Here is a 57671-nt window from a genome sequence, read left to right on the forward strand (position 1 = left end):
TTCTTCCATAGGAGCGGCTAAAAAAGCACGGAGAATCGCCTCCCGGGAATATCCGCGAGCTCCTTGGGGGGAAGATTTTTTCATTTCCTTCACATAGGGTCGAAGATCGAGCGTTTCAAAAAACAAGGGCAACCGATCTTTGGACTCAATTTTTAGCCATTCTTCAAAGGAAAATAGCGTTCCTTGGAGAAGATACAAGTGACTTCCCTCCTCATGGGTTTTCGGTTTGGTCACTTGAAAACTTCTCCATGATGGGGTGAAGTCCTTTTTCTATGCCTGAGGAGCCTTGCTGCTCAAGGGGTTTGAAATCTGCAAAAGGCTCCCGTTAATGCTTACCTATCTGACCATCACTACTTACATTTCGGTAACTGGGGATCCTTTAACTTCCAATATGATAAGCTTTTTATTGTATTTACTGCTCTTTTTTCTTCTTTCGATTCCTTTTGCTTCCATGGTGAAACAGGAATTAAATGATGGGGAAACGACTTTGCCCATCACCTTTAGCAATATCGTTGATTACATCATTCCCGTTTTATTGATTGGTGGGATATATGGACTGGTTGTTATTGTTGGTTTGAATTTGCTGATTGTACCGGGATTGATATGTTTAGTTTTGCTGTTTCTCTTTCCTTTTGCTTACGTTATAGAAGGATGTAGTTGGAAACAGGCATTGAAAAAGGCCAAGAGCATAGGAGGAGAACGGTTTTTTCAATTGTTGTCCTCTGTACTCTTAATTTTCCTGACGAATGTGATTGGGAAGTTGCTTGGGTCAGTTGCATACACAGGTCTAGGGGATGCCCGGATCGTGTTAATAACACAACTCGGTTTTTACTCTTTCATTCTCCCTGTTCACTTAATATACATTAGTTATTATTATTTAGAATTTCGCCCCCAACATGTAAACAGGTTCTAATGAGAGAAATTTTTGATTCATAAACTGAGACGTTTTACTTCCGTAGAATAAGAACAACTCCAGGAGGAAATATAGTGAGAGCGGGATGGATCCGTAAAAGTGTTTTCTTGGTGTTGGCCATGTTCATCGTGGTCAACCTGCTTCCTTTCTATTCAATTGCGTTTGCTGATTCTGTAATCCCTGAGGGTCCGGCTCAACCGGGGGGGCCGGTCCAGCCCGGGGATCCGGTTGAGCCAGATGAGCATGTCAATCCGGACGATTCCCCTCAAGGGGGTGACACTTCGAAAGGCGGGGACCCTAAGGGTGGGGAAGCCTCCAAAGGAATCGATTGGTTTTCATCGGGGAATATAGGTGGTTATATTCCTGTGATTTGGGGTTCAGTTGGGGATATTTTGCCCCAAAGTCTGGCGATTAAGAATGGTTTCAAGGTCAAAATTAAAGGAAATAAAGCGATCGTGAAAGGATCACGTGCCCACCATAACGGATTATATAGAACGCTGGTTCATTCCAATTGGGAGTTTAACTTTTTTGGCAAAAAGATAAACGGGAAGACGATCGGTAATTATATTTTTAATGAGGTGGGAAGACAAGGGCTGGCAGGGACGAGATACAACAAAAATCACCCGGCTGTACAAGAGTATCTAAAAAAATATAATTTGTATGGAAAAAAGGCTGCCAACCCAACACCCCCATCGATCGCTTCCAGAGCAATTCAGGGACTAAAATTAGAAGCAAGTACTGCATTTAAAGAAAACGTTCAGATCTTTAGTAAGGAAGCACAAAGTGCTAAATATGCCAAAGGAGCGGGATGGATAGGAGCTGGTTTGTCAATCGGTTTTACTACGTATGATTATGCCGCTGGCGAAAAAAAGAATCATGGTCTTGCTAGTACTGAATATGTGGCAGATGTAGTAACCGGTTTGGGGACAGGAGTGGCGGCAGGGATAGCAGGGTCAGCAGTGGCTGGAGCTATAGCTGGTACTCTTGCAGCCGCAGGTGTTGTTTCCCTTCCTGTGGTCGCAGTAGGAGCTGCAGGGTTATTTTTTGGTGCGGTTATAAGTTTTGGATTGGAGAACTGGGAGCCTGCAAAAAAAGCGAAAGATTGGATTCATGGGAAAGTTAACGATGGGCTTGAGTACGTTAATCGTAAAGCAAAGGACGTTGGAGGGTGGATGAAGGAAAAAACAACTAGTGCTATAAATTGGGCAGGGGAAAAGTTAGGTAATCTGTTTTAGGGGTGTGAGTTCATTGCATTTTCCGAAAAGGATGACCGTTGGCGCTTATATAATCACGTTTTGGGTTGCGATGATTATGCCGTTGGTTGCAGGTTTCTGTTCCATCGCCTTTCCGACGTGGTCCGAGTTTTGGGAGAAGGTTGTATTATGCTTTATCCTGGCGGGTGTCATTTGGACGATTCTGGCGAGCGTTTTTAAATGGTTTATACCACCTAAGGGACGGATTATACCGATTACGATTGGGTTTAATTTTACAGGAATCTTTTCATCGGTTTTTCTGTGGAGGATAACCGGGGAAACTCTATGGATGGGCATTTTGCTCACTGTGATCTATATTGCTTGCATTGTGACCGGATATAAATATCGAAAAACGATTTTGCAAGAAGGGCTCGCTCCCAAAACGCAGTGGGGTAAGCGAGTGGCGGTGTTGGGAGGCATATCTCCCGTAGGATTTGCTTTTTTTGGAGGAGTATTGGGATCTAACGCTGGAGGAGCTTTCGTGGCCTCTATTGTGATGGTGACTAGCAATTTTTTATGTCTCTACTTTACGGCAAATATTTATCGAGCAGAAAATCCTGATTGGGAACCAAAGTAAAAGGAGTGGAGCAGGGAATGGCTGTACGAATCCTTCAAGGGACGGGACTTGGTATCATCCTGTGTACATTGATTGGTTTTTTGCTAGGTGTAACCGGCTTGGGTTTTGGTCTAATTTCCATTGTTGTGCTGACTATCGTGACCTATTTCCCAGCTGGTTACGTAGCCGCTAGAAATACTCATCATCCTTATTTGGCAGCAGGCCTGTCAGCCCTTTTTGTCATGTTTATTAATCAACTTACGACAGCAGTTACCTTTGGCATGGCCAATCCATCCAGTTTTATACTGGGTTTTTTGTTTGGTACGTTGTTGGCGCTGTTAGGTGCTCTAATTTCCCACCGACCTTGGAGTAAATGATGGTGTAAAGGAGTATAAAATTGGATATTGTTAGAGATGCCGGTAGCTTATATACAAAGTTTAGTCTGAAGGTTCTCGCCGTTAGTTTTACATTAGCTTTACCATTGTTTTTTGTACAAAGTTTGATGTCTTTAACAGCTAGTATGTTAACGGACCTAATCGGAATATGGGGGCAAGTGATCAGTTTTTCACTGTTTATCATTTGTTGGTCGCTTGTCCAAGTCCCATATATAACTATGGTATATCAAGAGGTCGATGAAGGAGACATCGAGTTATATAAAGCATATTGTAGCTTTTTTCAGCATTTCTTTCCGATTATCACTATTGCTGTTTTTTTTGCTGCGGCTGTGGTTCTTGGTATCACTTTATGGGTGATACCTGGTGTTTTGGCCTTTTCATTGTTTTGCTTGTTTCCCTGCGGCGTCCTCATGGAGGGAAAATGGAAACAGGGGATTAAGAATGTGTGGAACATCGGGTGGGAGCAGCTCTTTCGAATCATGATGATCCATTCTGTGTTTGTCCTAGTATTGATGTTAGTAGGTCAATCGATTTTGTATTGTGGATCTCTATTATCTTTAGGGGTTTACTCTACCGCTCTTTTAATGGCTTTAACAACCAGTTTATTAATTCCGTTATTCACCTTTGTACAAGCTTATTATTATTTAGAGTGGACAGACTTACAAAACTTTAATGTTTAGCATTATGAAATAATTATCTTATGTAAATATTTTCTGTGGGAGGGAACCGAGTGAGAGCGGGATGGATCCGTAAAAGTGTTTTCTTGGTGTTGGCCATGTTCATCGTGGTCAACCTGCTTCCTTTCTATTCAATTGCGTTTGCTGATTCTGTAATCCCTGAGGGTCCGGCTCAACCGGGGGATTCGGTTCAACCCGGAGATCCTATCCAGCCCGAAGATCCGGTCACTCCGGATGAGCATGTCAATCCGGAAGAATCTCCTCAGGGGGGAGATGCCTCCAAGGGTGGAGAACCGAATGGCGGCACACCTGGAGAGGGAGGGAAAGGATCTGAGAGTCAAATCGACTGGCTGAACAGTGATATCTATAAAGTCGGTAAATTGACACTCAAAGATCTTTTCCATGGACTCGCCGATTATACAGTCACTTTAAAGGATCTTGGATCAGCGGATAAAATGGATTGGTGGGGATTTGGAACTTCATCTTATTCATTCCATTCCACATTCATTCGCGGCGCAATCGGATTAAATGTATCGGGTAAGGGCGGGGATCAGCTCGCACTGGACATTTGGGAAAGCGTTGATAATGTCGTCGGACTGACAGGGTATTTTGACATGCAAAAGGTCCGAGGGTTATTCACAGGAAGTAGGACTATTCAAGGGCTATTTACTAGAGGTGGTTCTGCTGTAGGACTTGGGCAAGAATCTGGAAATATATTCACCCAACTGACGAAGCCAGCGGCACCTCTCAGTACATTTGCGAAAGTCGGAGGTATTACAGGCATTGGGCTTTCAACAATCGAGACTTCAGTGAATACTTATAATGCGTTTGTGGCTGAAGATGGATCCGTTGAGCAAGCAGATGCATCCTTAGGTATTGTTAAAGGGTTAGGTGGTATTGCAATCGCGTCGGCAGTCTTTATTGGTGGGCCGATTGGATTGGCGGTAGCTGCTGGTGGAGTGGCAGCGGTTGCGATCGGAGCCTTCGGCAAATATTTCACCGATCATCCAACTGTTCGAAAAGCGGTGACGGCTCCGGTTAGATACGCTAAGAAAGGGTTTCATGCAGTGAAAAATGGGGTGACCCATGCGGCTAAAAAAGTGGGCGATGGGATCAAATCGGCAGGGAATAAGGTAAAAGATTTTCTTGGATTTTAATATAATGGAGGAGGAAAAGGATGTCAGCTAAGTTTGAAGCCCCGGAACATATTGTTGACTGTGTTGAACAATATAAGGAATCAGGGGAAAAGTATAATATTTTGAACTCGAGAATTAAAGTGAAAAACGATGTGTTCTATCATGTAATTTATCATATAGGCAATTCTCCAACTGGTGACTTGATTATTAGACAAGATGGTAGTATTCCTTTTTTAGACGAAATAAAAGATGCAATGATTATTGGGAGTCAAGTTAGACACAAAAATAAAGTGCTATATACAAATGGAAAAGAGTTTGTGAATATGAAGCATGAACGTTTTATGCGAAAAACGCTTCAATTACTTAATAAAATCGAAAGTAAATTACGAGATTCCATGCCCTCAGGAGTGCAAAAGGCTTTGGAAGAATTTAAACGAGGGCCCGAAACCACTCTGGAGCAGCAGCCACGTCTACGAGAGTTTTACCACAAAGCGGATCGACTGATTAAACGAATGGTACAGGATCGGTTAATCACACAGGAAGACTTTGATCTTTTAGATCATTATATCGATGAGCTCGGTAAAGCTGCATTTCTCCAAAATGACGTTCAGATGAACACTTATTCCGCACGAAAGAAAGTGATTCGCTATCTGTTTTCAACAGGGAAGATCATCCTTGCATTTCGTCTTTGGATTTCTCATTTACGAATGCATCCGGAAAAGCCTAAGCATCCGAAAGCCCATGAAGAGGTTAAGCGCTATATTTATGATGGGGAGGAATTAGAGGAATACAAAGAAAATATTAAAAAACTTTTTGAACAAGCCCGGAATCCTCGAAGGGGTAACCAGTCCACAAAGGAAGGGTAAGAAGGTATGGAAATTCTTCAAGATGCCTGGTCACTATATAAACGACGGTTCTCAACCATGATGCTGCTTTCCTTTACTTTGGTCTTTCCGATGTTGTTGGTACATTTTTTTGCCACTAATTTCTTTTACCAATTCTATCAGCGACTCTATGCCCCATATTTTGCGGATTTGACTAACTTTATATTTTTAATGATGGTGTTGTGCTTGGCTGTTATTCCGTTTATTCGGTTGATAGAGCAGGATGTTGATGGGGAAATCGATTTAACTGAAGTCTATCGAACCTTCTTTCGTTATCTTTTCCCTGTGTATGTGATGGGATTTGTATATGCCCTGATGGTGACAGCGGGGACGATTCTTTTTCTGGTTCCCGGGTTGCTTCTATTGATTTGGTTTTCCATGTTCCCATATGTTGCGGTGGTTGAAGGGGAAACCTGGTTTCAGGGATTTAAACGGGCATTTGAAGTCGGACGTAGGCATTTCTTTCCTCTTCTAGGTTTGATCGTCTTGTTAGGTTTAGGTGAAAAGCTGATAGAATATATCGGACTTCTGCTCTCCGTACAGTTGACTGCAAATTACTTGTTCATTGCCTTGGTGCAAATGTTAATCAACCTCTTCTTTCTTCCCTTTTATACATCGGTGATGGCTCACTATTATATCGACCGAATAGAGTAGTAAGTTGCAGAGTTGGCAGGATTATATCGAAATACGCTAGTTTAGGTAAGAACATCTGATTTAAATATTGGGTTTAACCGATGTGGTTTTTGTTCTTCTCAGTGTTGGTTATCACAAGTTGTCAACTCTATACTTACTATGCTTACCTCCGTAGCTGATGGTTGCCGCGGAGGTTCATTTAAGCTGAAGAGCTCTTTTTAATTCTGAATACATTTAGAGATGAGCCCGAAGTGAACTCTGTGATCGCATCGGTTCAATATACCCGTGCCGAATTACGAATAATCTTGGGAAAGCCGAAAGAGGAACGGGTGTTAGTAACAACGAAATCGTTTATCATTTCGGCCCCTATGAGATGGTAATTCTTACAGATAAAAAAGATACTCTCGAAGGAACGGATGAGAGGTTCAACAAGTTGAAAGATTACAACGTCAAACGAAAAGATCGTATTAAGGAAGCTCTGTCAGGTTCTTTTCATGAGAATAAGGATCATATTAACGAAGAAAAAGACAAAAACGCCCCCTCCAAGAAGGCAAACTAAGCATGGGATTTCAAGCATTAAAAAATAAAAAAAGGCAGCACATCCTGTTTTTCTTTTATTGGTGGCCTAGCTGCGACCAGTAGACTTTTGGCATCGGTTGACCGGGCAGCTGAAGCGAGGAGTATAGCGGCGATCCCGGTGCCGAAGGGTGTTGAATGTCCCAGACCCATGCCGTTCTTATAAAGCCTTCTTCTTTTTTGGATCTTACTGAATGTGAAGGGTGGCAAAAGCAGATTTAGAAAGGGGCGTTTCCTCGTCCTTTTGTAGATAATAATCATTTAAGCCTCCGTAGCTCATTTACGGAGGTTTAGCTTTGAAAGAATCGATTTAGAGTACCGATTGCAACGGGATTATGATTCTATTATGCCTGCAACAGGGGGCATGGAAGTCAAGATCGATGTTTCTTTGCGTATTGTGAATTTAACGGGATGTTGAATCAAGCATTTACAATACAGAATGATGTACAAATTTAAGAGAACTATGAAGAAAAAATCACGCTTGATTTTCAAGAGAGCCGTAAAGGAGACGATTATAAGTATTACTATTTGCATTTTGAGGATGGCAGCTCCAAAGAGATCTGGTACCACGGCATTTCTGAACAAGAGAAGTTATTAAAGGTGGATCGGTTATTGAAGCAAAAGCAAATACCAAAGGAAGTATTGAACACACCTGATAATCTGGAGGAGCGACCCCGTGCCGTACAGATTCTATATTCTGAGTAATCTCCCCCATTTGACGAATCCACGTCTTTCCCCTAACGTATAAACCGTTGTTCACATAACGGACAAGGAGTGTCTATTCATATGAGTAAGGGAAAGGAGATCGTCATCTATTTGGTGATCGCTGCGCTGCTGTTGGGCGGAAGCTATTGGTGGGGCGGCGAGCAAGCGGTGGAAGGGGGTGGCGGCAACAAAGGCACGATTAAGATCGGCTATAACAACTGGGCCGAGAATATTGCTGTCACCCATATGTGGAAGTTGCTGTTGGAGGAGAAGGGGTACAGCGTGGAGTTGGTGCGGACGGAGAAGGCGCCGCTTTGGTCGGGGGCGGCATCGGGGAGCATCGATGTGGTGCCGGAGGCGTGGCTGCCTACGACGGACCAACCTTTCTACAGCAAGTACAAGGACAAGTTGGAGCTGCATGAGCCCTGGTATGAAGGAACCAATCTCGGATTGGCGGTCCCCTCTTATGTCGATGTGGACAGCATCGAGGAGCTGAACGAGAAGAAAGACCTGTTTCAACGGAAGGGACAGCCGACGATTGTGGGCATTGATCCCGGAGCCAGCCTGACGAGTCTGACGGAGGAATCGATCAAAGAGTATGGGTTGGATTACAAGTTGCTGGAAAGTTCGGAACCGGCGATGTTGAGTGAATTGGACAAGGCGATCCAAAAGAAAGAGCCGATCCTGGTCACCTTGTGGAATCCCCACTGGATCTTTTCCAAGTATGAGGATTTGAAGTATTTGAAAGACCCTAAGAACGTTTACGGGGAAAAGGAAGACATCTTCTTTGTCACCCGGGAGGGTTTCAAAAAAGAGCATCCCGACGTGGTCAAGTGGATGAATCAGTGGCAGATGGACGACCAATCCCTGGGCAGCCTGATGCAGGTGATCGAGGAGACGGGGGATCCGGAAAAGGGAGCCGAAAAATGGATCGAGGAAAATCGGGAGCAGGTGGATCGGTGGTTGAAGTGATCTGACGATAAACAACGAACATCAGCGAAGCTCGAGGAGGCGATGCCTCCTGTGGGCTTCGCTTTTCGTGCGAATTTTCGTATCCCCCTACACCGCCTCTGACGGTTTTTTGTGAGCGAAAAACCTATGCTTTTTCCCAACCCTATTTTCCATCGGAGCAGGGGAACAGCGAAACTGTTGAATGATACTATATAGGGGACATATCGTCACCTTCGCCATGAGCACATCGATCAGCGCAGGTTTTGAGGAGATAACCATAAGGTTACGCTAAAAACGGACCTCACGAAAGAGATTCGGGGTTCTGCCATACCGTAAATACGTATGAATAGGATGATTTTAATGAATAAAGAACAAGTAATGGAAATAGCTAACAAGTATAATCTTGCACTGAAAGAAGACAGATTACAGTTTAATGAATCTGGGCTTGATTTCCAAGTTGTTTTTGCGCTAGATGAGAATGGAGATGAGTGGGTTCTCCGCTTGCCTAGACGTGAAGATGTTATGCCTAGAACAATCGTTGAGAAACAAGCATTAGATTTGGTCCATCAACATGCTAAATCTTTTCAAGCCCCCAACTGGATGATTTATACTGATGAGCTGATAGCCTATAAGAAGCTAGATGGTAAACCAGCAGGAACCATTGATCATGAAATAGGAAACTATGTCTGGGAGATGGATATCAACAATGTGCCAGACGCATTTCATCAGACGCTTGGAAGCGTGCTATCCGAACTCCATGGAATCCCAAGTGATCAGGTTGCTGACCTTGAGTTGGTCGTTCATACAGCCGATGAGGCCAGAGAATCAATGAAAGAACGAATGAATGCTGTAAAAGCGAATTTCGGGGTAGGAGAGAGGTTGTGGAATCGATGGCAGTCATGGCTTGATAATGATGAAATGTGGCCAAAGAAAACGGGTCTCATTCATGGAGACATACATGCTGGACATATTCTGATCGATAAAGACGCTAACGTAACTGGATTAATCGATTGGACAGAAGCGAAGGTTTCAGATATATCAAATGATTTTGTCTTCCATTATAAAGCTTTTGGGGAAGAAGGCCTTGAAGCGCTGATAACGGCTTATAAAGAGGCAGGAGGGTACTACTGGCCTAAGATGAAAGAGCATATTATTGAATTGGTCGCTGCTTCCCCCGTTTCCATTGCTGAATTTGCATTAGTATCTGGTGTTGAGGAATATGAACAGATGGCAAAGAAAGCGTTGGAGGTGAAAAGTTCATAAATCGTTTCCTCAGATTGAGAAATCAGCCATGACATCAATATCGTCCTCTCAGTAGTGAGTGAAATGTCCAAAACCGAATCACGCACGAACATGCTCCCACCAAATGATGGGGGCTTTTTATGAAGATAAGTATTCGGGACACTTGTGGGTCAGCAATATGTAGTTTTTCTCATCTAACTGTGCCTAAATGGGATATCCCTGATCCGGGGTACAGGGTTTATTGCCGGGTTCATTAAGTCACGCATCATGAAAAAACTGTCAAACTCCCTTGTGAAATAAGGGCGAAACGAATCCCTTACCGGATTTTTGCCGCCGTCGATTTTCCACTCCGTTCAATAATCTGCCGGCTGTCCGGGCATAAAATAAAGGAATGGATAGGGGTTTCCCAAATAAGATTTCCGATCAAGGGGCAAGGATCGTACTGGATTCAGCAAAGGGGTGTGGAACAGATGAGCCGAGGCAAGCAGCTGGCTATCTTCACGGTGGTCGCCGCGCTCGTGATCGGCGTCACCTACTTGTGGGGCGGTGGCAACGCGCTCAAGGAAGGTGGCGGTGGCAACAAGGGAACGGTCAAGATCGGCTACAACAACTGGGCGGAAAATATTGCGGTTACGAATATGTGGAAGGTGTTGCTGGAGGAGAAAGGGTATCAGGTGCAGACCACCCAGACCGAGAAGGCGCCGCTCTGGTCCGGTGCGGCCTCGGGGAGTATCGATATCATGCCGGAGGTGTGGCTGCCGACGACAGACAAGCCTTTCTATAGCGAGTACAAAGATCAGCTGGAGCTGCATCAGACCTGGTATAAAGGGACCAACCTGGGCCTGGTGGTCCCCTCCTATGTCAAGGTGGACCGCATCGATCAGTTGAACCGGAACAAGGGCCAGTTTAAGCGAGGCGGCGAACCGACGATCGTGGGGATCGATCCCGGAGCCAGTCTGATGCGGCTGACGGAGAAGGCGGTAAAAGAGTACGGATTGGACTTCAAGTTGCTGGAGAGTTCGGAGCCGGCCATGTTGAGCGAACTGGAAAAAGCGATCCGGGATCAAGACCCGGTCCTGGTCACCCTGTGGAATCCTCACTGGATCTTTTCTAAACATCACAACCTGAAGTACTTAAAGGACCCCAAAAACGTTTACGGGGAACGGGAAGATATCTACTTCGTCACCAGACGCGGATTTAAAAAAGAGCACCCGGAAGTGGTGAAGTGGATGAATCAGTGGCAGATGGACGATCAGACCCTGGGTAAGTTGATGCAGACGGTGGAGGAATCCGATGACCCGGAAGCAGGTGCGAAGAAATGGATCCAGGAAAACCGGAAGCTGGTGGATGGGTGGTTGAAAGAATGAGCTTGAGTCCGGGCACTTTTAGGAGCGGGGATTCCGCTCTTTTTTATTTTCTTCTGAAAGAGTGGATTCTTTTTCGTTGCCGCAGGGAGTGGTGGGGATTCCGGATGGGGTGCTCTCTTGAGCAGCCTCCTTTTTCATGGGAAAAGGGTGTCCAGTATTTCCGCTTCATGGTAGAATAAACCCAATGAAACCCGTGTTGAAATTTGTTGAACAGGATCAGTTTGTGTGAAATGGCGTCGCGGCTGTCGGAGGCCGCTCGAGACAAGGTGTGAGGGAGAAAGATAGGTGGTCGATGATGAAGCGAAAGGGTGCACGGATTCGGGGCGTGTATCGGGTGCTGCAAGCCTTTCCTTTTGTTCAGGGGGTGCTCTACTATACGGAGGTGGACCCACCCCAGGCAAGTGAGGGAACGTCTCCGCGCCCCACGCGCTTTTTACACGGACTGGATCTACATCAGGTAGGAAGGTCCGCGGATCTGCGGAGTCTCTTGAAGCGGGACTCCTACGCTTTTTTCCCGCTTCAAGGCTTGTTCGTGGAAGAGGATGTCCTGTATCAGCTGTTTGGAAAAATGAACGGAATCCTGCTGGCCTATCACCTGTTCCGCAGCGTTCCCCTGTCCATGGATGAAGCGATACATATTTTACGGAGGGCATCGGGTCAACTGGTGCGGATTCACGAAAAGGGTCAGTTTACCGTCGTCCATCCGCAGAACATGCTGCTCACAGCGGACTCGGTCCGATTTTTGTACGGAGGGCCCTCGGGACTCCTGCCCAAACTTCGCGGGGAGTCAGCCGCGGGAGCGGAAGAGACGAGCCTCGACCGCCGGCTGGAAAAGGAGCAGATGATGGACGTTTACTCGCTGGGAGCTTTGGCCTACATCATGCTGACCGGTACCAGTCCGGCCCCGGGAAAACAGACGAAACCGATCCGCGCTTTCCGCAGCGATACGCCTGCGGAGCTGGAGCATCTGGTGATGCAGAGCCTGTTGGCCGATCCTCGTTCCCGCCCGCGGCTAGAGGATTTGTGGCGCAGCCTTAACAGGGTATCGGTCAAAGGGGAGACCGACCGGTCTCACCAAGCCCAGTCTACTTCTTAACGTTTCTATTGACGGGGATGGAGGGGATTCCGTCCCCGGTCATCTTTCGTTGATCCGAAAAGACACAGTTGCCTCCGACAGCAACCGTGGAAAGAACTGGACACCGGTAGGCCGGGCAAGGGATGTGGTGAGAGGTTTCCAGTCCTGAAAGGGAGGTAGGAAATGATGCGCGTCCTGATGGTTCTGTTCAAAGATATTCATTACGACGCCAGGGTACACAGAGAAGCGATCGCGCTGGCGGAGGCGGGTTGGTATGTGGATATTGCCTGTCTGCACACCACCTCCCAACCCGCGCCGGAAATTCACGAGCGGGTGCGGTTGCTGCGGTATCCGATCCAGACCAAGCGGATCAAGCGGTATGTGGAGCAAAAGGCGGATCAACGGGTGAAGCGCGGCGTTTATCGCGTGGTGCGCAACCCGGTGGTGAAAGTGGCCAAAGACGCAGTGGCCAAGCGGGATTTTGCCATGAAAGTATGGGATCTTTGCCAAGGGGCCAACTACTCGGCGGTACATTGCCACGGGGCGGAAACCTTAAGTATCGGGGCTTATCTGAAGCAAAAGCATGGGTTGACCCTGGTCTATGATCCCCATCACGTCTATGAAGACAGCAACGGAAAAAAACGATGGGAACGGACGGCGAGTCAACGAGCGGAAACGGTTTGGATGGATGAGGTGGACCACCTGATTGCCATCAACGAATTGATTGAAGCGGAATTTCAGCATCGTTACCCCAATCTGTCCATCACCGTTTTGCGCAATATTCCCCAAACCTTGGATCAGCTTCCGCGGGAGAAAAATTATTTTCACCGCCGGTATGACTTGAAGGCGGAGGATCAGGTGATTTTGTATCAGGGCGGATTTACACAGAACCGGGGTCTGGAGGAACTGATCCGTGCCCTTGTCCACTTGCCGGAACGGCACAAACTGGTGTTGCTCGGGTTTGGGGAGTGGAAGGAGCGGCTGGAACAGCTGGTGAAGGAAAAAGGTCTGACGGATCGTGTCTTTTTCCATCCACCGCTGTTGCCCTGCAAGCTGCTTCATGTGACCAGCCATGCCGATTTGGGCGCGGTGTTGTACCAGAGCACCTGCCCCAAAAACCGCCTGGTCACCCCGAACAAGTTGTTTGAATATATCCAGGCCGGCATCCCCGTGATCTCCAGCGATCGGCCCGGAAAGGCGATCGTGGTTGGCACCTATCAAGCCGGCCGCTTAGTCGATCCGCACAATGTCCAGGAGATCGCCGATGCCATCCGGGAGATTCTCTCCGATCCCGACCCCTGGCTGATCGGAACCCACAAAGCGAGAAAACAGCTGCGGTGGGAGAAAGAACAGGAACGGCTGGTGGAACTTTACCGTCAAATCATACTAGCTCGCAGGAATCAGCGGGATGAAAGTGAGCAGGAACCGGAACAGGAGGACCTGTTTTCCATTCAGCCCCACTTGCGCCAGCTCTAAGCGGCTCTCCCCTTGACAACATGGCGGCAGGATTGTAAGATAAATACTGCGTCCTGACGAGGGGCTGTAGCTCAGCCGGGAGAGCGCCTCGTTCGCAACGAGGAGGTCGGCGGTTCGATCCCGCTCAGCTCCACCATTCCAAACCCTTGGTGCACAAGGGTTTTTCTGTGCAAAACAGCCCCACCGAAATCGGTGGGGCTGTTTATTTTAAAGGAGACTCAGCTTGCTTGCTTGACGTTATCTACCGTGATCGGTTTTTTAGCTGTCTCTGGTATCAACAGGATGGCAGTGATGGCCACGATGGCACATCCCATCAAAAAGTAAGCGGGCATCAAGTTGCTTCCTGTCGATGCGGTCAGCGCCGTGATGATATAGGGAGCACCTCCTCCAAAGATGGCGGTGGAGATATTATAGGAAAAGCTGTAGCCGCTGTTCCGCACCCGATTGGGAAAAAGCGGGGGCAGAGCGGAGGGGTGCGCGCCCACAAAGAGCGACACCAGGATCCCGAGGGCAAAGAAGCCCACCAAGGGTCCGATCGCTGAGCCGCTGGTGATGAACAGAAAGATCGGCACCGCCGAGAGCAGGGTGAGTCCGGTGGCCAACAGCAAAAATAGCTTGCGGCCAAACCGGTCGGTCAGCATCCCGACCACGGCGATCAGAAACATCATAAAGGCCATTCCGGCGATGGTTACCAATAGGGACTGGAGGGCGGTTAACCCCACCTGCGTTTCAAAGTAAGAAGGCAGGTACGTCAATAGCGTGTAATAAGCGCCATTGGCAAAGGCAATGCAGCCAAAGGAGGTTAACAACGGTTTTTTAGCGGTAGAAAACATTTCCCGAATCGGGGTGCGGGATAGGGATTGATTCTCCTTCATCTGATTGTAGATCGGTGTATCGTCCAATTTGTTTCTCAGATACATGCCGGTCAAGGCCAGCGGTAAAGAACAGATAAAAGGAATGCGCCATCCCCAGGAAGTCATGGCCTCGGTACTCAGTGTTGAAGTGAGGATGGCCACAAACCCCGAACCAAGGATGTATCCCAACAGCACACCGGATTCGAGGAAGCTGGTAAACAGCCCCCGGCGACGGTTGGGCGCTGATTCATTCATAAATACCGTTGCCGCTCCGTACTCGCCTCCAGCAGCCAATCCCTGAACCATCCGCATGATGATAAGCAGGATCGTTGCGAATATTCCGATCGAATGGTAATCGGGTATCAATCCGATGATGGCTGTGGCTAAGGACATCATCATGATGGTGATGGTTAAGATTTTCTTCCGTCCGATACGGTCTCCCATGGATCCAAACAGCAAGCCGCCCAAGGGTCTGAAGAAAAACGAGATGGCAAATACCGCAAAAGCATTTAAAAAAGCGGCTGTCGTACTTGCTCCGGGGAAAAACTGGGCCCCGATAATGCCGGCGGTATAGCTGTAAACTCCGTATTCATACCACTCGACCAGATTGCCCATGGCTGTCGCCATGGTGGCTTTTTCCATGCTTACAGTTCCGGAATCCTTTGTTGAAGCGATGCTCATCGACTCCTTTTAATCATTGTTATTGTCCCTAAACGGGATTTTCTCTGTTTGCCATTCAACCAGAAATCGACCGGGAGATCAATATTCTTAACTCTCTGTCAAATGTTAGGCGGTTGTACCAGAGTGATCAAGGGGTTAGATGGAAAAAATTGCAGATAGGGGCTGTTCACAAGGCCTTGGGAAGTGTAGATTAAATAGAGTGGGGGGAATATATAAGACGGATTCCGACACCACCCCACAATGACTGTATAGGAGGGCCCGGCTTGGGTTTACAAGAGAAACAACCACGCAAAAATCCCTTTAAGAGGATCGGTGCCTGGGTCGCCATCTTGCTCAGCGGACTCAAATTTATTCCTTCTCTTCTCAAACTGGGGAAGTTCGGGGGGACCTTGATCAGCATGGTGGTGACCGTGGGAGCCTACGCTTTACTTTTTCCCTGGTCTTTTGCTATCGGATTGGTGATCATGATCTTTATCCATGAAATGGGTCATGTGCTGGCCGCCAAGCAAAAAGGGCTACCGGTGTCGGCTCCGGCTTTTATCCCCTTCCTCGGCGCGCTGATCATGCTGAAGCGGCAACCTCAAAATGCGGAGACAGAGGCCTATGTCGCTTTTGGAGGTCCTTTGCTCGGCACCGTCGGTGCCATGGCCGCTTACCTTTTGGCGATCTGGACTGGATATGAAGTGTTGTACCCGATTGCCTTTATCGGCTTTTTCCTCAACTTATTCAATCTGCTTCCGATTCATCCCTTGGATGGAGGACGGATTGTGACCGCCATCTCCCGGTGGCTGTGGGTGGTGGGATTGATCCTGGGGTTGGTGATGATCCTGGTGTTGTGGAGCCCGCTTTTGCTTTTGGTCTGGATCTTGTTTGCCTTTCAGCTGTGGGAGAGCTTTTTGTCCCGGCGCCGCTCTGATGAGCAGCCTGTGAAGGTGACAGTGGACCTCGATCCCCTTCGTTTTGAAAGTATGGGGATGACCGTACCGGGTGAAAAACACCGGAGGGAGCTTCCCTTTACCCAATACTGCACCCTGAGCGACCGGGAGCACCGCTGTGATGTCTTTTTGCCCCCGATCGGGCTGATTCACCGGTTTGAAGGATTTAAAGGAGCTTTCCGACGGATACAGCTGGTGGGAACCGAGCGGGTGGAAACAGAGACCGGCGATGTGATTCGCATGAAGCTGGTATCCACTTACGTGCAGGGAGCGGAGGAGAAAATGCTCCGCACCGATCGTGAGTATTATAAAGTCTCCTCCCGAACCCGTCTCGGATACAGTCTGGTCTATTTCGGGCTGGCTGCTTTTTTAGGGTATATGGTGTTTTCAGGGGCGCCTGTTCCACTGATGAACCAACAGGTGGTCAGTTGAAAACCCGCGGCCGGGTTGCCGCGGGTTTTCTTTACTGCAGAGACCGGCGTTTTTTGCCCGCCACGGTGTAGTTGCAAGAGGATCAGGTTGGTCTCTTTCGGGGGATAAGGGCGATTTCCGGTGTCTGTTCCATTTGTTGATGGCGGCGGGGGCTTTTTAGCCGGCTGCGTATCCGATGAAGGAGAGACGGTCTGGCTCGTTTTTGTCTGTGGGGCTGTCCCGACGTGTATGTTGCTGTTCCCCCTGGGGCGTATCAGCATGATCTAGATTCTTCCTTTTTTATCCGGGGGTCAGGAGATAAAAGAGGGCTTCCCGGCCGGAGGTCGTCGAGTGATATGCTCTTTTGACAGGGGTTTCCTGCGTAGGACCGAGCGACGAAGGGCATGGAATATTAGATGTCAATATTCAAAATCTAGTTTTCCCGTCACCTGCTTTGGGTATGGGGAACCTCGTAGGAATAAACTATATATGGATAAAGGAGAACATCATCATGAATAACCACAAAAACGACAAAGGCGATACGATCATTTTTGACCTGGACGGAACGTTGTTCCAGACGGAGACGGTGGCGGTGCCCGCCTTTTATCGGATGTATCAAAGGCTGGAGGGTCAAGGGATGTACTGGGGGAGCCCGCCGGCAAAAAGTCGGATTGAGTCTGTGTTCGGTATGATTGCTCCTGATATCTGGGAACAGTTGCTGCCTGGTGCCTCGGAAGAGGTGAAACAGGCTGCCGATGAGGGGTGGCTGCAGGAGGAACTGTCCTGTCTGTCAGAGGGCCTGGGAGCCCTGTATCCTGGTGTTTCCCGCGGATTGAGAGAACTCAAAAGGAGAGAGTGGCGGCTGTTTATCGCCAGTAACGGACTCGGCCCCTATGTGAGAGGAGTGGTGGAGACCTTTGGCCTGACACCGCTTTTTACCGGGATTTATTCCGCAGGGGAATATCAGATCGGTGATAAAGCGGAGCTGGTTAAACGGTTGATGCAGGAAAACGAAGTGTCTTCCGCCTGTATGGTAGGGGATCGCAGTTCCGATATTCGGGCGGGTCAGAAAAACGGCTTGTTTACCATTGGCTGCTGTTATGCGGATTTTCCCCGGTTCAGCACTGGAGGCGAGTTGGAGGGAGCGGACGCGGTGATCGATGCCTTTGACCGCTTCCCCGATCTGGTAGGAAATCCTCGCCTATAAGAAAAGGGGGCTGAAGGATGGAAGTGGACAGCGTGTGGATGATTACTGACCTGGAGACGGCCTTGCGTCTGTTGCTGGCTACGCTGTTGGGTGGTGCGATCGGATGGGAGCGGGAGCGAAATAATCACCCCGCCGGATTCAGGACCCATATCCTGGTCTGTGTCGGTTCCGCGTTGATTATGCTGTTGTCCATTTATGGCTTCCCGCAATTTATGGATGAGGACAAAGTCCGCTTCGACCCCGGACGGATCGCCGCCCAGGTGGTTAGCGGGATCGGCTTTCTCGGAGCGGGGACGATTTTGCGCCAGGGATTGACGGTCAGCGGTTTGACCACCGCCGCCTCTCTATGGGTGGTGGCGGCGATCGGGTTGGCGGCAGGGGCCGGCTTTCTGTTTCCCGCCCTGTTTGTCACCCTGCTGGCATTGGTCAGTTTGGAGCTGTTGAACAAGGTGGAGGACTGGCTGTTTAAAAACAGGATGCGCAGACTTTTGCGCATTCGCACTCTCAATTGTCCGGGGAAGCTGGGGGAAGTGGCCACCTTACTGGGCAAAGGGAATATCAGCATCCGTAAAGTGCAGTTGGATGAAGGGGAATCTTCCGAAAAAGAGATGGAAATGGTGTTTATCGTCCGTTTTCCACCTAAGGTGGAACCGATGGAATGGGTTGAACGCATCCGCCAATTGGAAGGCGTGAGGGAAGTCCACCTGGAATAACACCCTGCGGTATGAAAAGCGGAGGGATGCGGCAACAATAATGTTACAGCCCTTTTCACTCTTGGCAAGTACCGAGGGATCGAATATAATAAAATCAGTAGGTCAAAGTTAGTCAAAGTCAGCGGGAGGTCGTCCGATGTCATGTCTAGCATTTCGGACATCATCGAGAACTATCTGATAAAAAGTTTGAAACAGACTCCCTCCGGAACCATCCAGGTGAAACGGAGCGAGCTGGCTCGGTTGTTCCAATGTGTCCCCTCTCAGATCAACTATGTGATTAGCACCCGGTTTACGGTGGAAAAAGGGTATATAGTGGAAAGCAAACGAGGCGGGGGCGGCTATATCCGCATTCGTAAGGTGAGTTTTCCTCAACAGCAGGATTATTACGAGATGCTCCTCCGGATGATCGGAAAGCGAATCACCCAACAAGCCGCGGCCGATCTGATTACGCGGCTGGTGGATGAGGAGTTGATGACCGAGAGGGAAGGGCGCATGATCATGAAGCTGATTTCTCGTGAAGTGTTGGACCTGCCGGTCTCTCTGCGGGATTCCGTACGGGCTCGGATCATGCGCACAGTGGTAACGACGCTATTCGCCAACAAAGGAGAGTGACTCCCCATGCAATGCCAGGAGTGCGGGAAGCGTCCGGCGACTCTTCATTACACCAAGATTATCAATGGGGAAAAGACCGAATTCCACCTTTGTGAGGTTTGTGCCAAAGGGAAAGGGGAACAGATGCCCGGAGTGGAATCGTTCTCCATCCATAACCTCCTCTCCGGACTGTTAAATCTTGACGGTCAGTTCGCGGAGGATCCCAACGCTCGGTCATCCGTGGCCACCCAGGGACTCCGCTGCCCCACCTGCGGTCTCACCTACAGCCAATTCAGCAAAATCGGCCGTTTCGGATGCAGTGATTGCTATCAAGCATTTTCCGATCGGCTGGATCCCCTGTTTCGGCGGGTGCACGGCCATACGACCCACCGGGGCAAAGTACCGGAACGGACCGGAGGTAAACTCCGCATTCGAAGGGAAATTGATGAGTTGAAGCAGGAAATGTCCAGGCGGATCGAAAATGAAGAATTTGAGGAGGCGGCACGCTTGCGTGATCGTATTCGAGACCTGCAGGAGAAACTGGACAGCTAGGAGGAAGCGGTATGTCTTACCAACGGTTTAACCAACATGCACTCAGTGAATGGATGCGTGGCAAAGGCCCGAGGTCGGACATTGTGATCAGCAGCCGGGTTCGGATCGCACGCAACCTGTCCGGATTGCCGTTCCCTATGTTGGCCACCTCCTCACAGTCAGCGGGAATCGTCCGTAAAGTGGAAGAAGCCCTGCGCCACCAGAATCGGCCTCAGGTAATGGAAGGGGCGGAACTGATCCGGATGGACGACTTAGAGGACCTTGAAAAACGCGTCCTGGTGGAAAAACATTTGATCAGCCCCCAGCTGGCGGAAGAATCTCGCCACGGGGCGGTGGTGCTCAGCCGAAATGAAGCGGTCAGCATCATGATCAATGAGGAAGATCACATCAGGATCCAGTGTTTGTTTCCCGGCTTTCAGCCACAGGAAGCCTGGAAAATGGCGGACAACCTGGATGACTGGTTTGAACGCCATCTCACCTACGCTTTTAGCGAAACGAAGGGTTATCTCACCAGCTGCCCGACCAACGCTGGCACCGGGATTCGGGCATCGGTGATGGTTCACCTGCCAGCTTTGGCCATGACCCAGCAGTTGAACCGACTCTTTCCCGCCATCACCCAAGTCGGCTTGGCCGTTCGGGGAATCTACGGGGAAGGCTCCGAGGCGCTGGGCAACCTGTACCAGGTGTCCAACCAAGTGACTCTTGGCCAGCAGGAAGAAGAGATCATCCAAAAGTTGGCCGGTGTGGTCCGGCAGATGATTCAGCACGAACATGGTGCCCGCAACCGGATTCAGGAAAGCTCGCTCACCAAACTGGAAGACCGGATTTACCGATCCTACGGGATCCTGTCCAACGCTCGGGTGATCAGTTCCAAAGAAGCGATGCAACGGCTATCCGATGTCAGACTCGGTGTCGATATGGGGTTGATTCCCGATCTGTCGGCCCAAGTGATGAACGAATTGATGATTCTGACCCAGCCCGGTTTTTTGCAGACACGCTCCAAACAGCGACTCGATATCGAAGAACGGGACATTCGCCGTGCCGGTATGATTCGGGAGTATCTGTCGATGAAACGGGAATCGGAATGATTACCTGAAAAGAGGTGCAAAAGACCATGATGTTTGGACGATTTACGGAACGGGCGCAAAAGGTACTCGCCCTCGCCCAGGAAGAAGCGGTGCGCCTGGGCCATAACAATATTGGAACGGAACATATCCTCTTAGGCCTGATCCGGGAAGGGGAGGGCATCGCTGCCAAAGCCCTGATCGGTCTGGGCCTCGGACTGGAGAAAATCCAACAGGAAGTGGAAAGTCTCATTGGACGGGGACAGGGGGAACCGGCCAATATCGCCTATACGCCCCGGGCCAAAAAAGTGATTGAACTCTCTATGGATGAAGCTCGCAAACTGGGTCATACCTACGTCGGCACGGAACATATTTTGCTCGGTCTGATTCGGGAAGGGGAAGGGGTGGCTGCCCGGGTGTTGAACAATCTGGGTGTCAGCCTGAACAAAGCCCGCCAACAGGTGCTCCAGCTTCTGGGCAGCTCGGAGACCGTCTCTTCCCACCAGGGTTCCAGCAACAGCGCCAACACCCCCACCCTGGATAATCTGGCCCGGGATCTGACGGAGGCGGCCAAGGAGGATAACCTGGATCCGGTGATTGGGCGGAGCCAGGAGATTGAGCGGGTGATCCAAGTTCTTTCCCGCCGGACTAAGAACAACCCTGTCCTGATCGGAGAACCCGGCGTCGGGAAGACAGCGGTTGCCGAAGGTCTGGCACAAAAGATCGTCGATGGAGAGACCCCGGAAACCCTGCGGGGAAAACGGGTGATGACCCTGGATATGGGCACCGTTGTCGCCGGCACCAAATACCGCGGGGAATTTGAAGATCGGCTGAAAAAAATCATGGATGAAATCCGTCAGGCGGCCAATGTGATCCTGTTTATCGATGAGTTGCACACCTTGATCGGAGCCGGCGGCGCTGAAGGGGCGATCGACGCCTCCAATATCCTGAAACCGGCGTTGGCTCGAGGGGATCTGCAGTGTATCGGGGCCACCACTCTGGATGAATATCGGAAATACATCGAGAAGGATGCCGCGTTGGAGCGGCGCTTCCAGCCGATCACCGTCGATGAACCCTCTGCCGACGAAGCGGTCCAGATTTTGGAGGGGCTTCGGGATCGGTATGAGGCTCACCACCGCGTCAAAATCACCGACGATGCCATCGATGCGGCGGTCAAACTGTCCGACCGCTATATCACCGATCGCTATCTTCCGGATAAGGCGATTGATCTCATCGATGAAGCGGCATCCAAAGTTCGTCTTTCCTCCTTTACGGTTCCGCCGGATTTAAAGGAGATGGAACAGAAGCTGGAGGAAGTGCGCAAGGAGAAAGATGCCGCCGTCCAGAGTCAGGAGTTTGAAAAAGCTGCCTCCTTGCGGGATAAGGAGCAAAAGTTCCGGGAAGAGCTGGAGTCGACCCGCAACCGGTGGAAAGAGGACCAAGGAAAAACCGACTCCGAAGTGGGACCCGAGGATATCGCCGAAGTGGTAGCCAACTGGACGGGTATCCCGGTGAAGAAACTGGCGGAGACGGAATCGGAACGCCTGCTCAATATGGAGGAGATCTTGCACGAACGGGTCATCGGGCAGGATGAAGCGGTCCGTTCCGTCGCCCGCGCGATTCGCCGGGCCCGGGCGGGGCTGAAGGATCCGAAACGGCCCATCGGCTCTTTTATCTTCCTGGGACCGACGGGGGTTGGGAAAACGGAGTTGGCCCGCGCCCTGGCGGAAGCGATGTTTGGAGACGAAGAGGCCACGATCCGGGTGGATATGTCCGAATACATGGAGAAACACTCCACCGCACGCCTGGTCGGATCACCCCCGGGATACGTGGGCTATGATGAAGGGGGGCAGCTGACGGAGAAGGTCCGCCGCAAACCTTACTCGGTCATCCTGTTTGATGAAGTGGAAAAAGCCCATCCTGAAGTGTTTAACATCATGTTGCAAGTGTTGGAAGATGGACGGCTCACCGATGGGAAGGGACGTCTGGTCGACTTTCGCAACACGGTGATCATCATGACCTCCAACGTGGGGGCTGATCTGATCAAACAGAATAAGCGGCTCGGATTTACCGTCGGCGACAATTCTGAGGATGAATACGAAGCGATGAAAGACAACGTGATGGAGGAATTGAAGAAAACCTTCCGTCCCGAGTTTCTCAACCGGATCGACGATGTGATCGTCTTCCACTCCTTGAAAGAAGAACATTTGGAGGAGATCGTCGGCTTGATGTCCAGTCAGCTCCGGAAGCGCCTGCAGGAACAGGAGATCGATTTTGTGCTGAGCGATTCCGCTGCCAAATACTTGGCCAAAGCCGGATTCGATCCCACCTATGGCGCCCGCCCCCTGCGTCGGGCGATCCAGAAACATATCGAGGATCGCCTCTCGGAAGAGTTGCTGAAAGGCAATATCAAACACGGGGATACCGTAACCATCGACGAACAGGACGGGGAGCTGACGGTTCGCAAGTCTGAGATGAGCCCCTCCGCCAAATAATGGGGAGACAGGGCGAGACCCGTATGACGGATTGCAAGGGAAACAGCGTGAGCCTTTAGATCGGTGCACCTCCTGTAGATAGCGGGAGGTGCGTTTTTTGTCTGGAATTTGATATAATTGGAGATAAAGACCATATGGATGGTAAGGAGACCCCGAGTGGCAAAGGTTAAATTAAAATTTGCATGTCAAGAATGTGGATATGAATCACTGAAGTGGATGGGCCGCTGTCCGGGCTGTGGAAGCTGGAACACCCTGGTGGAAGAGCGAGAGCAAGGCGGTGCCAGTCCCGCCGTCAGAGGAAAGCTTGACACCCGGAAGCGGCCCGCCCAGCCGATTACGGAAGTGGGAGGCATGGAACGTCCCCGGTCTGATACGGGCATTCGCGAGTTGAACCGGGTATTGGGCGGTGGGCTGGTCCCCGGGTCCCTGATCCTGGTGGGCGGAGATCCGGGGATCGGAAAATCGACCCTGCTGTTACAAGCGACCCATCGGCTGGCCCGCCTCGGAATGCCGATTTTGTACGTCTCCGGAGAGGAATCGGCGGAGCAGACAAGGTTGCGCGCCGACCGGTTGAAGGCTCTGCATGAGAAACTCTTCGTGGCTGCGGAGACCGATTTGGAAACCATCGAATCTCTGGTAGAGGAGGTCAATCCTGGACTGTTGGTGATCGACTCCATCCAGACGATATATCTTGCTGATGTCACCTCGGCCCCTGGCAGTGTCGCCCAGGTGCGGGAATGCACCGGTCGCCTGATGCGGCTGGCCAAGAGCAAGGGGGTAGCGGTGATCATCGTCGGACACGTCACCAAAGAAGGGGCGATCGCCGGTCCGCGGATGTTGGAGCATATGGTGGATTGTGTGCTCTATTTTGAGGGGGAAAGGCATCATACCTACCGGGTATTGCGGGCGGTGAAGAACCGTTTCGGCTCCACCAATGAAATCGGGTTGTTTGAAATGAAATCGGAGGGGCTGACCGAGGTGGATAATCCCTCGGAGATGTTTTTGTCCGAACGTCCCACAGGGGTATCCGGTTCTGCGGTTACCGCGAGTATGGAAGGGACGAGACCGGTGTTGATCGAGCTGCAAGCATTGGTGGCACCCACCAGCTTCGCCACACCGAAGCGAATGGCATCCGGTCTTGACTACAATCGGGTGACGATGATTATGGCAGTCTTGGAGAAACGGCTGGGGATGTTTCTGCAAAATCAGGATGCCTATGTCAATGTGGTCGGCGGAGTTCGTCTGGATGAACCGGCTGTGGATTTGGCTGTCTGTGTCAGCCTGGCCTCCAGCTTCCGGGACCATCCTACCCATCCGAAGGATGTCCTCATCGGAGAGGTGGGACTGACGGGGGAAGTGCGGGGGGTGTCCCGCTTGGAGGATCGGGTGAAGGAAGCGGCCAATATGGGATTTCAACGGGCGATCATTCCCGCTAAAAATAAACGGGGGTGGACACCTCCCACAAACTTGGAAATCGTATGGGTCGATTCTGTAGAAGAAGCGTTGGAAGCAGCATTAGGGGGTTAGGAGCGTGAAAGAAGAGAGAAAGAATGATATCGACAGCCGAACACTCCGTCTCGTTGCACCAGGCACCCTGTTTCGGGAAGGCCTGGATAATGTGCTGGGAGCCAAGACAGGGGCCCTCATCGTCGTCGGCTATGATGATTCCGTCCGGGAGATCGTAGATGGGGGGTTTTTTATCGATTGTCCTTTTGCTCCCGCCTACCTCTATGAGCTGGCCAAGATGGACGGGGCGATCATCCTTTCCAACGACGGGAGACGGATCTTGTACGCCAACGCCCAACTGGTGCCCAATTCCTCCATTCCGTCGACGGAGACAGGGATTCGCCACCGCACGGCCCAGCGTACCGCTCGCCAGACGGAAAAACTGGTGATCTCCATCTCCCAGCGCCGCAACGTGATCACGTTGTACCAGGGCCAAAACCGTTATTCTCTGAAAGATATCGGAGTGATCCTGACCAAAGCGAACCAGGCGATCCAAACGCTGGAGAAATATAAATCGGTGCTGGATCAATCGATGACCAATCTCAGTGCGCTGGAGTTTGAGGAATTGGTCACCTTAAACGAAGTGGCGATGGTGATCCAGCGGATTGAGATGGTGCTTCGGATCAAAAGCGAGATCGAGCGATATATCAATGAATTAGGGACCGAAGGCCGGTTGATCAGCATGCAGCTGGAAGAACTGGTGGTCAATGTAGAGAAAGAAGCCCACTTGGTGATCCGCGATTACTGTTCCGATCCCGATTGTCAGCCGCCATCGGAAGTCTTGCAGCGGTTGAACAAGTTTTCCGCCGATGAATTGTTGGAGCATGCCAATATTGTTCGCATTCTCGGGTATGTATCCGGTAATAATCTCCACGAAGAGGCGGTGGCTCCCAGGGGCTTCCGCATCCTGAGCAAGATTCCCCGCTTGCCGGCGCCCATCATCCAAAAGCTCGTGGACCGGTTTGAGTCCCTCCCCCGCGTGATGATGGCTACCATTGAGGAGCTGGATGAAGTGGAGGGGATTGGAGAAGTGCGAGCACGTGCGATTAAGGAAGGGCTCAAACGGATTCAGGAGCAGGTTTTCATTGACAGACATATTTAAATTCCATAGAATTAATGCATTATGGACCCGTAGGTTGTAGAGGAGGTGCCAGACCGCCAACAGGCTGTATTTTACCAATTTAGGAGGTTCCCTGCATGTTAGCCAGAGCGTTGCCGAATATTTTCACCGTCGGGAACTTGTTTTTGGGGATCATGGCCATGCTCCTTGCCTTGCAGGGAGAGTGGAAATACGGAGCGATCATGGTGATTATCGGGATGTTGTTAGACGGCTTGGATGGCCGGGTCGCCCGTATGCTCAACACCCAAAGCGAATTTGGGAAAGAACTGGATTCCCTCTCCGATATCGTCTCTTTCGGTGTAGCACCTGCACTGATTATGTATACTTCTATCCTTCATCAACTCAGCATCACCGGATGGATCATTACTGCCGTCTTTCCCATCTGCGGAGCTATTCGTCTGGCGCGCTTCAACGTCAAACCGGGAATTCCCGGATATTTTATCGGCCTGCCGATCACGGCGGCCGGCGGGGTGTTGGCCACCATGGCCCTGTACAGTGAAATGGTAGCTGGTCCCGGCTTTATGGTGACGGGGATGCTGCTCCTCTCCTATCTGATGGTCAGCCGGATCAAGTATCCCAACTTTAAAAAATTGGGGATTCCCCGCAGTGCCTACTGGATCGCTCCGCTGTTGATCATTCTGATGGGCTGGCTCGCTGTCCGCTTTCCGGAGGAATTCCCCAAAATTCTGTTTATTCCCTTGGTCTTTTATGCTTTCTATGGGGTGAAGCGCTCTGTCGCTCGCCGAAGAAGGCAAAACAGTGAAGAATCGGTGGAAGAGTTAAACCCGTAAAATGGAAACACCCCTGAAACCCAGGGGTGTTTTTTTAACGTTCTTAAAGATAGATGACGAATTTTCACTCCGGAAAAAGGAGGTGCAGAAGGACTGAAGCGGTACCCCGGGTACACCTTTATATACCCATCGATACGACGAAAAGCCTACCTTAGATGAAAGACGCCTAAGGTGGAAAGATGTTTGGATTCCTGTTTTACCACATCCTCCAGCTTGATGTCGAGCAGGTTACACATCGCCGTCAGGTAAAACAGGTTCTTGCCCATCTCCGACTGAACCACCTCCTGGCAGTGACTGCAAAGCCGGCCTTGCACATGATTTTTGACTGACTGCTTCATCTCATCCAGGGGTGCTTCATCTGCGAAGGGTTGGCGGGAGGCTTGGATTTCCATGCAGCCGCACTCGGTGACTCCTTTCATCAGGGCTCGATTCACCCGGCTGTTGGATTCCTGGAATTTGGAGGAGATGTCCAGTATACTCCTGTGTCGCAGAAGCAACTCGGACACTTGTTGCTGAAAGTTCTCGAGGGAGTTGTTCTCCATCTATCATCACCTCTTCCATTCCGAACATCTGCACCGAGGGTTTAGGCGAAATGTCCGAAGGGACTGAAGATTCTTTGTAAATTATTATAACGGGTTTTTGAAGAAAGTGTCAATTTGCTGGGCATCCCGGTGGAAAGGAGGAGGTGCTTTTTGATAAAAAGATATTGACGCTTTCGCTGCAAGTGTGCTAGTATATTAGTTTTAATTTATTGACTTTCCTCCGGGGTTGTGATATCTTGGAAACTGGATATTGCCCTTGGAGGTGGGTTTTTTGTTCAATATCGGCGACAAAGTGGTTTACCCCATGCACGGTGCAGGCATCATCGAGGCGATAGAGGAAAAGGAGATCCTTGGTGAATCCCAAAAATATTACGTGATGCGGATTCCGGTCGGCGATATGAAAGTGATGATCCCGATGTCCAAAGTGGACAGCATCGGTCTTAGAGAAGTGGTAGATCAACAGACCATCTCAGAAGTGATCCAACGTTTGTCCAATGGGACCGCCGATGCGTCCAATAATTGGAATCGCCGTTACCGGGCCAATCTCGATAAGATGAAAAGCGGGGACATTCGTGATATCGCCGACGTGGTACGGTGTTTGATGTTGCGGGATAAGGAAAAGGGACTCTCCACAGGGGAACGCAAGATGTTGGACAATGCCCGCCAAATCCTGATCAGCGAGCTCGTCCTGGCGAAGGAGATGGAGGAATCCAAGGCCTTCGGATTGCTAGACGAAATTATTTTTTCCGAGAGCAAAGCATCAGGTTAAAAAGGGTAAAACTCAAGGAACGGGGATATTTCCTCAAAGATGTGCAAAATAGCAGGTTTTGAACTCTCCAGTTTGTCTATAATGCTAATGAGGAGGTGAAGCCCCGTGTTGAAAAGGTCTGTCCAATTGGCCTTCGCACTTATCGGAGCGACACTCGGATTTTATATAGGGCCGGCGCTGTTTCAGATGTTCAATCTGGAGGGTATGCCAGCTCAACCATATATCGGCGCCGTGTTGGGAGCGCTCGTCCTGTATCTGATCACCTTTTGGTTTACGGGCAATGTGGTCCGGTGGATTCAGTGGAGTGAAGAACGTCTGATGAAAATCCCAGCTGCGGATACATTGTTTGGCGCTCTAGGTTTGATCTTCGGTCTTATCGTAGCATTTCTGATCGAACCTCCCCTGTCCAAACTGCCGTTGCCAGGGGTTTCTTCAGTACTCCCCCTGTTGGTATCCGCTCTCTTGGGATATCTGGGATTTCGGATCGGATATAAAAAACGCGATGAACTGATCGCTGTTTTCACCATGGGGCGACAGGCCAAGGATCGCAGCAAAAAAGAGAAAGAGCCACAGGACAACGTTGAGCATAAAATTCTCGATACCAGCGTCATCATCGACGGCCGCATCGCTGATATCTGCCGCACTGGTTTTCTGGAAGGAACGCTGGTGATTCCCAGTTTTGTCTTGGAAGAATTGCAACATATCGCTGATTCCTCCGATGTTCTGAAGCGGAACCGCGGTCGTCGTGGGTTGGATATCTTGAACAAAATTCAAAAAGAGCTCAATATGCGCGTTCTCATCTATGAGGGAGACTTTGAGGAAGTTTCCGAAGTGGATAGTAAACTGGTGAAACTGGCCAAGGTGTTGTCGGGGAAGGTCGTCACCAACGACTTCAACCTGAACAAGGTTTGTGAACTCCAAGGGGTAAAGGTTCTCAATATCAATGATTTGGCTAATGCGGTCAAACCGGTGGTCCTTCCCGGTGAAGAGATCAATGTTCAAGTGATTAAAGACGGGAAAGAGCACGGACAGGGGGTCGCCTATTTGGACGACGGGACGATGATCGTCATCGAAGGCGGCCGCGATTATATCGGTGAGCGGATTGACGTGCTGGTTACCAGTGTGTTACAAACATCTGCAGGGAGAATGATTTTTGCCAAACCGAAGCTGCTGGAAAAGGCACTCTGAACGCACAGAGCCTGGAAGCCTGATGCCCGGCGCCGGGTGGGATCTCGCCGCCGGGCTCTCTTGTGTTTGAAAGGAGATTACGCAGTGGATGCAGGTGTGGTAATACCGGCGGCCGGCAAGGGGCGGCGGATGGGAGGGCCTGTTTCCAAACAGTTTCTCGACCTGTGCGGGGTGCCCGTCCTGATCCGTACCCTTCAGGTGTTCCTTGACCACCCGGCGGTCAGCCAGACGGTGTTGGCCGTCAGTCCCCAGGAGGTGGACTATGTCCGTGATCTGCTGAATCGTTTTCGTGTGCCGGCGGGGAAGGTTTTGGTCACCCCCGGTGGCCGCGAGAGACAGGACAGTGTTCGCGAAGGACTGAAAGTCCTGGACCGGGAATGGGTGTTGGTCCACGATGCGGTCCGACCCTTTATCACCCGGGAGCAGATTACCACTCTCTTGCAACAGGCGGAGGCTGGTGGAGCCGCTGTACTGGCGGTTCCTGTCAAGGATACCATCAAGGAAGTCAACTCCGATGGGCTGGTGGATGGCACACCCGACCGAAGTCGCTTGTGGGCTGTGCAAACTCCCCAGGCTTTTCGCCGTTCCCTGCTGGTACAAGCCCATGAAGAGGGGGAGCGTACCGGCTTGGCTGCCACGGATGACGCCATGTTGGTGGAAGCCTTGGGCGCTAAGGTGCGGGTGGTAGAAGGAGACTACAGCAATCTGAAGCTGACGACGCCGGAGGATATGGCGTTGGCTGAAGCAATTTGGAAGATGAGGAGTCAATGATATGATCCGAGTGGGACAGGGGTTTGACGTACATCAGTTTGCAGATGACCGACCGCTGATTCTGGGTGGGATCGAAATTCCGCACTCCCGGGGGTTAAGCGGGCATTCTGATGCGGATGTCCTCCTGCACGCCATCACCGATGCCGTGCTGGGTGCGCTGGGGAAAGGGGATATCGGTACCCATTTCCCCGATACCGATCCTGAATACGAGGGAGCGGATAGTGCGAAACTGTTGCGTGAAGTGTGGTTGATGGCCGAACGAGAGGGCTTCTCCCTCGGTAACCTGGATGCCACGGTGATTGCGCAGAAACCCAAGATGGTCCCGTACATTCAACAGATCCGGGAACGGGTCGCTGGCCTGCTCCATGGGGAATTATCCAATATCAATATCAAGGCCACGACCACCGAACATCTGGGTTTTGCCGGCAGGGAAGAAGGGATTGCCGCTATGGCGGTGGTTTGTCTGGTTTCACCCGGAAAGTGAGAAAGGGGAGCGCGATCCATAGTCGGAGAGGAAGCGTTTACCCGAAAGAACGACTTGGCCTCCTGTGGGCAGGGCAGAATCGAAGCGGACGTCGGATTAGCTGACGAGGTATTGAGGATACGAAGGGAACGGGTTCTGTCCTGCTCGCGGCAGGTTGATGGGAGCGCTTCGGGTAAATGCTTCCACTCGCTTTCTATACCACGCTGCTCCTTGGCATCATCGTTATAAGTCAAGGACATCGATCAAGAGGTGAATAGAAAGATGGCGGAAGTTCGTACACGTTATGCGCCGAGTCCAACCGGTCATCTCCATATCGGAGGGGCGCGGACCGCTCTGTTCAGCTATCTATGGGCTCGCAGAAATAACGGATCCTTCGTGGTCCGCATCGAAGATACAGACGTGGAGCGCAACGTGGCTGATGCGGAACAAAAACAGCTTGACGGGCTGAAATGGCTGGGCATCGACTGGGATGAAAGCGTGGATGTGGGAGGTCCCCATGCACCTTACCGTTCCATGGAGCGGGTGGACCTTTACCAGCAACATTTGCAAAAATTGATTGACGCGGGACACGCATACCCCTGTTATTGCACGGCGGAAGAGTTGGATGAAGAACGGCAAAAGCAGTTGGCTGAAGGAGTAGCCCCGAAGTACAGCGGACGGTGCCGCCATCTGACGGAAGCGGAGCGGGAGGCTTTCCGACGGGAAGGACGGACACCATCCATTCGTTTTCGAGTGCCGGAAGGGCGCATTCTCACGATTCATGATGAAGTGCGGGGAGAAGTCCGGTTTGAGTCCGACGGAATCGGAGACTTTATCATTCAACGGCCAGACGGCCGACCCACATATAACTTCGCCGTTGTGGTGGATGATGCATTGATGGAAATTACCCATGTGGTTCGGGCGGAGGAGCATCTGTCCAACACGCCGCGGCAGGTTTTGCTGTATGAAGCCCTCGGTTTTGATGTTCCCACATTCGCCCACGCTTCCCTGATTCTCAATCCTGACGGCAAGAAAATGAGCAAGCGGGATGAATCGGTGATCCAGTTTATCGACCAATACCGGGAGCGGGGTTACCTCCCTGAGTCCATCCTCAACTTTTTGGTGCTCTTGGGCTGGGCTCCGGAGGGAGACAAAGCGGAGGAAGAGATCTTTTCCAAGGAGGAGCTGATCAACCTCTTTTCCTTGAAACGGGTCTCCAAAGCTCCGGCCGTGTTTGATACCGGCAAGTTAAATTGGCTGAACAACCATTACATCAAAAAGTCGTCCACCGAACGGATCACCGAGTTGGCCATTCCCCATCTGGCGAAAGCCGGCCGGATTTCGGAGAATCCTACAGGTGACGAACGGCAATGGGTGACCCGATTGGTCGGTCTGTACCAGGAACAGTTGGATTGGGTGGCCCAAATCGTCGATCTGACGGAGGTGTTTTTCCGGGAAGAGCCGGTGTACTCCGATGAAGCCAAGGAAGTGCTCTCCGCCGAACAAGTGCCGGAAGTGATAGCTTCTTTGATCCAACAGTTGGAGGCCTTTACGGGAGAACTTACTCCTGACGAAGTGAAAGCTCTCCTCAAATCGGTACAGAAGGAGACGGGTCACAAGGGCAAGAAGCTCTTTATGCCGGTTCGCTGCGCCGTCACTGGAGAGACACACGGGCCGGATCTTCGGGAGACGATCTCCCTGCTCGGAAAAGAGAAGGTATTGGGCCGGTTGCGCGGGTTTTTGGAGCAGCGGGACCGGATTTTGGGATAAACGGTCGGTTGCTGATCGAGGGAACCGATCATATAATATGGTTTAAAGAAGACGCTTTTTTAGGAAACTAGAACTGCTATGACCGGGAGAGTACGGCGGCGACGGAATCTGCAGAGAGGGGTCTTATGGCTGCAAGGATCCTGTTTCCACGTCGTCGGAAGTGCACCCGCGAGCATGCCCTCCCGATGCGCTTTCGTGTAGGGAAGGGCCGGCCTCCCGCCGTTAACGGGGATGAGCGGGCCGGATATGTTCCGGCAAGCAGAGTGGAACCGCGGAAAACAACCGTCTCTGCAGCCAAAGGCTGCAGAGATTTTTTGATTCCAGACGAAGGAGGGAGACCTGTGAGCATCACACAACACCTGAAAGAAGTGCGTGCCATCATTCGATCCGACATTCAGGCTGTATTTGACCGGGATCCTGCCGCCCGAAGCACCTTTGAGGTGGTATTGACTTACTCGGGTTTGCATGCCATTTGGATGTATCGAATCGCACATTGGTTTTATAATCGGAAATGGTTTTTGGTAGCGCGAATCATTTCCCAGATAGCTCGTTTCCTGACCGGAATCGAAATCCACCCCGGTGCCAAGATCGGCCGTGGATTTTTTATCGACCACGGCATGGGGGTGGTGATCGGGGAGACGTGTGAGATTGGGGATCACGTAACCATCTATCAAGGGGTCACCCTGGGCGGTACCGGAAAGGAGAAAGGGAAACGTCACCCCACGGTGGAGGATGGGGTGCTGATTGCCAGCGGAGCGAAGGTGCTGGGGTCGATGCGAATTGGGCGCTACTCCAAAATCGGTGCCGGCTCCGTCGTGCTGCGGGAAGTGCCTCCCAACTCCACTGTGGTCGGTGTCCCGGGACGGGTCGTGGTGCAGGACGGCGTGCGCATCCGAAGCGCCGGGGCACAAGATCTGGATCAAGTCAACCTGCCTGATCCAGTGGCGGAAACCTGCAGCCGGTTGGAAGCTGAAATTGAACGGTTGCAGGCTCGTCTCCACGATTTGACACAGGAGATGGAAACTATTCGAGAGGAGAAGAACAAGGATGACCTTGCGCGTATACAACACTCAAACACGGAAGCTTGAATTGTTTCAGCCCCAGCAGGATCATAAGGTGCAGATGTATGTGTGCGGGCCGACGGTTTATAACTATATTCACATCGGGAATGCCCGGGTGTTTGTCTTTTTCGACGTGGTGCGCCGCTACTTGGAATATAAAGGTTATGAGGTCACCTATGTACAAAATTTCACCGATGTGGATGATCGTCTGATCGAGACGGCCCAACAGGAAGGCACATCGGTGAAAGAGTTGGCGGAGCGTTACATTGAAGCCTATTTTGAGGATATGGACGCCCTCGGAGTGCGGCGGGCGGATATCCATCCCAAAGCGACGGAACATATCGACGAAATGCAGTCTGGGATTCAGACCCTGATCGACAAGGGTTACGCTTATGAACGGAACGGCGACGTCTATTACCGCGCCCTTCGAAAAGATGATTACGGCAAACTCTCCCACCAATCGATGGATGAGTTGAAAGCGGGAGCCCGGATAGATGTGAACGAACAGAAGGAGAACCCATTGGATTTCGCTCTGTGGAAAAAGGCGAAACCCGGTGAAATCAGCTGGGAGAGTCCCTGGGGCAATGGGCGGCCCGGTTGGCATATCGAATGTTCAGCCATGTCCCGGAAATACCTTGGGGATACATTGGACATCCATGCCGGCGGGATGGACCTGTGCTTTCCTCACCATGAGAACGAGATGGCCCAAAGTGAAGCGTGGACGGGAAAGCCCTTCGCTCGCTACTGGCTGCATAATGGGTATATTAATATGGGCAGCGAAAAAATGTCCAAATCCCTGGGCAACATTGTACGGGTGGTGGAGTTACGTCAGGAATACGCCCCCCGGGCTCTTCGTTATTTCCTGTTATCCGCCCATTACCGCAATCCTGTCTCTTTTAGCCACGAAGCGATCCGCCAGATTGAAAACGGGCTGGAGCGTTTTGATACAGCTGTAGCCAACCTTCGGCACCGGATGCAGACAGCAAACGAAGGGGATGCGGATCAGGAGGTTCGCGAAGAGCTGGATCGGCTTACTGGGGAATTTGAAGCCGCTATGGATGATGATTTAAATACCGCCAACGCGATCAGTGTCTTGTTTGAAGCGGTCAAGTCTGCGCAAAGCATGCTCTCTCGCCCGGTCCTTTCCAAAGGATCGCTTACTGCCTACCTCGATTGGCTGCGCCGTTTCGGATCGGAGATCCTGGGCCTGATCGATATGGGTGAGGAAGAAGGACTGGATCAAGAGATTGAAGCGTTGATTGAAGAGCGGCAACAAGCTCGGGCTGTCCGGGATTTCCAGCGGGCAGATGCGATCCGGGATCAACTGGCCGCTCAGGGAATCATCCTGGAGGATACCCCTCAGGGCGTTCGCTGGCGGAGGAAATAAAATGGATGGGATACTCGGACAGACTGGAGAGCCGATGAAGAAACAACCGCAGGAGTTCAACCCGCTCCTCCTTGCCTATCTGGGTGATGCGGTGTATGAACTCTACATTCGCTATCACCTGTTGGCGAGAGACGATACCCGTCCCAACGAGATTCACGGGGAGGCGATCCGATTCGTCTCCGCCCGTGCCCAGGCGGAAGCGGTGCACCGAGCCGAAGATTGGCTGACCGAAGAAGAAAAAGAGGTCGTCCGTCGGGGGCGGAACGCCAAATCCAAGAGCATGCCCAAAAATGCCAAGCCGGCGGATTACCGGTACAGCACCGGCTTTGAAGCCTTGATCGGCCATTGGTATTTGAAGGGGGAGACGGAGCGACTGCAGGAAGCGATGGAGCGGGTCATCGAAACATTGGAAGGAGAAATGGATGATGGAAAATGAATGGGTGATCGGCCGGCAGGGGGTTCGGGAAGCCCTGGGTGCCGGACGGCAAGTGGCGAAGCTTTTGGTTGCTGACGGTGCCGGCAAGGGAAAAGGCGGTTTGGGTCCCCTGTTGGAGGAAGCGAGGCAAAAGGGGATCACCGTCCAATTCGTTCCCCGGAAAAAGCTGGACGATATCGCCCGGGGCGGAAACCACCAGGGGGTGGCCGCTCAGGTGGAGGCCTATCGCTATGCGGGGGTGGACGAGCTGTTCCGACGGGCGGAAGAGCGGGGAGAATCCCCCTTTTTCCTGCTTTTGGACGGGGTTGAGGATCCTCACAACTTAGGCTCCATGCTGCGAACGGCAGACGCTGCGGGAGCTCATGGGGTGATCATCCCCAAACGACGGGCGGCGGGGCTCACCCAAACCGTGGCCAAAACCTCCGCCGGAGCTATCGAACATATTCCCGTCGCCCGGGTGACCAATCTGAACCGCACAGCAGAGGAGTTGAAGGAACGAGGGGTCTGGCTGTTCGGCAGCGATGCCGATGCGCCTGAGCCCTATGACCGTGTCGATTATTCCGGTGCGGTCGGTCTGGTGATTGGCAGTGAAGGAAAGGGAATCAGCCGTCTATTGAAGGAGAAGTGTGATTTTCTGGTGCGTCTCCCGATGAAGGGGCGGGTTTCTTCTCTTAACGCTTCGGTGGCTGGGGCCTTGTTGATGTATGAAGTCGTCCGCAGTCGGGGGCGATGAGGGATGAAACCCCTGGACGAGTGGCTGATCGTGGACGGATACAATGTGATCGGCGCCCACGAGGAGTGGTCGGCGCTGGGCTTAGCCGAAGCGCGCGATCGGTTGACGGAGCTGCTGTCGGAATATCAGGCATTCAGCGGTCGGCGGGTGACCCTGGTCTTTGATGCCCAACATGTCCCGGGAGCTGGGGCCCGTCTGTCCGAACAGCGGATCACTGTCATCTATACCAAGGAACATGAGACGGCTGACGAACGGGTGGAGCGCCTGGTCAAGGAAAATAAAGATCCCCATCGACGGATCTACGTGGCCACCTCCGACTATCTGGAACAGCGAATGATTTTGGGCCTGGGGGCTTACCGGATTTCCTCTCGAGAATTGTTGGAGGAATTGAGGCGGATGAAAGGGGAAGTGGCCCGCAGGATCGACAAGGAGTACCGTGTCAAGCCCACCCTGGGCCACGGGTTGGATGGGGAGGTCCTCAAAACCTTTGAAATTTGGAGGCGGAAAAAATAGGTGAAAATTTGACCATTTTGTTGCAACTCGGCTATAATGAACATATCACGGTTTTCCAGCCAACAGGTCGGAGGGATGAAGGTGAGCGTCAATCTCCAAGGCTTGACGGTGGAACAAGAAGCAGTGACCGACGAAGAGCTGGTGGAATACGTCCGCACGGGTGACGGGGCAGCTTTGGAACTTCTGATCAACAAGTACAAGAATTTCGTCCGATCCAAAGCGCGATCCTATTTCTTGATCGGAGCTGATCACGAGGATATCGTTCAGGAAGGAATGATCGGGCTGTACAAGGCGATCCGCGACTTTCGAGGGGACAAGCTTGCCTCGTTCAAAGCCTTTGCCGAGTTGTGCATCACACGTCAAATCATCACCGCGATCAAGACGGCGACCCGCCAAAAGCACATTCCTCTCAATTCCTACGTCTCCCTGGACAAGCCCATCTATGATGAGGATTCCGACCGGACCCTGATGGATATCTTGACGGGTGGCAGGGTTTCCAATCCGGAGGAGCTTTACATCAACCAGGAGGAATTTGACTATATCGAAGATAAGATGTCGCAAATTTTGAGCGATTTGGAGCGAAAAGTGCTGATGCTCTATCTGGATGGTCGTTCCTATCAGGAGATTGCCGTTGACTTGAACCGGCATGTGAAATCGATCGATAACGCCCTGCAACGGGTAAAGCGAAAACTGGAACGGTATTTGGAAGTTCGTGAGGTTTCGTTATGAGGTGGTATGAACGCGGTTTGATCAGAAATACCCGGGGGAGCTCCCCCGTTTTTTTCTTCTCTCGCCAAGTGAGTTCGACACTATCTTACAAATTCCTTCCCTTTTTCTGAAAAAGATAAAAAGATTTCTTGGTGGTTTAAAGGGAAGCTGTCAGCGTCTATAATGGACTAGGCATCTGTCATTCATTGACATGATTCATCGCCTGTGATAATGTTGTTTGGGTATTTGTACGATGCCTGTTATTATTGTGGATGCATTCAAGGAGGTGGTGAGCGTGCGTGTACTGATGACGCTGGAATGCACAGAATGCAAAGAGCGCAACTATTCGTCCACTAAAAATAAACGGAATCATCCCGACCGGATGGAGTTCCGCAAATTCTGCCCCCGTTGTAACGGGCACACCCTGCACCGCGAAACGAAGTAACATTGAGTTCTCAGGGGGGGACGCGCATGGGTTTTTTCGGCCGACTCTGGACCGGTATCAAGAAAAGTGTGACCGGAACCGCTAACTTCATTAAAACAGGTGTTGCGGAGCTGAAAAAGGTTCGTTGGCCCTCGCGTCAGGAGCTTTTCAGCTACACCCTGGTCGTATTGGTGACCGTCACGGCAGTGACGCTCTTCTTTACTGTCATTGATTTGGGGATTGCTAAGCTGGTCGAGCAGATCACATAAAATGGACAGGGAAATTTGTCATAAGGGGGGACAGGGCGTAACGCCCTGATTTCACATGGAGAAGAACTGGTACGTGGTCCACACCTACTCGGGCTACGAGAATAAGGTGAAAACCAATCTGGAAAAGCGTGTCCACTCCATGGACATGCAGGATAAGATTTTCCGGGTTCTGGTGCCGACGGAAGAGGAGATCGAGCACAAGGACGGAAAGAGGAAAACGGTCCAGCGTAAGGTTTTCCCGGGGTATGTCCTGGTCGAGATGGTGATGACCGACGATTCTTGGTACGTGGTGCGTAACACCCCCGGGGTGACGGGTTTCGTCGGCTCTCCCGGGGGCGGTGCCAAACCTACCCCCCTTATGCCGGATGAGGTGGAAAGCATCCTTGATCAGATGGGGATGGAAGAAGCCCGGCCAAAGGTCGATTTTACCGTGTCCGAGAGCGTAAAGGTGAAGGAGGGTCCCTTTGCCGATTTTGTCGGCAACATCGAAGAAGTGGATCTCCATCGCCAGAAGCTGAAGGTACTGGTCAATATGTTCGGTCGGGAAACCCCGGTGGAACTCGACTTCAGCCAGGTGGAAAAACTTTGATCCGGCATCCTGCCCTTCCATTTTGGCAGAAGCTGTGATAATGTGATTGTGTTTGGGTGGATCGATCCGGAACCGGTGCCACATTCCGGAGGACACCCGATGGTTGTTTGTTCAACGTGGGAGGGTTTGACCCGAGGGAACCACATTTTTGAAGGGAGTTGGATGGTGTGGCCAAAAAAGTCTCCAAAGTCGTCAAGCTGCAGATTCCTGCCGGTAAAGCCAACCCGGCACCGCCGGTTGGTCCCGCCTTGGGGCAAGCCGGTGTGAACATCATGGGATTCTGTAAAGAATTTAACGCCCGCACTTCCGACCAAGCGGGTATGATCATTCCGGTGGAAATCACTGTATACGAAGACCGCTCGTTCACTTTTGTGACGAAAACTCCTCCGGCCGCTGTCCTCTTGAAGAAAGAGGCTGGCATCGATAAGGCGTCCGGAGACCCCTATAAAAACAAAGTGGGCACGGTTAAGCGGGACAAAATCCGCGAAATTGCGGAACTGAAAATGCCCGACTTGAACGCCACTGATGTGGAATCCGCCATGCGCATGGTGGAAGGCACCGCCCGCAGTATGGGGATCAACATCGAAGACTGAGGACGAGCGGCCGTACCGACAGCCGCCACGGGTTGCGGTGCGAGTGGGAGGATCATCCGTTATTACCACGAAGGGAGGAAATACCGTGGCCAAACATGGAAAGAAGTATGTGGATGCACAGTCTAAAATCGACCGGGAACAAACCTATAGCATCGAAGAGGCGCTCCGGTTGGTGAAAGAGGTGGCTCCGGCCAAATTTGACGAGACTGTGGAAGCGGCTTTCCGTCTCGGCATCGACACGAAACGGGCCGATCAGCAAGTGCGGGGAGCGGTTGTGCTGCCTCACGGCACGGGTAAAACGAAGCGGGTTCTCGTCTTTGCCAAAGGGGAAAAAGCTAAGGAGGCCGAACAGGCTGGCGCCGACTTCATCGGTGAAGAAGACCTTGTCAACCAAGTGAACCAAGGTTGGTTGGACTTTGACGTGGTCATCGCCACCCCGGACATGATGGGGCAGGTCGGTAAACTGGGGCGGATCCTGGGTCCCCGCGGTCTGATGCCCAACCCGAAAACCGGAACCGTCACCTTTGATGTAGCCAAAGCTGTGGAAGAAGTAAAAGCGGGTAAGATCGAATACCGTGCCGACCGGTCAGGTAACGTTCACGCCCCCATCGGTAAAGTCTCCTTTGATACGGAGAAACTGGTGGAAAACTACCAGGTGCTCGCCGATACGATCATGAAGGCGAAACCGGCCGCAGCCAAAGGCCAATATGTAAAGAGCGCAACGGTCTCCTCCACTATGGGACCGGGGATTTCCATCAACACATCCGTCGTTGCCGGACGCTGATGGGAATCCGAGTAACTGTGACAACTAAATCGAGCATACCGTAGACAGCCGGGGCGCGCTTCACGCGCTTAAAAATCCTGCCGAGGTAGTGATCGTCTCCCATCTGAGAAAGGGGAGTCTGTTCCCGGCCTTCGTCTGTCTACGAAGGCTTTTTCTATGCTCGAATCCTGATCTCAAGGAGGTGTCTCCGTGTCCGCAACTATTGAAAAGAAGAAACAGGTCGTGGCGGAAATCGCCGAGAAACTGCAAAACAGCAAGACGACCGTTTTGACGGATTATCGGGGGCTTAACGTAGCCCAGATGAATGAACTGCGTAAACAGCTCCGCGAAGCCGGTGTGCAGTATGAAGTGTTGAAAAACACCATGATTCGCCGCGCCACCGCACAAACGGATTTGACCGAGCTGGATGAGCATCTGGTGGGTCCGACAGCGGTCGCCTTTTCCAACGATGACTTGGTGGCGCCGGCCAAGGTGCTGCACAACTTTGCCAAGGAGAACAAAGATCTGGAGATTAAAGCCGGTGTCCTGGAAGGCAAAGTGATCGGCGCCGATGAGATTAAGGAACTGGCTACGCTGCCGTCCTACGAAGGCATGGTTTCCATGCTGCTGTCCGTTCTGCAGGCTCCGCTTCGCAACTTTGCCCTGGCGGTTCAGGCTGTGGCCGACCAGAATGGCGAAGGGGAAGCCGCCGAAGGCTCCGAGGCGTAATCGCGCTGCTTAAACAATGGGAAATCCCCGCAGGGGCTCCCGCTTAAGAAAAGATGAACTCACAGGAGGTAGTATCATGAGTAAAGAGCAAATTATTGAAGCCATCAAAGGCATGAGCGTGCTCGAACTGAACGACCTGGTCAAAGCGATCGAAGAGGAGTTTGGCGTTACTGCCGCAGCCCCGGTTGCCGTCGCTGGTGGAGCCGGAGACGAAGGAGGCGCCGCCGAAGAACAAACCGAATTCGACGTCATCCTCAACGATGCCGGTTCCTCCAAGATCAACGTCATCAAAGCGGTTCGCGGCATCACCGGCCTGGGCCTGAAAGAAGCCAAAGCTTTGGTGGACGGCGCCCCGAGCCCGGTGAAGGAAGGTGCCTCCAAGGAGGAAGCCGAAGAGATCAAATCCAAACTGGAAGAAGCCGGTGCCTCGGTGGAACTGAAGTAAGGTTCGCCGGACTGCCGGACCTGCCGGCTTTCAGCCGGCAGGTTTTTTCATTCTTGAGGTGAGATGCGAATGATAGACCACTACTATTCCAAAAATCCCGGTGCAGCCAGCCACAAACAGGTGGTCACATCGGTGTTGAAGGGGAAAACCTTTCGCTTTTTAACCGATGCCGGCGTATTTTCCAAGCGAGGTGTCGATTTCGGGACCCGGCTGTTGATCGAGACAGCGGAGCTCCCGGAAAAGGGAACGATTCTGGATCTCGGTTGCGGGTACGGCCCCGTCGGGATCGCTTGTGCTCAGGCAGCACCTGGTTGTCGAGTTACCATGGTCGATCCCAATCGACGGGCGTTGGAGTTGGCGAGCCAAAATGCGAAGGAAAACGGGGTGGACCAGCGGGTGGAGGTCCTGGAGAGCGACGGCTTTCAGGAGCTTCAGGAACGCCGTTTTGACTGTGTGTTGACCAATCCTCCCATTCGAGCGGGAAAGGAGATCGTTTACCGTTTGTTTCGGGAAGCCCGTGATCACCTGAAACCGGGTGGAGCGTTGTGGGTGGTTATTCGCAAACAACAAGGCGGCCCTTCAGCCAAGAAAGAGTTGGAATCTCTCTTTCGACGGCTGGAGACCGCCCAAAAGAAGAAAGGCTACTGGATTTTACACGGTTTACGAGTTGAGGAATAAAAGTCGTTGACAGAATTTCCGGGGTGTGGTATCGTTTTAGAATGCTAAACCCACTGCTGGGAATCTCAATTTCGACAGCATACGGGTGTTTTTTGTTGTGAATAAGAACCTCGTGTTTTGGTTAAGCTATGTAAATAGACTGTTGTGGTTGGAAAAAACAGGCACAACAGGGTTATTTATATAATGGTTTAAGTGAGTTCAAATTATGAGATCGTCATCAGCGAACATTTGAATTGGTTTGCAGTAGGGTTGAACTGTGGAAGGGGCCCTTTTTTTGACGGGTCAAGCACCAATCGACTGGGTTCGAGGGGGGAGCTCGTTTGGCAGGTAAACTAGTCCAATATGGTCGGCGTCAACGGCGCAGTTATTCGAGGATCGATGAGGTGCTCGAACTGCCCAACCTGATCGAAATCCAGCAACGGTCGTATCAGTGGTTCCTGGATCAGGGACTGAAGGAAATGTTTCAGGACATTTCTCCCATTGAAGACTTTACCGGCAACCTGGTTCTGGAGTTCATCGATTATACGTTGGAGGAACCCAAATATTCAGTCGATGAATCCAAGGAACGAGATGTGACCTACGCCGCGCCGCTTCGTGTCAAGGTCCGCCTTATTAACAAAGAGACCGGCGAGGTGAAAGAACAGGAAGTATTCATGGGTGATTTCCCGTTGATGACCGACACGGGGACGTTTATTATCAATGGGGCTGAGCGTGTGATCGTCAGCCAGTTGGTTCGTTCCCCCAGTGTCTACTATAATAGCAAAGTCGACAAAAACGGGAAACCCACATTTGCAGCCACAGTGATCCCCAACCGCGGGGCTTGGCTGGAGCTTGAAACCGACGCCAAGGATATCGTCTACGTACGGATCGATCGTACGAGGAAGATACCGGTGACGGTCCTTTTGCGTGCTCTCGGTTTTTCAAGCGATGCGGAGATCCTGGATCTTCTCGGTGAAGATGAATATCTCCGAAATACGCTGGATAAAGACAACACCGGGAATACGGAAAAAGCGTTGATTGAAATCTACGAACGCTTGCGTCCCGGCGAACCGCCGACGGCGGACAATGCCCGCAGCCTCCTGTATTCCCGCTTCTTTGACCCGAAGCGTTACGATTTGGCCAATGTGGGGCGTTATAAAATCAACAAAAAGCTGCACATCAAAAACCGCCTTCTCAATCAGCGCTTAGCGGAAACGGTGGTCGACCCCGAGACCGGGGAGATTATTGCCGAGGCCGGTCAAGTGCTGGACCGCCGAGTGATGAATCGCTTGGAGCCGTATCTGGAGTCTGAAAGCGGCTTCGGTTGGAATGAGTACTCCGTCCGCGGGGGCGTGCCGGAAGACGGTCTATTGAAACTGCAGTCTCTCAAAATCTTCTCCCCCTTGGAAGATGGAAAGGTGATCCGAGTCATTTCCAACGGCCAGATTGACAAAGGGGTTAAAAATATTACGCCGGAAGATATCATTTCCTCGATCAACTACTTCCTCAACCTCCTTCACGGGGTAGGGAACACCGATGATATCGACCACCTCGGCAATCGTCGCCTGCGTTCTGTCGGAGAGCTCTTACAGAACCAGTTCCGCATCGGCCTCTCCCGGATGGAACGGGTGGTCCGGGAACGGATGTCGATTCAGGATGCCAATGCGATCACACCCCAGGCCTTGATCAATATTCGACCGGTGATCGCCTCCATCAAGGAGTTTTTCGGTTCCAGTCAGCTGTCCCAGTTTATGGACCAGACGAACCCGCTGGCGGAATTGACCCACAAACGGCGTCTGTCCGCCCTCGGTCCCGGAGGTCTGACCCGGGAGAGGGCCGGCTTTGAAGTGCGGGACGTCCACCATTCTCACTACGGGCGCATGTGCCCGATTGAGACGCCGGAAGGACCTAACATCGGGTTGATCAACTCCTTGTCCAGTTACGCTCGGATCAACGAGTACGGTTTTATCGAGACGCCTTACCGGAAGGTAGATCCGGAGACCAACCAGGTGACCGATGAGATCGTCTATTTGACAGCGGATGAAGAGGACAACTACTACGTGGCTCAGGCCAATGCGCCACTGACCGATGACGGTCATTTCGCCACGGAGCAGGTGGTGGCCCGCTACAGGGAGGAGACGACACCGGTTCCCCGGGAGCGGATCGACTTTATGGACGTTTCCCCGAAGCAGGTGGTGTCCGTAGCGACGGCTTGCATCCCCTTCCTGGAGAACGACGACTCCAACCGGGCTCTGATGGGGTCCAACATGCAGCGGCAAGCCGTACCGCTGTTGAAGCCGGAAGCCCCCTTTATCGGGACCGGCATGGAGTATAAAACCGCTCGTGATTCCGGTGTGATGATCCTGGCTAAGCGCCCCGGCGTCGTGGAACGTGTCACCGCTGATGAGATCTGGGTGCGTCATGAGGAAGAAGTGGACGGCCAGGTGGTCCGCGGAGATCTGGATAAATATCGGCTACACAAATACATTCGTTCCAACCAGGGGACCAGCATCAATCAGCGCCCGATCGTACGGACCGGGGAACGGGTGGAAAAAGGGGATATCCTGGCAGATGGTCCCTCCACCGATCTCGGTGAGCTGGCCCTGGGACGGAACACTCTGGTCGCCTTTATGACTTGGGAAGGTTACAACTATGAGGACGCCATCCTCCTTTCTGAAAAAATGGTGAAAGAGGATGTCTACACCTCCGTTCATATTGAAGAGTACGAATCCGAGGCTCGGGATACGAAACTGGGTCCGGAAGAGATCACCCGGGATATTCCCAATGTGGGTGAAGAAGCCCTGAAGAATTTGGATGAGCGTGGTATCATCCGCATCGGAGCCGAGATTAAAGCCGGTGACATCCTGGTGGGGAAAGTCACTCCGAAAGGGGTCACCGAGCTGACTGCAGAGGAACGCCTGCTGCACGCGATCTTCGGTGAAAAAGCCCGGGAAGTGCGGGATACCTCCCTGCGCGTTCCCCACGGAACCGACGGGATTGTCGTCGACGTCAAGGTGTTTGAACGGGAAAACGGAGACGAACTGCCGCCAGGGGTGAACCAGCTGGTTCGCGTCTACATTGCCCAGAAACGGAAGATCTCCGAAGGGGATAAAATGGCCGGTCGCCACGGAAACAAAGGGGTGATCGCGCGAATTCTGCCTGAGGAAGATATGCCCTTTATGCCTGACGGCACTCCGGTGGAAGTTGTGCTCAACCCCCTCGGTGTGCCTTCTCGGATGAACATTGGCCAGGTCTTGGAAGTACATCTGGGAATGGCCGCCCGCGCACTGGGTCTGCACATGGCGACGCCCGTCTTTGACGGGGCGTCGGAAAACGATGTGTTTGACGCGCTGGTGGAAGCAGGGCTGGATGCCGACGGCAAGACCCAACTCTTTGACGGCAGAACCGGGGAACCCTTCGAAAACCGGGTGACGGTCGGGGTCATGTACATGATCAAATTGGCCCACATGGTGGACGACAAGATTCACGCCCGTTCCACCGGTCCCTATTCGTTGGTTACACAGCAACCCCTCGGCGGGAAAGCCCAATTCGGGGGACAGCGGTTTGGGGAGATGGAGGTGTGGGCGTTGGAAGCCTACGGCGCCGCTTACACCCTGCAGGAAATCCTCACCGTGAAATCCGACGATGTCGTGGGACGCGTCAAAACCTACGAGTCTATCGTCAAAGGCGAGAATGTGCCTGAAGCCGGTGTTCCCGAGTCCTTCAAAGTGCTGATCAAAGAGCTGCAAAGCTTGGGTATGGATGTCAAAATCCTTGCCGAAGACGAGCAGGAGATCGAGATCCGGGAACTGGATGATGAAGACGAACCGGACAGCGAACGATCAGGCTTGGACATGGATAAAGATCAAGCGAAATAAACGGTTTGCCTTGCCTCGACCGAAAGGCCTTTTGCCAACACGGGATCAACGCCGGGCTCGTGACGAATCGGGATGATCCTGAGGGAGGAATGCCCTGTGCTGGACGTCAACAACTTTGAGTTTATGAAAATCGGTCTCGCTTCACCTAATAAAATCCGCTCCTGGTCCCGGGGTGAGGTGAAAAAGCCGGAGACGATCAACTACCGGACCTTGAAGCCGGAGAAAGAAGGTCTCTTCTGCGAAAAGATTTTTGGCCCGACCAAAGATTGGGAGTGTCATTGCGGCAAATACAAGCGCGTCCGCTACAAGGGCGTCGTTTGTGACCGTTGCGGTGTGGAAGTGACCCGATCCAAGGTGCGGAGGGAGCGGATGGGCCATATCGAATTGGCTGCCCCCGTTTCCCACATCTGGTATTTCAAGGGGATCCCCAGCCGGATGGGGCTTGTTCTTGACATGTCCCCCCGCTCCTTGGAGGAAGTGATCTACTTCGCTTCCTATGCGGTGGTCGATCCGGGCGAGACGCCGCTGGAGAAAAAACAGCTTTTGTCCGAAAAAGAGTATCGCAACTACCGGGAAAAATACGGGAACGCCTTCACTGCGATGATGGGGGCAGAGGCGATTCGGGCCCTGCTTGCCAGCATCGATCTGGACCAGGAAGTTCAGATGTTGAAGGAAGAGATGCAGACGGCTCACGGACAGCGGCGCAATCGGGCGATCAAACGGCTGGAAGTGGTGGAAGCATTCCGCGCTTCAGGAAACAAGCCGGAATGGATGGTCCTGGACGTCCTTCCGGTGATCCCTCCGGAACTGCGTCCCATGGTGCAACTGGACGGCGGCCGCTTTGCCACTTCCGACCTGAACGATCTGTATCGCCGGGTGATCAACCGGAACAACCGGCTGAAGCGCCTCTTGGATCTGGGCGCTCCGGACATCATTGTTCAAAACGAGAAGCGGATGCTGCAGGAAGCCGTCGATGCGCTGATCGATAACGGACGCCGCGGTCGACCGGTCACCGGTCCCGGGAACCGTCCTCTCAAATCCCTGTCCCATATGCTGAAGGGAAAACAGGGCCGTTTTCGCCAAAACCTGTTGGGGAAACGGGTAGACTACTCCGGCCGGTCGGTGATCGTGGTCGGACCCAACCTGAAAATCTATCAGTGTGGTTTGCCGAAAGAGATGGCGCTGGAATTGTTTAAGCCCTTCGTGATGAAAGAGTTGGTGTCCAAAGGGCTGGCCCACAATATCAAAAGCGCTAAGCGGAAAGTGGAACGGGTCCATCCGGAAGTGTGGGATGTGCTGGAAGAAGTGATTAAGGAGCACCCGGTTCTATTGAACCGGGCGCCGACGCTTCACCGCTTGGGGATTCAAGCCTTTGAGCCGGTGCTGGTCGAAGGCCGGGCGATTCGGCTGCATCCTTTGGTCTGTACGGCTTACAACGCGGACTTCGACGGGGACCAAATGGCGGTTCACGTTCCTCTTTCCGCTGAAGCTCAGGCAGAGGCGCGTCTGCTGATGCTGGCCGCCCAGAATATCCTCAACCCGAAAGACGGGAAACCGGTGGTGACCCCCTCCCAGGACATGGTGTTGGGAAGTTACTACATGACCCTGGAGAAGGAAGGGGCACTGGGAGAGGGCAAGGTTTTCAAAACCGCTGCCGAAGCGATCAACGCCTACAGCCAAGGGTATGTTACCTTGCATACGCGGATCGCTGTTCCAGCGAGCAGCCTCAACAAACCCTTTACCGAAGAGCAAAGGAAAGGGCTGTTGTTGACCACGGTCGGGAAGCTGATCTTCAACGAGATATTCCCCGACGAATTCCCTTATATCAATGAGCCGTCCAAATCCAATGTGGAGAACGGTACACCGGATAAATATTTCGTTTTGGAAAAAGGGGTCAACATCCGCGAAAAAATCAAGTCGATGCCGGTGCAAAGCGCTTTGAAGAAAGGTTTTCTCGGCAGCTTGATCGGCGAGTGTTTCCGTCGCTTTGGAACCAAGGAGACATCCGTCCTGATCGACAATATGAAAGCCCTCGGCTACTCCTACTCCACCAAGGCCGGGATCACCATGTCCATCTCAGACGTGGTTGTGCCTGACGAGAAACAGGATCTTCTCGACGAGGCGCAAAAAAAGGTGGAAATGGTTCTCAAACAGTACCGCCGCGGTCTGATCACCGAAGAAGAGCGGTATGAACGGGTGATCTCCATCTGGAGTCAGGCGAAGGATGACATTACCGATACACTGATGAAAAAGCTGGGCAAATTTAACCCCATCTATATGATGGCCAATTCCGGCGCCCGGGGGAACGTTTCCCAGATTACTCAGCTGGCCGGTATGCGCGGTTTAATGGCCAACCCGGCAGGGCGGATTATCGAGTTGCCCATTAAGTCCAACTTCCGGGAAGGGCTGACGGTGTTGGAGTACTTTATCTCCACCCACGGGGCCCGAAAAGGATTGGCGGATACCGCTCTGCGTACCGCCGACTCCGGTTATCTCACCCGTCGCCTGGTCGATGTGGCCCAAGACGTGATCGTTCGGGAAGACGATTGCGGTACGGACAAAGGCTTGCCTGTCGGTGTGATTTCCGACGGCGGCGAAGTTATCGAAGAGATGTTCGACCGGATCGTGGGCCGGGTCGCCTTCCAGACCGTTCGCCATCCGGAAACAGGCGACGTATTGGTGAAGCGGGATGAGATGATCGACGAGCAGAAAGCGACCGAAATCGTGAAAGCAGGTATTCAGGAGGTCCAAATTCGGTCTGTGTTTAACTGCCGTGCGCAACACGGAGTCTGCCGCAAGTGTTACGGCCGCAACTTGGCCTTGGGCACTCCCGTGGAAATTGGCGAAGCCGTGGGCATCATCGCCGCCCAATCCATCGGAGAGCCGGGAACCCAGCTCACGATGCGTACCTTCCACACCGGCGGTGTGGCTGGAGACGACATCACCCAGGGTCTGCCTCGGATTCAGGAGCTGTTTGAGGCTCGCAATCCGAAGGGACAGGCGACGATCACTGAAATTGCCGGTGTGGTCAGCGAGATCCGCGAGGTGAAGGACCGTCGGGAAGTGGTCATCGAGGGCGACGTGGAAACAAAAACTTATCAGGTTGCCTACGGTTCCCGTATGAAGGTGGCTGAGGGAGACCATGTGGCTCCTGGGGACCCTTTGACCGAGGGCTCCATCGATCCCAAGGAACTTCTCCGGGCCAAAGGCGTTCGCGGGGTTCAGGAATATCTTCTGCAGGAAGTGCAGAAGGTGTACCGACTGCAAGGGGTGGAGATCAACGACAAGCACGTCGAAGTGATGATTCGGCAAATGATGCGCAAAGTGCGGATCACCGATTCCGGAGATACCGAACTGCTGCCCGGCTCCATTGTCGATCTTCACGATTACGAGGAAGCCAACCGCGAGATCCTGCTGAACGGCGGAGAACCGGCGGTGGCCCGTCCGATCCTGCTGGGGATCACGAAGGCGTCTCTGGAAACCGAATCCTTCCTTTCTGCCGCATCCTTCCAGGAAACGACCCGGGTGCTCACCGATGCGGGGATCAAAGGCAAAGTCGACAAACTTCTCGGTCTCAAGGAGAACGTCATTATCGGGAAGCTGGTCCCCGCCGGCACCGGCATGTCTCGCTATCGCAGCCTGGCTGTCGATATGGAAAACGAGGCGGCGGATACCGAGACCGACACCACGGAAGAGAGTGTTCTGGTGGAATAAGGAAGGCCCTTTTCCGCCCCGATATTGCATGAAGCGGCGCCTTATCCACTTGTTGACAACGCCATAACCAGGTGATAAGATATCGTCGTGTGCTTGGGTGAATTCACTTTGGAGGGCGTATGATGTCTTATGATAAAGTGAAGAGCGCGAATACCTTATTGATTGGAGCCAAGCAGACCAAAAAGGCGATTCAACAGGGGAAAGCCCACGAGATCGTGATTGCGGAGGATGCGGAACCGCACATTACGCAGTCTCTGATCCAGCTGTGCCGGAACCATGGTGTAGCCGTCCACTACGTCGATTCGATGGAGAAGTTGGGAAAAGCCTGTGGAATCGATGTGTCAGCGGCAACGGCTGCGATATTGGATTGAACAAAATTGGACGGTCAATCCCAGGCCTGACCGCGCGCCGGAGTTCACGGGCGCGGTCGGTGTTTGGGTATGACCCCCAATTTTGTGCAAAAAAATGATCCGCCTGGCTCTGTGGACTTATAAAAAACAGGAGGTGACGATTATGCCTACGATTAACCAACTGATTCGCAAAGGTCGGAAACGGAAACCGGGTCAATCCAACTCCCCGGCGCTGCAACACGGTTACAACAGCTATCGCAAAGTGATCACCGATCATAGTTCGCCGCAAAAGCGGGGGGTTTGCACCCGTGTGGGGACGATGACCCCGAAGAAACCGAACTCTGCGCTGCGGAAGTACGCCCGTGTCCGTCTTTCCAACGGGATTGAGGTGACGGCTTACATTCCGGGAATCGGTCATAACCTGCAGGAACACTCCGTGGTTCTGGTCCGCGGTGGACGGGTGAAAGACCTGCCGGGTGTCCGCTACCACATTGTGCGCGGTGCGCTGGATACCGCTGGTGTGCAGGATCGGAAACAAGGTCGCTCCAAATACGGCACGAAACGTCCCAAGAAATAACATCATCCGTTGAAGCAGCGAGGAGACAAAGGAGGGAAGACTTGTGTCACGAAAAGGACCCGCACCCCGTCGGGAGGTTTTGCCGGATCCGATCTACAACAGCAAGCTGGTCACCCGTTTGATCAACCGGCTGATGTACGACGGAAAGAAAGGGAAAGCCCAACGCATTCTCTATGACGCCTTTGACCTTGTACGTGAGCGCTCAGGCAAAGACCCGATGGAAGTATTTGAACAAGCGATGAAAAACGTGATGCCGGTGCTGGAAGTAAAGGCACGCCGCGTCGGCGGTGCCAACTACCAGGTTCCGGTAGAGGTGAAGCCGGAGAGGCGTACCAGCCTTGGGCTTCGCTGGTTGGTCAACTACGCACGTCTGCGCAATGAGAAAACGATGCAGGATCGTTTGGCCAACGAATTAATGGACGCAGCAAACAATACCGGCGCTGCTGTTAAAAAGAAAGAAAATATGCACCGGATGGCCGAAGCCAACCGTGCTTTCGCCCATTACCGCTGGTAAGCGGCTACTATCTTTTTCAACATGAAAGGAGACATAACCGATGGGACGAGAGTTCTCCTTGAAAGAGACGCGCAACATCGGGATTATGGCTCACATCGATGCCGGTAAAACCACAACGACTGAACGGATCCTGTTTTACAGCGGCCGTGTGCATAAGATTGGTGAAACACACGAGGGCGCTGCTACCATGGACTGGATGGAACAGGAGCAGGAACGGGGTATCACGATCACATCCGCTGCCACAACCTGTCAGTGGAATGATCATCGCATCAACATCATCGATACCCCTGGTCACGTGGACTTCACGGTTGAGGTGGAGCGGTCCCTGCGCGTTCTGGATGGATCGGTCGGGGTCTTCTGCGCCAAAGGCGGCGTGGAACCCCAATCGGAAACCGTCTGGCACCAGGCGGACAAGTATCAAGTTCCCCGCATCGCTTATGTGAACAAGATGGACATCGTTGGTGCGGACTTCTTCCGGGCGGTCGAGCAAATGCGCAATCAGCTCGGTGCCAATGCGGTACCAATACAGCTGCCGATCGGCAAGGAAGATAATTTCGAAGGGATCATCGACCTGATCAAAAACGTCGCTTACTACTATGTCGATGATCTGGGGACTCGTGCCGAGACTCGGGACATCCCGGATGATTACAAAGAGCAGGCGGAAGAGTACCGCACTAAGATGATCGAAGAGGTCGCCGAGCTGGATGAAGACTTGATGATGAAGTACCTCGAAGGGGAAGAGCCGACGGAAGACGAAATCAAGAAGGCGCTCCGTAAGGGCGTTGTCAATGTGGAGATCGTCCCCGTTCTTTGCGGTTCCTCCTACAAGAACAAAGGGGTCCAATTGATGTTGGACGCTGTGGTGGACTACATGCCGTCCCCGCTGGACGTTCCCCCGATTCAGGGTGAACTTCCCGACGGAACGGAAGCCAGCCGCAAGTCCGACGACAATGAGCCTTTCTCCGCTCTGGCCTTTAAAGTGATGACCGATCCCTATGTGGGTAAACTGACTTTCTTCCGAGTGTACTCCGGTACGCTCAACTCTGATTCCTATGTGCTCAACGCCACCAAAAACAAGCGGGAGCGTGTGGGCCGGATCCTGCAGATGCATGCCAATTCCCGGCAAGAGATCAAAACGGTGTACGCCGGAGATATCGCCGCTGCGGTAGGCTTGAAGGATACCGGTACCGGTGATACTCTGTGTGATGAGAAGAGCCCCATCATCCTGGAATCGATGATTTTCCCCGAGCCGGTGATCGATGTCGCCATCGAGCCGAAGACCAAGAGCGACCAGGATAAGATGGCGGAGGCTCTTGCCAAACTGTCGGAAGAGGATCCCACCTTCCGCACAGAGACCAACGAAGAGACCGGTCAAACGATTATTTCCGGAATGGGTGAACTTCATCTGGACGTCATCGTTGACCGGCTGAAGCGGGAATTCAAAGTGGAAGCCAATGTGGGGAATCCGCAGGTGGCTTATCGCGAGACCTTCCGCTCCTCGGCACAGGTGGAAGGGAAATTTATCCGGCAGTCTGGTGGACGCGGTCAGTACGGTCACGTTTGGATCGAATTCGAGCCTCTGGAAGAGGGTGGCGGTTTCGAGTTCGTCAACAAGATCGTCGGCGGTGTCGTACCGAAAGAATATATCCCTGCCGTTCAGGCCGGTGTGGAGGAAGCGATGGAGAATGGTGTGCTGGCCGGCTACCCCTTGGTAGACGTTCGGGCCACGCTCTATGACGGCTCCTACCACGACGTGGACTCCTCGGAGATGGCCTTTAAGATCGCGGGGTCCATGGCCCTGAAAGCGGCCAAATCCAAATGCTCTCCGGTGCTGCTGGAGCCCGTAATGAAGGTGGAAGTGATCGTCCCCGAAGAATACATGGGTGACGTCATGGGTGATGTCAACTCCCGCCGCGGGCGAGTGGAAGGCATGGAAGAACGTGGTGGTGTCCAGGTGATCCGGGCGATGGTGCCCTTGGCCGAAATGTTCGGCTATGCCACTAACCTCCGCTCCCGTACTCAAGGACGCGGGCAGTACACCATGCACTTCGACCACTACGAAGAAGTGCCGAAGACCATCGCCGAAGAGATTATCGCCAACGCTGGCAGCTGATCCGCTGTCGGTGCCATTCCTTTCTGGTGAAGAAGGTTGGCGAAGGGAATTTTATCTCTTCGCTGCTTTCTCCCTTATACATTAAACTCAAACGAAAGACCTAAAGGAGGATTTTGAGTCATGGCCAAAGAAAAGTTTGAGCGCACGAAACCGCACGTGAACATTGGGACGATCGGTCACGTGGACCACGGGAAAACGACCCTGACTGCTGCGATCACGACTGTTATGGCTAGCACCGGTACCGGTGAAGCCCGTGCTTTCGATACCATCGACAACGCTCCGGAAGAAAAAGAGCGGGGCATCACCATCGCCACCTCCCACGTGGAGTATGAAACGGAAGCCCGTCACTATGCTCACGTGGACTGCCCGGGACACGCTGACTACGTGAAAAACATGATCACCGGTGCCGCTCAAATGGACGGTGCGATCCTGGTTGTGTCCGCCGCCGACGGCCCGATGCCGCAAACCCGGGAGCACATCCTGCTCTCCCGTCAGGTGGGTGTGCCGTCCATCGTGGTCTTCCTGAACAAAGTGGACATGGTGGACGACGAAGAGCTCTTGGAACTGGTGGAAATGGAAGTGCGTGAACTGCTGTCCGAGTACGACTTCCCCGGCGACGACATCCCGGTGGTAGCCGGTTCCGCTCTGAAAGCGATGGAAGACCCCTCCGGTGAATACGGCCAAAAAATTCTTGAGCTGATGCAAGCGATCGACGACCATGTTCCGACCCCGGAGCGGGATAAAGACAAGCCCTTCCTGATGCCGATTGAAGACGTCTTCACCATCACCGGTCGCGGTACCGTGGCCACCGGCCGTGTGGAGCGCGGTGTTGTGAAAGTGTCCGATGAAGTGGAGATCATCGGTATCAAAGATGAAATCAAGAAGACGGTGATCACCGGGGTAGAAATGTTCCGCAAGATGATGGAAGAAGCGGAAGCCGGTGACAACATCGGTGCGCTCCTGCGGGGGATCGACCGGGAAGAAATCCAGCGTGGTCAAGTGCTGGCCAAGCCCGGCAGCGTGAAGCCCCACACCAAGTTTAAAGCCCAGGTTTACATCCTGAGCAAAGACGAAGGTGGCCGTCACACCCCCTTCTTTAACGGTTACCGTCCCCAGTTTTACTTCCGTACCACGGACGTGACCGGTGTCATCCAACTGCCGGAAGGCACGGAAATGGTGATGCCCGGAGACAACGTGGAAATGGATGTGGAACTGATCGCTCCGATCGCCATCGAAGACGGAACTCGCTTCGCGATCCGCGAAGGCGGCCGTACCGTTGGTGCCGGTGCTGTCACCACCATCCATGAGTAATGGATTGGCTTTCAAGGAAAAGGGCCCCTTATTGGGGTCCTTTTTTTGTACCACCCATATTTGCCGATCGGAGTTGGCGAATTGTTGAGTAAAGCGGAGTGCTTTATGGTTTGCCCCGATTCAAGCGTTTCGTAATGGAGTGAAGGGATACTCCCACCGCGGTTCTTTCGCATCTGACAGGATGCCTTCTTTTGCGACGATGATACGGTCCGAAGGCGATTGGAACAAAAGGAAACGGCAAGAAAAATCCCCCTCTCCCTTCCTATCCAGGAGGGGAGTGCTCGTGGAGAATGGTTAATCTCGCTCGGCCAACAGGATCTCACCGGTATGAGCGTCGATTTCAAATTTGGCTTTCTCTTCTTCGCTTAACTCTATCTCCACCTTGTAGATTGCTTGATCCTCTTCTTCTTCCCACTCAATTTTGCGAATGGTGCCGTCTGCCTGTTTCCGTGCGATGCGGGCGGCCTCCTCGGCGGTGATTTTACCATCTGCTGCCGGTGGGGGCGGTTCCTTTGCCTTCGGTTCTTCCGTATGCTGTTCTTTTTCTTTATCGGTCTCCTTCTCTTTTTGTTGATCCTGTGAGGATTTTGCTTCATCGGCGGTTGCTGTTTCTTTTTCTTGGGTGGTTTGATAGATGCCGAGGGCTACACCAGCGGTGCCGCCGATCAGGACGGAGACCAAGACGATCAACAAGAAAAACCGGATCGCGTTCATCGTCCTCCTCCTTTCTCAAACAGGATACAATGCTTGCATCAGGAGGTCGACCCTTTTTCAGCCGTCAAAATTGTAAAAAACCGCCGGGTTCCATGTCGGACCCGGCGGTTCCAATGTGCAGGGAATTTCATACAACTTCATTATACCATTTGGCGGAGGCTTATGACAGACTGTTTTGAATATAGGTGATGAACTCAAATGACGAGAGGCGAGAGAGGAGGGTTTGACTTCCCAACTTGTCAGTAAAACACCACAACGTCAGCTCCGAATTAGCACCGGGAACGAAAGGGGATTGTTGAAGATTGGGCTCATCAACAGCATCTGATGGAGCCGGTCGACATTATAAAGAAAGGAAAGTCTCCGTCCCCTTTATACCAAACCACAAGGACACTCTTGGGATTGCATTTGCACTCTCCTACCATCTTTATGATATATTACCCTGGGGGTCTCACCTGCGCTAAGACAAAAGCAGGGGTCGTTTCTCATATAAACCGCCGATTTTTCTTGCAATGGACAGTTTATTTCCGTATAATAAGGAATGTTGGTTTTGAACGGCGATGATGTGGAAGGTTGCCGACACACCCGGCCCCTTTGCCATGGTGAGTGGGGAAATTTCCACGGAGCAAGTTCATTTTAAAAATGAGCGAAAAGGAGGGGCATGCATGGCCAAACAAAAGATTCGCATTCGCCTGAAGGCGTACGATCACCGTGTATTGGATCAATCGGCGGAGAAGATCGTCGATACGGCAAACCGGACGGGGGCGGGTGTGTCGGGACCGATCCCGCTTCCCACAGAACGTGCCGTCTATACGATTCTTCGTGCGGTGCACAAATATAAGGATGCGCGGGAGCAGTTTGAAATGCGCACGCATAAGCGGTTGATCGACATCGTCAACCCTACGCCGCAAACGGTAGATGCGCTGATGCGACTCGATCTGCCGTCTGGTGTTGATATCGAAATCAAACTGTAACTCAAAAAAGAAAATGATCCGTCAGGAGGTGTGCGACGTGAAAGGGATTCTCGGTAAAAAGCTGGGGATGACACAGGTATTCGCCGAAGACGGTACCTCCATCCCTGTGACAGTCATCGAGGCTGGTCCGTGTTCCGTTCTTCAGAAGAAAGAAGCGGATACCGACGGTTACGAATCCGTGCAACTCGGATACGGTGACAAAAAAGAACACCGGGCCAACCGTCCGGAGGCGGGCCACGCCAAAAAGGCCGGGGTGTCTCCCAAGAAGTTCGTCCGCGAGGTTCGCGGTATGAACCCGGACGAGTACGAACTGGGTCAGGTTGTGAAAGCCGACCTGTTCAATCAAGGAGAAAAGGTGGATGTCACCGCCACGTCGAAAGGGAAGGGCTTTGCCGGTGCGATCAAGCGCCATAACCAAGCCCGCGGACCGGTGAGCCACGGCTCTCATTATCATCGCGGCCCTGGTGCCTTGAGCTCTATCGACCCGATGCGCGTATTTAAAGGGCAGACGTTGCCGGGGCGCATGGGTGGCGATAAGGTGACTGTGCAAAACCTGGAGATTGTCAAGGTAGACTCTGAGAAGAATCTGATCTTGATCCGAGGTTCCATCCCGGGTCCGAAAAACGGCTACGTTGTGATTAAATCCGCGGTGAAAGCCGCGCAATAACCATTGACGGAAAGGAGGAGACTTTCATGCCGAAAGTGAATGTATTGGACCAAAACGGCAGCCAGGTGGGCGAGTTGGAATTATCCGATTCCGTATTCGGAATTGAGCCCAACGAGGCGGTTTTACATGAAGCTGTTGTGATGCAGCAGGCTTCTCTGCGCCGTGGGACCCACGCGGTAAAAAACCGTGCTGCCGTACGGGGCGGCGGACGTAAGCCCTGGAGACAAAAAGGGACGGGACGTGCGCGTCACGGAAGCATCCGTTCGCCGATCTGGGTAGGTGGCGGTGTCGCCTTCGGCCCCACGCCCCGCAGCTACAGCTATAAGATGCCGAAGAAAATGCGCCGTCTGGCCATTCGTTCCGCGCTGTCTTCCAAAGTGAAAGCCGATGATCTGGTCGTGCTCGACAAACTGGCCCTGGATCAACCGAAAACCAAAGAGATGGTGAAGGTGCTCTCCGGCCTGAACGCCGATCGGAAAGCGTTGGTTGTGGGGAGCGAGTATGACGAGAACGTCGCTCTGTCCGCGCGGAACCTTCCCGGTGTGAAGTATATCGACGCCCAGGGGTTGAACGTCCTGGATGTGTTGAATCACGATAAACTGATCATCACCCGGGATGCGGTCTCTCGCGTAGAGGAGGTGCTCGCCAAATGAAGGACCCCCGCGATATTATCCGGCGCCCGCTAGTGACGGAGAAATCCACCGATCTGATGGAACAGAACAAGTACGTCTTTGAAGTGGACCTGAAGGCCAACAAGACGGAGATCAAAAACGCTGTCGAAAAGATCTTCGATGTGAAAGTGGCCCAGGTGAACACCATGCGGGTGAAGGGAAAGCCGAAGCGTTTCGGCCGCTATGAAGGCCGCACTTCGGATCGCAAAAAGGCGATTGTGAAGTTGACCGACGACAGCAAGAGTATCGAGCTCTTTGAAGCTTGATCACCAAAGGGTAAAGGAGGGAAATATCTATGGCTATCAAGCACTTTAAACCGACCTCGCCGGGACGCCGGCAAATGACGGTCTCTGCCTTTGATGAGATCACCACGGATCGACCGGAAAAATCTCTGACGACCAGTCTGAATAAGCGCGCCGGTCGGAACAATCAGGGCCGGATCACGACTCGGCACCATGGCGGCGGTCACAAGCGGAAATACCGCATTATCGACTTTAAGCGGAACAAAGATGGAGTTCCTGGCAAAGTGGCTACGGTGGAATACGACCCGAACCGTTCAGCAAACATCGCTTTGATCCACTATGCTGACGGGGAAAAACGTTACATTCTGCACCCTCGGGGT

Annotated in this window: 57 protein-coding genes, 1 tRNA gene, 1 pseudogene and 2 other annotated features (1 of these 61 running past the window's edge); of the genes and pseudogenes, 55 read left to right on the forward strand and 4 right to left on the reverse strand. The window is 52.4% G+C overall.

Annotated features, from left to right (window positions below):
• A pseudogene (locus BLP91_RS16955) lies at positions 1-198 on the reverse strand (transposase); the annotation flags it as partial.
• Between the two features lie 130 nt (positions 199-328).
• Between BLP91_RS16955 and BLP91_RS11880 the strand changes: the two are divergent.
• From BLP91_RS11880 to BLP91_RS11955, 14 genes are all read left to right on the forward strand, one after another.
• Positions 329-913: a hypothetical protein gene (locus BLP91_RS11880; protein ID WP_091571326.1), complete on the forward strand. Its 585-nt coding sequence runs from the start codon at positions 329-331 to the stop codon at positions 911-913.
• 74 nt (positions 914-987) lie between these two features.
• Positions 988-2148, forward strand: coding sequence for a hypothetical protein (locus BLP91_RS11885; protein WP_091571328.1), 1161 nt, complete (start codon positions 988-990; stop codon positions 2146-2148).
• Between the two features lie 13 nt (positions 2149-2161).
• Positions 2162-2743, forward strand: a complete 582-nt coding sequence (locus BLP91_RS11890; protein ID WP_091571331.1) for a hypothetical protein — start codon at positions 2162-2164, stop codon at positions 2741-2743.
• 17 nt (positions 2744-2760) lie between these two features.
• Positions 2761-3099: a hypothetical protein gene (locus BLP91_RS11895; protein ID WP_091571334.1), complete on the forward strand. Its 339-nt coding sequence runs from the start codon at positions 2761-2763 to the stop codon at positions 3097-3099.
• Between the two features lie 20 nt (positions 3100-3119).
• On the forward strand, positions 3120-3797 hold the full coding sequence (locus tag BLP91_RS11900) for a hypothetical protein (RefSeq protein WP_091571336.1): 678 nt from the start codon (positions 3120-3122) through the stop codon (positions 3795-3797).
• A 50-nt stretch (positions 3798-3847) separates the two neighbouring features.
• Positions 3848-4951 carry a hypothetical protein gene (locus BLP91_RS11905; RefSeq protein WP_091571338.1) on the forward strand — a complete coding sequence of 368 codons (1104 nt, stop codon included), beginning with the start codon at positions 3848-3850 and terminating at the stop codon, positions 4949-4951.
• 20 nt (positions 4952-4971) lie between these two features.
• Complete coding sequence (locus BLP91_RS11910; protein WP_091571341.1) at positions 4972-5796, forward strand: hypothetical protein; 825 nt, start codon at positions 4972-4974, stop codon at positions 5794-5796.
• Positions 5797-5802: 6 nt separating this feature from the next.
• Complete coding sequence (locus BLP91_RS11915) at positions 5803-6468, forward strand: hypothetical protein (protein WP_091571342.1); 666 nt, start codon at positions 5803-5805, stop codon at positions 6466-6468.
• 1341 nt (positions 6469-7809) lie between these two features.
• The gene (locus tag BLP91_RS11925; protein ID WP_091571348.1) at positions 7810-8700 is read left to right on the forward strand and encodes a glycine betaine ABC transporter substrate-binding protein; all 891 of its coding nucleotides are present in this window, start codon (positions 7810-7812) and stop codon (positions 8698-8700) included.
• A gap of 339 nt (positions 8701-9039) precedes the next feature.
• Complete coding sequence (locus BLP91_RS11930) at positions 9040-9942, forward strand: macrolide 2'-phosphotransferase (RefSeq protein WP_091571350.1); 903 nt, start codon at positions 9040-9042, stop codon at positions 9940-9942.
• 449 nt (positions 9943-10391) lie between these two features.
• Positions 10392-11288 (forward strand): glycine betaine ABC transporter substrate-binding protein, encoded by an 897-nt coding sequence (locus tag BLP91_RS11935; protein WP_091571354.1) that lies wholly within the window; start codon positions 10392-10394, stop codon positions 11286-11288.
• Positions 11289-11583: 295 nt separating this feature from the next.
• A complete protein-coding gene (locus tag BLP91_RS11945; RefSeq protein WP_091571360.1) occupies positions 11584-12384 on the forward strand; it encodes a serine/threonine-protein kinase in 801 nt (266 codons plus the stop codon).
• A 165-nt stretch (positions 12385-12549) separates the two neighbouring features.
• The gene (locus tag BLP91_RS11950; protein ID WP_176757957.1) at positions 12550-13839 is read left to right on the forward strand and encodes a glycosyltransferase; all 1290 of its coding nucleotides are present in this window, start codon (positions 12550-12552) and stop codon (positions 13837-13839) included.
• A gap of 60 nt (positions 13840-13899) precedes the next feature.
• Positions 13900-13975, forward strand: a tRNA-Ala gene (locus BLP91_RS11955).
• A gap of 82 nt (positions 13976-14057) precedes the next feature.
• Here BLP91_RS11955 and BLP91_RS11960 read toward each other — a convergent pair.
• Complete coding sequence (locus tag BLP91_RS11960) at positions 14058-15374, reverse strand: MFS transporter (protein WP_091571365.1); 1317 nt, start codon at positions 15372-15374, stop codon at positions 14058-14060.
• Between the two features lie 263 nt (positions 15375-15637).
• Between BLP91_RS11960 and BLP91_RS11965 the strand changes: the two genes are divergently transcribed.
• From BLP91_RS11965 to pssA, 10 genes are all read left to right on the forward strand, one after another.
• Positions 15638-16741, forward strand: coding sequence for a site-2 protease family protein (locus BLP91_RS11965; RefSeq protein WP_091571368.1), 1104 nt, complete (start codon positions 15638-15640; stop codon positions 16739-16741).
• A 490-nt stretch (positions 16742-17231) separates the two neighbouring features.
• Positions 17232-17927, forward strand: coding sequence for an HAD family hydrolase (locus BLP91_RS11970; RefSeq protein WP_091571370.1), 696 nt, complete (start codon positions 17232-17234; stop codon positions 17925-17927).
• Between the two features lie 17 nt (positions 17928-17944).
• Complete coding sequence (locus BLP91_RS11975; protein ID WP_091571373.1) at positions 17945-18640, forward strand: MgtC/SapB family protein; 696 nt, start codon at positions 17945-17947, stop codon at positions 18638-18640.
• Between the two features lie 141 nt (positions 18641-18781).
• On the forward strand, positions 18782-19252 hold the full coding sequence (locus tag BLP91_RS11980) for a CtsR family transcriptional regulator (protein WP_091571375.1): 471 nt from the start codon (positions 18782-18784) through the stop codon (positions 19250-19252).
• Positions 19253-19258: 6 nt separating this feature from the next.
• Positions 19259-19783 (forward strand): protein-arginine kinase activator protein McsA, encoded by a 525-nt coding sequence (mcsA, locus tag BLP91_RS11985; protein WP_091571378.1) that lies wholly within the window; start codon positions 19259-19261, stop codon positions 19781-19783.
• An 11-nt stretch (positions 19784-19794) separates the two neighbouring features.
• Positions 19795-20871 carry a protein-arginine kinase McsB gene (mcsB, locus tag BLP91_RS11990; RefSeq protein WP_091571380.1) on the forward strand — a complete coding sequence of 359 codons (1077 nt, stop codon included), beginning with the start codon at positions 19795-19797 and terminating at the stop codon, positions 20869-20871.
• Positions 20872-20897: 26 nt separating this feature from the next.
• Entirely contained in the window at positions 20898-23342 is a 2445-nt protein-coding gene (locus BLP91_RS11995) for an ATP-dependent Clp protease ATP-binding subunit (RefSeq protein ID WP_091571383.1), read from the forward strand.
• Between the two features lie 156 nt (positions 23343-23498).
• Positions 23499-24869 carry a DNA repair protein RadA gene (gene radA / locus BLP91_RS12000; protein ID WP_091571386.1) on the forward strand — a complete coding sequence of 457 codons (1371 nt, stop codon included), beginning with the start codon at positions 23499-23501 and terminating at the stop codon, positions 24867-24869.
• A gap of 4 nt (positions 24870-24873) precedes the next feature.
• Positions 24874-25950 (forward strand): DNA integrity scanning diadenylate cyclase DisA, encoded by a 1077-nt coding sequence (gene disA, locus BLP91_RS12005; protein ID WP_091571388.1) that lies wholly within the window; start codon positions 24874-24876, stop codon positions 25948-25950.
• 95 nt (positions 25951-26045) lie between these two features.
• Positions 26046-26759 (forward strand): CDP-diacylglycerol--serine O-phosphatidyltransferase, encoded by a 714-nt coding sequence (gene pssA, locus BLP91_RS12010; protein WP_091571391.1) that lies wholly within the window; start codon positions 26046-26048, stop codon positions 26757-26759.
• Between the two features lie 146 nt (positions 26760-26905).
• On the opposite strand, the gene BLP91_RS12015 is transcribed toward pssA, so the two are convergent.
• A complete protein-coding gene (locus tag BLP91_RS12015) occupies positions 26906-27301 on the reverse strand; it encodes a nucleoside triphosphate pyrophosphohydrolase family protein (protein ID WP_091571393.1) in 396 nt (131 codons plus the stop codon).
• Between the two features lie 271 nt (positions 27302-27572).
• On the opposite strand from BLP91_RS12015, the gene BLP91_RS12020 reads away from it, so the two are divergent.
• From BLP91_RS12020 to tuf, 26 genes are all read left to right on the forward strand, one after another.
• Positions 27573-28070 (forward strand): CarD family transcriptional regulator, encoded by a 498-nt coding sequence (locus tag BLP91_RS12020; protein ID WP_091571395.1) that lies wholly within the window; start codon positions 27573-27575, stop codon positions 28068-28070.
• A gap of 105 nt (positions 28071-28175) precedes the next feature.
• Positions 28176-29258: a PIN/TRAM domain-containing protein gene (locus tag BLP91_RS12025; RefSeq protein ID WP_091571398.1), complete on the forward strand. Its 1083-nt coding sequence runs from the start codon at positions 28176-28178 to the stop codon at positions 29256-29258.
• A gap of 84 nt (positions 29259-29342) precedes the next feature.
• On the forward strand, positions 29343-30029 hold the full coding sequence (gene ispD / locus BLP91_RS12030) for a 2-C-methyl-D-erythritol 4-phosphate cytidylyltransferase (protein ID WP_091571401.1): 687 nt from the start codon (positions 29343-29345) through the stop codon (positions 30027-30029).
• 1 nt (position 30030) lies between these two features.
• Positions 30031-30513 (forward strand): 2-C-methyl-D-erythritol 2,4-cyclodiphosphate synthase, encoded by a 483-nt coding sequence (gene ispF / locus BLP91_RS12035; RefSeq protein WP_091571404.1) that lies wholly within the window; start codon positions 30031-30033, stop codon positions 30511-30513.
• 261 nt (positions 30514-30774) lie between these two features.
• On the forward strand, positions 30775-32262 hold the full coding sequence (gene gltX / locus BLP91_RS12040) for a glutamate--tRNA ligase (protein ID WP_091571406.1): 1488 nt from the start codon (positions 30775-30777) through the stop codon (positions 32260-32262).
• A gap of 69 nt (positions 32263-32331) precedes the next feature.
• Positions 32332-32555 (forward strand) — a binding site (T-box leader).
• Positions 32556-32603: 48 nt separating this feature from the next.
• Complete coding sequence (gene cysE, locus BLP91_RS12045) at positions 32604-33350, forward strand: serine O-acetyltransferase (protein WP_281220592.1); 747 nt, start codon at positions 32604-32606, stop codon at positions 33348-33350.
• On the forward strand, positions 33310-34710 hold the full coding sequence (gene cysS, locus BLP91_RS12050; RefSeq protein ID WP_091571409.1) for a cysteine--tRNA ligase: 1401 nt from the start codon (positions 33310-33312) through the stop codon (positions 34708-34710). The genes cysE and cysS overlap by 41 nt, the downstream gene beginning before the upstream one ends.
• Before the next feature lies 1 nt (position 34711).
• The gene (locus BLP91_RS12055; protein ID WP_091571411.1) at positions 34712-35146 is read left to right on the forward strand and encodes a Mini-ribonuclease 3; all 435 of its coding nucleotides are present in this window, start codon (positions 34712-34714) and stop codon (positions 35144-35146) included.
• Positions 35136-35879, forward strand: a complete 744-nt coding sequence (gene rlmB, locus BLP91_RS12060) for a 23S rRNA (guanosine(2251)-2'-O)-methyltransferase RlmB (protein WP_425412219.1) — start codon at positions 35136-35138, stop codon at positions 35877-35879. The genes BLP91_RS12055 and rlmB overlap by 11 nt, the downstream gene beginning before the upstream one ends.
• A gap of 3 nt (positions 35880-35882) precedes the next feature.
• Positions 35883-36392: an NYN domain-containing protein gene (locus tag BLP91_RS12065; RefSeq protein WP_091571417.1), complete on the forward strand. Its 510-nt coding sequence runs from the start codon at positions 35883-35885 to the stop codon at positions 36390-36392.
• A gap of 75 nt (positions 36393-36467) precedes the next feature.
• A complete protein-coding gene (gene sigH, locus BLP91_RS12070; protein WP_425412220.1) occupies positions 36468-37121 on the forward strand; it encodes an RNA polymerase sporulation sigma factor SigH in 654 nt (217 codons plus the stop codon).
• A 274-nt stretch (positions 37122-37395) separates the two neighbouring features.
• Positions 37396-37545 carry a 50S ribosomal protein L33 gene (rpmG, locus tag BLP91_RS12075; protein WP_091571420.1) on the forward strand — a complete coding sequence of 50 codons (150 nt, stop codon included), beginning with the start codon at positions 37396-37398 and terminating at the stop codon, positions 37543-37545.
• Positions 37546-37571: 26 nt separating this feature from the next.
• The gene (secE, locus tag BLP91_RS12080; RefSeq protein ID WP_091571422.1) at positions 37572-37793 is read left to right on the forward strand and encodes a preprotein translocase subunit SecE; all 222 of its coding nucleotides are present in this window, start codon (positions 37572-37574) and stop codon (positions 37791-37793) included.
• A 55-nt stretch (positions 37794-37848) separates the two neighbouring features.
• Positions 37849-38382, forward strand: a complete 534-nt coding sequence (gene nusG / locus BLP91_RS12085; protein ID WP_091571425.1) for a transcription termination/antitermination protein NusG — start codon at positions 37849-37851, stop codon at positions 38380-38382.
• 167 nt (positions 38383-38549) lie between these two features.
• Positions 38550-38975, forward strand: a complete 426-nt coding sequence (gene rplK / locus BLP91_RS12090) for a 50S ribosomal protein L11 (protein WP_091571569.1) — start codon at positions 38550-38552, stop codon at positions 38973-38975.
• A gap of 85 nt (positions 38976-39060) precedes the next feature.
• Entirely contained in the window at positions 39061-39759 is a 699-nt protein-coding gene (gene rplA, locus BLP91_RS12095; RefSeq protein WP_143003546.1) for a 50S ribosomal protein L1, read from the forward strand.
• 20 nt (positions 39760-39779) lie between these two features.
• Positions 39780-39923 (forward strand) — a sequence feature (ribosomal protein L10 leader region).
• A 25-nt stretch (positions 39924-39948) separates the two neighbouring features.
• Positions 39949-40467, forward strand: coding sequence for a 50S ribosomal protein L10 (rplJ, locus tag BLP91_RS12100; protein ID WP_091571430.1), 519 nt, complete (start codon positions 39949-39951; stop codon positions 40465-40467).
• Between the two features lie 76 nt (positions 40468-40543).
• Positions 40544-40912 carry a 50S ribosomal protein L7/L12 gene (gene rplL, locus BLP91_RS12105; protein ID WP_091571431.1) on the forward strand — a complete coding sequence of 123 codons (369 nt, stop codon included), beginning with the start codon at positions 40544-40546 and terminating at the stop codon, positions 40910-40912.
• 69 nt (positions 40913-40981) lie between these two features.
• Complete coding sequence (locus tag BLP91_RS12110) at positions 40982-41590, forward strand: class I SAM-dependent methyltransferase (protein WP_091571434.1); 609 nt, start codon at positions 40982-40984, stop codon at positions 41588-41590.
• Between the two features lie 320 nt (positions 41591-41910).
• Positions 41911-45447: a DNA-directed RNA polymerase subunit beta gene (gene rpoB / locus BLP91_RS12115; protein WP_091571435.1), complete on the forward strand. Its 3537-nt coding sequence runs from the start codon at positions 41911-41913 to the stop codon at positions 45445-45447.
• A gap of 96 nt (positions 45448-45543) precedes the next feature.
• The gene (gene rpoC, locus BLP91_RS12120; protein WP_091571438.1) at positions 45544-49161 is read left to right on the forward strand and encodes a DNA-directed RNA polymerase subunit beta'; all 3618 of its coding nucleotides are present in this window, start codon (positions 45544-45546) and stop codon (positions 49159-49161) included.
• Between the two features lie 122 nt (positions 49162-49283).
• Positions 49284-49532, forward strand: coding sequence for a 50S ribosomal protein L7ae-like protein (locus BLP91_RS12125; RefSeq protein ID WP_091571440.1), 249 nt, complete (start codon positions 49284-49286; stop codon positions 49530-49532).
• 142 nt (positions 49533-49674) lie between these two features.
• Positions 49675-50088 carry a 30S ribosomal protein S12 gene (gene rpsL / locus BLP91_RS12130; RefSeq protein WP_091571442.1) on the forward strand — a complete coding sequence of 138 codons (414 nt, stop codon included), beginning with the start codon at positions 49675-49677 and terminating at the stop codon, positions 50086-50088.
• A 43-nt stretch (positions 50089-50131) separates the two neighbouring features.
• Positions 50132-50602 (forward strand): 30S ribosomal protein S7, encoded by a 471-nt coding sequence (gene rpsG, locus BLP91_RS12135; RefSeq protein ID WP_091571445.1) that lies wholly within the window; start codon positions 50132-50134, stop codon positions 50600-50602.
• A gap of 40 nt (positions 50603-50642) precedes the next feature.
• Positions 50643-52715: an elongation factor G gene (gene fusA / locus BLP91_RS12140; RefSeq protein WP_091571448.1), complete on the forward strand. Its 2073-nt coding sequence runs from the start codon at positions 50643-50645 to the stop codon at positions 52713-52715.
• Between the two features lie 120 nt (positions 52716-52835).
• The gene (gene tuf, locus BLP91_RS12145; RefSeq protein WP_091571450.1) at positions 52836-54026 is read left to right on the forward strand and encodes an elongation factor Tu; all 1191 of its coding nucleotides are present in this window, start codon (positions 52836-52838) and stop codon (positions 54024-54026) included.
• Positions 54027-54320: 294 nt separating this feature from the next.
• Here tuf and BLP91_RS12150 read toward each other — a convergent pair whose 3' ends face one another.
• Complete coding sequence (locus BLP91_RS12150; RefSeq protein WP_091571453.1) at positions 54321-54740, reverse strand: PepSY domain-containing protein; 420 nt, start codon at positions 54738-54740, stop codon at positions 54321-54323.
• 662 nt (positions 54741-55402) lie between these two features.
• On the opposite strand from BLP91_RS12150, the gene rpsJ reads away from it, so the two are divergent.
• The 5 genes in view from rpsJ to rplB are tightly spaced (at most 29 nt apart) and all read left to right on the forward strand, a layout consistent with a single transcriptional unit that may run on beyond the window.
• Complete coding sequence (gene rpsJ, locus BLP91_RS12155) at positions 55403-55711, forward strand: 30S ribosomal protein S10 (RefSeq protein WP_091571456.1); 309 nt, start codon at positions 55403-55405, stop codon at positions 55709-55711.
• 13 nt (positions 55712-55724) lie between these two features.
• Positions 55725-56378 carry a 50S ribosomal protein L3 gene (rplC, locus tag BLP91_RS12160; protein ID WP_091571458.1) on the forward strand — a complete coding sequence of 218 codons (654 nt, stop codon included), beginning with the start codon at positions 55725-55727 and terminating at the stop codon, positions 56376-56378.
• 26 nt (positions 56379-56404) lie between these two features.
• Complete coding sequence (gene rplD, locus BLP91_RS12165) at positions 56405-57031, forward strand: 50S ribosomal protein L4 (RefSeq protein WP_091571461.1); 627 nt, start codon at positions 56405-56407, stop codon at positions 57029-57031.
• A complete protein-coding gene (gene rplW / locus BLP91_RS12170; RefSeq protein ID WP_091571464.1) occupies positions 57028-57315 on the forward strand; it encodes a 50S ribosomal protein L23 in 288 nt (95 codons plus the stop codon). Before rplD ends, rplW begins: the two co-directional genes overlap by 4 nt.
• A 29-nt stretch (positions 57316-57344) precedes the next feature.
• Positions 57345-57671 carry the 5' portion of a 50S ribosomal protein L2 gene (rplB, locus tag BLP91_RS12175; RefSeq protein ID WP_091571466.1) on the forward strand. It continues 510 nt past the right edge of the window, so 327 of the gene's 837 nt are visible here — the first part of the coding sequence; the start codon lies at positions 57345-57347; its stop codon lies beyond the right edge, outside the window.

This window comes from Melghirimyces thermohalophilus (genome assembly GCF_900102685.1).
Classification (GTDB): domain Bacteria; phylum Bacillota; class Bacilli; order Thermoactinomycetales; family DSM-45169; genus Melghirimyces; species Melghirimyces thermohalophilus.

Excerpts from the sequence above, each read along its gene's own strand:
- BLP91_RS11880 (WP_091571326.1), top strand. The coding sequence starts at position 329 with ATGCTTACCTATCTGACCATCACTACTTACATTTCGGTAACTGGGGAT.
- BLP91_RS11895 (WP_091571334.1), top strand. The coding sequence starts at position 2,761 with ATGGCTGTACGAATCCTTCAAGGGACGGGACTTGGTATCATCCTGTGT.
- BLP91_RS11910 (WP_091571341.1), top strand. The coding sequence starts at position 4,972 with ATGTCAGCTAAGTTTGAAGCCCCGGAACATATTGTTGACTGTGTTGAA.
- BLP91_RS11915 (WP_091571342.1), top strand. The coding sequence starts at position 5,803 with ATGGAAATTCTTCAAGATGCCTGGTCACTATATAAACGACGGTTCTCA.
- BLP91_RS11925 (WP_091571348.1), top strand. The coding sequence starts at position 7,810 with ATGAGTAAGGGAAAGGAGATCGTCATCTATTTGGTGATCGCTGCGCTG.
- BLP91_RS11930 (WP_091571350.1), top strand. The coding sequence starts at position 9,040 with ATGAATAAAGAACAAGTAATGGAAATAGCTAACAAGTATAATCTTGCA.
- BLP91_RS11935 (WP_091571354.1), top strand. The coding sequence starts at position 10,392 with ATGAGCCGAGGCAAGCAGCTGGCTATCTTCACGGTGGTCGCCGCGCTC.
- BLP91_RS11945 (WP_091571360.1), top strand. The coding sequence starts at position 11,584 with ATGAAGCGAAAGGGTGCACGGATTCGGGGCGTGTATCGGGTGCTGCAA.
- BLP91_RS11950 (WP_176757957.1), top strand. The coding sequence starts at position 12,550 with ATGCGCGTCCTGATGGTTCTGTTCAAAGATATTCATTACGACGCCAGG.
- BLP91_RS11960 (WP_091571365.1), bottom strand. The coding sequence starts at position 15,374 with ATGAGCATCGCTTCAACAAAGGATTCCGGAACTGTAAGCATGGAAAAA.
- BLP91_RS11970 (WP_091571370.1), top strand. The coding sequence starts at position 17,232 with ATGAATAACCACAAAAACGACAAAGGCGATACGATCATTTTTGACCTG.
- BLP91_RS11975 (WP_091571373.1), top strand. The coding sequence starts at position 17,945 with ATGGAAGTGGACAGCGTGTGGATGATTACTGACCTGGAGACGGCCTTG.
- BLP91_RS11980 (WP_091571375.1), top strand. The coding sequence starts at position 18,782 with ATGTCTAGCATTTCGGACATCATCGAGAACTATCTGATAAAAAGTTTG.
- mcsA (WP_091571378.1), top strand. The coding sequence starts at position 19,259 with ATGCAATGCCAGGAGTGCGGGAAGCGTCCGGCGACTCTTCATTACACC.
- mcsB (WP_091571380.1), top strand. The coding sequence starts at position 19,795 with ATGTCTTACCAACGGTTTAACCAACATGCACTCAGTGAATGGATGCGT.
- BLP91_RS11995 (WP_091571383.1), top strand. The coding sequence starts at position 20,898 with ATGATGTTTGGACGATTTACGGAACGGGCGCAAAAGGTACTCGCCCTC.
- pssA (WP_091571391.1), top strand. The coding sequence starts at position 26,046 with ATGTTAGCCAGAGCGTTGCCGAATATTTTCACCGTCGGGAACTTGTTT.
- BLP91_RS12015 (WP_091571393.1), bottom strand. The coding sequence starts at position 27,301 with ATGGAGAACAACTCCCTCGAGAACTTTCAGCAACAAGTGTCCGAGTTG.
- ispF (WP_091571404.1), top strand. The coding sequence starts at position 30,031 with ATGATCCGAGTGGGACAGGGGTTTGACGTACATCAGTTTGCAGATGAC.
- gltX (WP_091571406.1), top strand. The coding sequence starts at position 30,775 with ATGGCGGAAGTTCGTACACGTTATGCGCCGAGTCCAACCGGTCATCTC.
- cysS (WP_091571409.1), top strand. The coding sequence starts at position 33,310 with ATGACCTTGCGCGTATACAACACTCAAACACGGAAGCTTGAATTGTTT.
- BLP91_RS12055 (WP_091571411.1), top strand. The coding sequence starts at position 34,712 with ATGGATGGGATACTCGGACAGACTGGAGAGCCGATGAAGAAACAACCG.
- rlmB (WP_425412219.1), top strand. The coding sequence starts at position 35,136 with ATGGAAAATGAATGGGTGATCGGCCGGCAGGGGGTTCGGGAAGCCCTG.
- BLP91_RS12065 (WP_091571417.1), top strand. The coding sequence starts at position 35,883 with ATGAAACCCCTGGACGAGTGGCTGATCGTGGACGGATACAATGTGATC.
- sigH (WP_425412220.1), top strand. The coding sequence starts at position 36,468 with ATGAAGGTGAGCGTCAATCTCCAAGGCTTGACGGTGGAACAAGAAGCA.
- secE (WP_091571422.1), top strand. The coding sequence starts at position 37,572 with ATGGGTTTTTTCGGCCGACTCTGGACCGGTATCAAGAAAAGTGTGACC.
- nusG (WP_091571425.1), top strand. The coding sequence starts at position 37,849 with ATGGAGAAGAACTGGTACGTGGTCCACACCTACTCGGGCTACGAGAAT.
- rplL (WP_091571431.1), top strand. The coding sequence starts at position 40,544 with ATGAGTAAAGAGCAAATTATTGAAGCCATCAAAGGCATGAGCGTGCTC.
- BLP91_RS12110 (WP_091571434.1), top strand. The coding sequence starts at position 40,982 with ATGATAGACCACTACTATTCCAAAAATCCCGGTGCAGCCAGCCACAAA.
- BLP91_RS12125 (WP_091571440.1), top strand. The coding sequence starts at position 49,284 with ATGTCTTATGATAAAGTGAAGAGCGCGAATACCTTATTGATTGGAGCC.
- rpsL (WP_091571442.1), top strand. The coding sequence starts at position 49,675 with ATGCCTACGATTAACCAACTGATTCGCAAAGGTCGGAAACGGAAACCG.
- fusA (WP_091571448.1), top strand. The coding sequence starts at position 50,643 with ATGGGACGAGAGTTCTCCTTGAAAGAGACGCGCAACATCGGGATTATG.
- tuf (WP_091571450.1), top strand. The coding sequence starts at position 52,836 with ATGGCCAAAGAAAAGTTTGAGCGCACGAAACCGCACGTGAACATTGGG.
- BLP91_RS12150 (WP_091571453.1), bottom strand. The coding sequence starts at position 54,740 with ATGAACGCGATCCGGTTTTTCTTGTTGATCGTCTTGGTCTCCGTCCTG.
- rpsJ (WP_091571456.1), top strand. The coding sequence starts at position 55,403 with ATGGCCAAACAAAAGATTCGCATTCGCCTGAAGGCGTACGATCACCGT.
- rplC (WP_091571458.1), top strand. The coding sequence starts at position 55,725 with ATGATCCGTCAGGAGGTGTGCGACGTGAAAGGGATTCTCGGTAAAAAG.
- rplD (WP_091571461.1), top strand. The coding sequence starts at position 56,405 with ATGCCGAAAGTGAATGTATTGGACCAAAACGGCAGCCAGGTGGGCGAG.
- rplW (WP_091571464.1), top strand. The coding sequence starts at position 57,028 with ATGAAGGACCCCCGCGATATTATCCGGCGCCCGCTAGTGACGGAGAAA.